General features: G+C 33.4%; 53 protein-coding genes and 2 tRNA genes (1 of these 55 running past the window's edge). 30 read left to right on the forward strand and 25 right to left on the reverse strand.

Annotated features, from left to right (window positions below; translation table 11 throughout):
• Positions 1 to 599: 599 nt before the first annotated feature.
• Positions 600 to 905 carry a hypothetical protein gene (locus EPI11_RS02915; RefSeq protein ID WP_128388465.1) on the forward strand — a complete coding sequence of 102 codons (306 nt, stop codon included), beginning with the start codon at positions 600 to 602 and terminating at the stop codon, positions 903 to 905.
• A gap of 135 nt (positions 906 to 1040) precedes the next feature.
• The gene (locus tag EPI11_RS02920) at positions 1041 to 2387 is read left to right on the forward strand and encodes a sigma-54-dependent transcriptional regulator (protein ID WP_128388466.1); all 1347 of its coding nucleotides are present in this window, start codon (positions 1041 to 1043) and stop codon (positions 2385 to 2387) included.
• Here EPI11_RS02920 and EPI11_RS02925 read toward each other — a convergent pair.
• The 3 genes from EPI11_RS02925 to EPI11_RS02935 all read right to left on the reverse strand — a co-directional run bounded on the left by EPI11_RS02925 (position 2384) and on the right by EPI11_RS02935 (position 7005).
• Positions 2384 to 4804 (reverse strand): ATP-binding protein, encoded by a 2421-nt coding sequence (locus EPI11_RS02925; RefSeq protein ID WP_128388467.1) that lies wholly within the window; start codon positions 4802 to 4804, stop codon positions 2384 to 2386. The genes EPI11_RS02920 and EPI11_RS02925 overlap by 4 nt on opposite strands.
• Positions 4805 to 4884: 80 nt before the next feature.
• Positions 4885 to 5226, reverse strand: a complete 342-nt coding sequence (locus EPI11_RS02930) for a helix-turn-helix domain-containing protein (RefSeq protein ID WP_128388468.1) — start codon at positions 5224 to 5226, stop codon at positions 4885 to 4887.
• Positions 5227 to 5862: 636 nt separating this feature from the next.
• Positions 5863 to 7005, reverse strand: a complete 1143-nt coding sequence (locus tag EPI11_RS02935; protein ID WP_128388469.1) for an acyl-CoA dehydrogenase — start codon at positions 7003 to 7005, stop codon at positions 5863 to 5865.
• A gap of 88 nt (positions 7006 to 7093) precedes the next feature.
• Between EPI11_RS02935 and EPI11_RS02940 the strand changes: the two genes are divergently transcribed.
• Complete coding sequence (locus EPI11_RS02940) at positions 7094 to 8164, forward strand: anhydro-N-acetylmuramic acid kinase (protein WP_128388470.1); 1071 nt, start codon at positions 7094 to 7096, stop codon at positions 8162 to 8164.
• On the opposite strand, the gene EPI11_RS02945 is transcribed toward EPI11_RS02940, so the two are convergent.
• Positions 8161 to 8838: a response regulator gene (locus tag EPI11_RS02945; protein WP_128388471.1), complete on the reverse strand. Its 678-nt coding sequence runs from the start codon at positions 8836 to 8838 to the stop codon at positions 8161 to 8163. The two genes, EPI11_RS02940 and EPI11_RS02945, sit on opposite strands and share 4 nt — an antisense overlap.
• A gap of 99 nt (positions 8839 to 8937) precedes the next feature.
• Here EPI11_RS02945 and EPI11_RS02950 point away from each other — a divergent pair, with 99 nt between their 5' ends.
• From EPI11_RS02950 to EPI11_RS02980, 7 genes are all read left to right on the forward strand, one after another.
• Positions 8938 to 9663, forward strand: coding sequence for a LytR/AlgR family response regulator transcription factor (locus EPI11_RS02950; RefSeq protein ID WP_241657569.1), 726 nt, complete (start codon positions 8938 to 8940; stop codon positions 9661 to 9663).
• A gap of 192 nt (positions 9664 to 9855) precedes the next feature.
• Positions 9856 to 10041: a hypothetical protein gene (locus EPI11_RS02955; RefSeq protein ID WP_128388472.1), complete on the forward strand. Its 186-nt coding sequence runs from the start codon at positions 9856 to 9858 to the stop codon at positions 10039 to 10041.
• A 68-nt stretch (positions 10042 to 10109) separates the two neighbouring features.
• Positions 10110 to 12149 carry a tetratricopeptide repeat-containing sensor histidine kinase gene (locus EPI11_RS02960; RefSeq protein ID WP_128388473.1) on the forward strand — a complete coding sequence of 680 codons (2040 nt, stop codon included), beginning with the start codon at positions 10110 to 10112 and terminating at the stop codon, positions 12147 to 12149.
• Between the two features lie 73 nt (positions 12150 to 12222).
• On the forward strand, positions 12223 to 13449 hold the full coding sequence (locus EPI11_RS02965) for a Glu/Leu/Phe/Val dehydrogenase dimerization domain-containing protein (RefSeq protein ID WP_128388474.1): 1227 nt from the start codon (positions 12223 to 12225) through the stop codon (positions 13447 to 13449).
• 63 nt (positions 13450 to 13512) lie between these two features.
• Positions 13513 to 14727 carry a bifunctional folylpolyglutamate synthase/dihydrofolate synthase gene (locus EPI11_RS02970; RefSeq protein ID WP_128388892.1) on the forward strand — a complete coding sequence of 405 codons (1215 nt, stop codon included), beginning with the start codon at positions 13513 to 13515 and terminating at the stop codon, positions 14725 to 14727.
• Positions 14728 to 14817: 90 nt separating this feature from the next.
• Positions 14818 to 14892 (forward strand) — tRNA-Val (locus tag EPI11_RS02975).
• A 113-nt stretch (positions 14893 to 15005) separates the two neighbouring features.
• Positions 15006 to 15080 (forward strand) — tRNA-Val (locus EPI11_RS02980).
• Positions 15081 to 15449: 369 nt separating this feature from the next.
• On the opposite strand, the gene EPI11_RS02990 is transcribed toward EPI11_RS02980, so the two are convergent.
• Positions 15450 to 16967, reverse strand: coding sequence for a recombinase family protein (locus EPI11_RS02990; RefSeq protein WP_128388476.1), 1518 nt, complete (start codon positions 16965 to 16967; stop codon positions 15450 to 15452).
• A gap of 457 nt (positions 16968 to 17424) precedes the next feature.
• Between EPI11_RS02990 and EPI11_RS02995 the strand changes: the two genes are divergently transcribed.
• On the forward strand, positions 17425 to 17670 hold the full coding sequence (locus EPI11_RS02995) for a hypothetical protein (RefSeq protein WP_128388477.1): 246 nt from the start codon (positions 17425 to 17427) through the stop codon (positions 17668 to 17670).
• 7 nt (positions 17671 to 17677) lie between these two features.
• Here the strand turns inward: EPI11_RS02995 and EPI11_RS03000 are convergent, their stop codons facing one another.
• Positions 17678 to 17935, reverse strand: a complete 258-nt coding sequence (locus EPI11_RS03000) for a helix-turn-helix domain-containing protein (RefSeq protein WP_128388478.1) — start codon at positions 17933 to 17935, stop codon at positions 17678 to 17680.
• Positions 17936 to 18503: 568 nt separating this feature from the next.
• Between EPI11_RS03000 and EPI11_RS03005 the strand changes: the two genes are divergently transcribed.
• Genes EPI11_RS03005 through EPI11_RS03040 form a run of 8 tightly spaced genes read left to right on the forward strand, consistent with a single transcriptional unit; the run spans position 18504 to position 29952 of the window.
• Complete coding sequence (locus EPI11_RS03005; RefSeq protein WP_128388479.1) at positions 18504 to 19574, forward strand: HD domain-containing protein; 1071 nt, start codon at positions 18504 to 18506, stop codon at positions 19572 to 19574.
• Entirely contained in the window at positions 19558 to 21366 is a 1809-nt protein-coding gene (locus tag EPI11_RS03010; protein WP_128388480.1) for an ORC-CDC6 family AAA ATPase, read from the forward strand. Before EPI11_RS03005 ends, EPI11_RS03010 begins: the two co-directional genes overlap by 17 nt.
• Entirely contained in the window at positions 21363 to 22421 is a 1059-nt protein-coding gene (locus EPI11_RS03015; protein WP_128388481.1) for a hypothetical protein, read from the forward strand. The genes EPI11_RS03010 and EPI11_RS03015 overlap by 4 nt, the downstream gene beginning before the upstream one ends.
• Before the next feature lie 44 nt (positions 22422 to 22465).
• Positions 22466 to 22888 carry a very short patch repair endonuclease gene (locus EPI11_RS03020; protein ID WP_128388482.1) on the forward strand — a complete coding sequence of 141 codons (423 nt, stop codon included), beginning with the start codon at positions 22466 to 22468 and terminating at the stop codon, positions 22886 to 22888.
• A gap of 14 nt (positions 22889 to 22902) precedes the next feature.
• Positions 22903 to 24306, forward strand: coding sequence for an ATP-binding protein (locus EPI11_RS03025; protein ID WP_128388483.1), 1404 nt, complete (start codon positions 22903 to 22905; stop codon positions 24304 to 24306).
• 3 nt (positions 24307 to 24309) lie between these two features.
• Entirely contained in the window at positions 24310 to 26961 is a 2652-nt protein-coding gene (locus EPI11_RS03030) for a Z1 domain-containing protein (protein ID WP_128388484.1), read from the forward strand.
• Positions 26939 to 27898: a PD-(D/E)XK motif protein gene (locus tag EPI11_RS03035; protein WP_128388485.1), complete on the forward strand. Its 960-nt coding sequence runs from the start codon at positions 26939 to 26941 to the stop codon at positions 27896 to 27898. The genes EPI11_RS03030 and EPI11_RS03035 overlap by 23 nt, the downstream gene beginning before the upstream one ends.
• 11 nt (positions 27899 to 27909) lie before the next feature.
• The gene (locus tag EPI11_RS03040; RefSeq protein ID WP_128388486.1) at positions 27910 to 29952 is read left to right on the forward strand and encodes an AIPR family protein; all 2043 of its coding nucleotides are present in this window, start codon (positions 27910 to 27912) and stop codon (positions 29950 to 29952) included.
• Here EPI11_RS03040 and EPI11_RS03045 read toward each other — a convergent pair whose 3' ends face one another.
• The gene (locus EPI11_RS03045) at positions 29953 to 31089 is read right to left on the reverse strand and encodes a DNA cytosine methyltransferase (protein ID WP_128388487.1); all 1137 of its coding nucleotides are present in this window, start codon (positions 31087 to 31089) and stop codon (positions 29953 to 29955) included.
• Positions 31090 to 31301: 212 nt separating this feature from the next.
• Complete coding sequence (locus EPI11_RS03050; protein WP_128388488.1) at positions 31302 to 32351, reverse strand: hypothetical protein; 1050 nt, start codon at positions 32349 to 32351, stop codon at positions 31302 to 31304.
• A 574-nt stretch (positions 32352 to 32925) separates the two neighbouring features.
• Here EPI11_RS03050 and EPI11_RS03055 point away from each other — a divergent pair.
• The 5 genes from EPI11_RS03055 (at position 32926) to EPI11_RS03075 (ending at position 39964) form a co-directional block, all read left to right on the forward strand.
• Positions 32926 to 34656 (forward strand): hypothetical protein, encoded by a 1731-nt coding sequence (locus tag EPI11_RS03055; protein WP_128388489.1) that lies wholly within the window; start codon positions 32926 to 32928, stop codon positions 34654 to 34656.
• 777 nt (positions 34657 to 35433) lie between these two features.
• On the forward strand, positions 35434 to 36819 hold the full coding sequence (locus EPI11_RS03060; RefSeq protein ID WP_128388490.1) for a S41 family peptidase: 1386 nt from the start codon (positions 35434 to 35436) through the stop codon (positions 36817 to 36819).
• Positions 36820 to 37438: 619 nt separating this feature from the next.
• Entirely contained in the window at positions 37439 to 38224 is a 786-nt protein-coding gene (locus EPI11_RS03065) for a type IV toxin-antitoxin system AbiEi family antitoxin (RefSeq protein WP_128388491.1), read from the forward strand.
• Positions 38225 to 38280: 56 nt separating this feature from the next.
• Entirely contained in the window at positions 38281 to 38415 is a 135-nt protein-coding gene (locus tag EPI11_RS19225) for a nucleotidyl transferase AbiEii/AbiGii toxin family protein (protein ID WP_241657571.1), read from the forward strand.
• A complete protein-coding gene (locus EPI11_RS03075; protein ID WP_241657572.1) occupies positions 38390 to 39964 on the forward strand; it encodes a DEAD/DEAH box helicase in 1575 nt (524 codons plus the stop codon). The genes EPI11_RS19225 and EPI11_RS03075 overlap by 26 nt, the downstream gene beginning before the upstream one ends.
• 201 nt (positions 39965 to 40165) lie before the next feature.
• On the opposite strand, the gene EPI11_RS03080 is transcribed toward EPI11_RS03075, so the two are convergent.
• Together EPI11_RS03080 and EPI11_RS03085 are read right to left on the reverse strand one after the other, a co-directional pair.
• Entirely contained in the window at positions 40166 to 40483 is a 318-nt protein-coding gene (locus tag EPI11_RS03080) for a hypothetical protein (protein ID WP_128388492.1), read from the reverse strand.
• Between the two features lie 237 nt (positions 40484 to 40720).
• Entirely contained in the window at positions 40721 to 41293 is a 573-nt protein-coding gene (locus EPI11_RS03085; RefSeq protein WP_128388493.1) for a hypothetical protein, read from the reverse strand.
• Between the two features lie 623 nt (positions 41294 to 41916).
• On the opposite strand from EPI11_RS03085, the gene EPI11_RS03090 reads away from it, so the two are divergent.
• The gene (locus EPI11_RS03090; protein WP_128388494.1) at positions 41917 to 42990 is read left to right on the forward strand and encodes an alpha/beta hydrolase; all 1074 of its coding nucleotides are present in this window, start codon (positions 41917 to 41919) and stop codon (positions 42988 to 42990) included.
• Positions 42991 to 43138: 148 nt separating this feature from the next.
• Here the strand turns inward: EPI11_RS03090 and EPI11_RS03095 are convergent, their stop codons facing one another.
• The 8 genes from EPI11_RS03095 to EPI11_RS03130 form a co-directional block, all read right to left on the reverse strand.
• Complete coding sequence (locus tag EPI11_RS03095; protein WP_128388495.1) at positions 43139 to 43555, reverse strand: DUF4259 domain-containing protein; 417 nt, start codon at positions 43553 to 43555, stop codon at positions 43139 to 43141.
• A 39-nt stretch (positions 43556 to 43594) separates the two neighbouring features.
• Complete coding sequence (locus EPI11_RS03100) at positions 43595 to 44086, reverse strand: imm68 putative immunity domain-containing protein (RefSeq protein WP_128388496.1); 492 nt, start codon at positions 44084 to 44086, stop codon at positions 43595 to 43597.
• A gap of 60 nt (positions 44087 to 44146) precedes the next feature.
• Positions 44147 to 44746, reverse strand: coding sequence for a hypothetical protein (locus EPI11_RS03105; protein WP_128388497.1), 600 nt, complete (start codon positions 44744 to 44746; stop codon positions 44147 to 44149).
• Positions 44747 to 44774: 28 nt separating this feature from the next.
• On the reverse strand, positions 44775 to 45497 hold the full coding sequence (locus tag EPI11_RS03110) for a leucine-rich repeat domain-containing protein (protein ID WP_128388498.1): 723 nt from the start codon (positions 45495 to 45497) through the stop codon (positions 44775 to 44777).
• A gap of 147 nt (positions 45498 to 45644) precedes the next feature.
• Positions 45645 to 46373, reverse strand: coding sequence for a DUF1266 domain-containing protein (locus tag EPI11_RS03115; protein WP_241657573.1), 729 nt, complete (start codon positions 46371 to 46373; stop codon positions 45645 to 45647).
• Between the two features lie 290 nt (positions 46374 to 46663).
• Positions 46664 to 47482 carry an energy transducer TonB gene (locus EPI11_RS03120; protein WP_128388500.1) on the reverse strand — a complete coding sequence of 273 codons (819 nt, stop codon included), beginning with the start codon at positions 47480 to 47482 and terminating at the stop codon, positions 46664 to 46666.
• Between the two features lie 140 nt (positions 47483 to 47622).
• Positions 47623 to 48369, reverse strand: coding sequence for a LytR/AlgR family response regulator transcription factor (locus EPI11_RS03125; protein ID WP_128388501.1), 747 nt, complete (start codon positions 48367 to 48369; stop codon positions 47623 to 47625).
• Positions 48369 to 50180 carry a tetratricopeptide repeat-containing sensor histidine kinase gene (locus tag EPI11_RS03130; protein ID WP_128388502.1) on the reverse strand — a complete coding sequence of 604 codons (1812 nt, stop codon included), beginning with the start codon at positions 50178 to 50180 and terminating at the stop codon, positions 48369 to 48371. The genes EPI11_RS03125 and EPI11_RS03130 overlap by 1 nt, the downstream gene beginning before the upstream one ends.
• 166 nt (positions 50181 to 50346) lie before the next feature.
• On the opposite strand from EPI11_RS03130, the gene EPI11_RS03135 reads away from it, so the two are divergent.
• From EPI11_RS03135 to EPI11_RS03150, 4 genes are all read left to right on the forward strand, one after another.
• Positions 50347 to 50553 (forward strand): hypothetical protein, encoded by a 207-nt coding sequence (locus tag EPI11_RS03135; RefSeq protein ID WP_128388503.1) that lies wholly within the window; start codon positions 50347 to 50349, stop codon positions 50551 to 50553.
• 28 nt (positions 50554 to 50581) lie between these two features.
• The gene (locus EPI11_RS03140; RefSeq protein WP_128388504.1) at positions 50582 to 50782 is read left to right on the forward strand and encodes a hypothetical protein; all 201 of its coding nucleotides are present in this window, start codon (positions 50582 to 50584) and stop codon (positions 50780 to 50782) included.
• Between the two features lie 23 nt (positions 50783 to 50805).
• On the forward strand, positions 50806 to 51009 hold the full coding sequence (locus EPI11_RS03145; protein ID WP_128388505.1) for a hypothetical protein: 204 nt from the start codon (positions 50806 to 50808) through the stop codon (positions 51007 to 51009).
• 174 nt (positions 51010 to 51183) lie between these two features.
• Positions 51184 to 51657, forward strand: a complete 474-nt coding sequence (locus EPI11_RS03150; RefSeq protein ID WP_128388506.1) for a hypothetical protein — start codon at positions 51184 to 51186, stop codon at positions 51655 to 51657.
• An 85-nt stretch (positions 51658 to 51742) separates the two neighbouring features.
• On the opposite strand, the gene EPI11_RS03155 is transcribed toward EPI11_RS03150, so the two are convergent.
• The 7 genes from EPI11_RS03155 to EPI11_RS03185 all read right to left on the reverse strand — a co-directional run bounded on the left by EPI11_RS03155 (position 51743) and on the right by EPI11_RS03185 (position 56523).
• Positions 51743 to 52312, reverse strand: coding sequence for a DUF4256 domain-containing protein (locus EPI11_RS03155; protein WP_128388507.1), 570 nt, complete (start codon positions 52310 to 52312; stop codon positions 51743 to 51745).
• Positions 52313 to 52323: 11 nt separating this feature from the next.
• A complete protein-coding gene (locus EPI11_RS03160) occupies positions 52324 to 52707 on the reverse strand; it encodes a DoxX family protein (RefSeq protein WP_128388508.1) in 384 nt (127 codons plus the stop codon).
• A gap of 6 nt (positions 52708 to 52713) precedes the next feature.
• Complete coding sequence (locus EPI11_RS03165) at positions 52714 to 53181, reverse strand: SRPBCC family protein (protein ID WP_128388509.1); 468 nt, start codon at positions 53179 to 53181, stop codon at positions 52714 to 52716.
• Positions 53182 to 53186: 5 nt separating this feature from the next.
• Positions 53187 to 53510, reverse strand: coding sequence for an ArsR/SmtB family transcription factor (locus EPI11_RS03170; protein ID WP_128388510.1), 324 nt, complete (start codon positions 53508 to 53510; stop codon positions 53187 to 53189).
• Between the two features lie 184 nt (positions 53511 to 53694).
• Entirely contained in the window at positions 53695 to 53934 is a 240-nt protein-coding gene (locus EPI11_RS03175) for a hypothetical protein (protein WP_128388511.1), read from the reverse strand.
• 79 nt (positions 53935 to 54013) lie between these two features.
• Positions 54014 to 54802, reverse strand: coding sequence for an alpha/beta fold hydrolase (locus EPI11_RS03180; protein ID WP_128388512.1), 789 nt, complete (start codon positions 54800 to 54802; stop codon positions 54014 to 54016).
• A 23-nt stretch (positions 54803 to 54825) separates the two neighbouring features.
• Positions 54826 to 56523 carry an RluA family pseudouridine synthase gene (locus EPI11_RS03185; protein ID WP_394343627.1) on the reverse strand — a complete coding sequence of 566 codons (1698 nt, stop codon included), beginning with the start codon at positions 56521 to 56523 and terminating at the stop codon, positions 54826 to 54828.
• A 318-nt stretch (positions 56524 to 56841) separates the two neighbouring features.
• Here EPI11_RS03185 and EPI11_RS03190 point away from each other — a divergent pair, with 318 nt between their 5' ends.
• A protein-coding gene (locus EPI11_RS03190) for a hypothetical protein (protein WP_128388513.1) crosses the window boundary here: on the forward strand, positions 56842 to 57671 show its 5' portion. Its footprint extends 613 nt past the window's final position; 830 of the gene's 1443 nt are visible here — the first part of the coding sequence; its start codon is at positions 56842 to 56844; its stop codon lies beyond the right edge, outside the window.

Here is a 57671-nt window from a genome sequence, read left to right on the forward strand (position 1 = left end):
GAACAGAGTAGTTAAGCCCGCCTGCGCAGATGGTACTGCAATTTGTGGGAGAGTATGTCATCGCCTTTCTTTTGAAAACCCTATCAGAAATGATAGGGTTTTTTGTTTTATAACAAATCCAATACAACAAACCAAACCATCCCAAACTCTACTTTCTTTAAACAGCCTTTGTCCAAAACAAAGCTGTTGGTGGTTATAATAAATCTGAAATTAAAATACAGATGGACCTAGGTGTCAGTTCTCAATTTAGCACAGACTTGGTTGGAGATTTATGTGTATAGAAAATTGTCTTCTATCAAATCTTAATAAAGTTTCTATTACTAGAATAGTTACCAAATAAATTACAAATTAAGCCTATTCCTGAAAACAGAAAGGCTGTATTTGATTGAATTTAAGGTAACAAGTGATTTTTATATTTTAATCAAATACTGTGGAAATTCCACACATGTGTGTAGAATTCCACACATTCTACAAAAAAATTGATGTTGTGATTTATTTTTAACAGGCTTTAAACTAGTGGTTTACTGGTTTTGTTACTTTGTTGATTGTTTTGGTATGATTATTTCATATTGTTTATGTATCTAACAGATGACATTTAAATGATGAAAAATTTATTCTTAGCCGCAACATTAGTATTAGCCCTATCTTTAAATGCATCGAGCCACAAGGTTGTAAATAATGTATCAGTTATAACTCTTGATCAAGAGAAAGAATATAAAAAAGTAGAAACGTCTCAAGTGCCTACAGAAGTATTAAAACAAGCAGGAGCAAAATATGCAGGTTATGCACTTATTGAAGCACATGTAGCAGGAGACGGAGAATACAAACTAGTTTTATCTAAAGATGGTAAATCATTAAAAGTTTACTTTAAAGGTACTGGTGAATTTGTAAAAGAAGAAGCTTAATAAGCAAACAATATATAGTAAGGTGATTGAAGAATTTATTCTTCGGTGAAAGGAGACGGAAGCGTCTCCTTTTGTTTTTTATTAACATGCTGTATTGGCTAAAACCCTTACATTTGTAGATATTATTTATTCCTGATGAGTTCTAAAATCCTAGTTATTGATGACGATACTGCTTTTTGCGTAATGCTTAAAACCTTTCTCCAAAAGAAGGGTTTTGAAGTTATAAATGCGTTTAATTGTCTGGAGGCAGAGGAAGAGATCAGGAAGCAGGTTTTTGATATTGTTTTAACTGATTTAAGATTGCCGGATGGTGACGGACTGCAAATACTTAGATTAGTTAAAGAAACGTCACTAGTGACGCAGGTTATACTCATGACAGGGTATACGGATATTAAGACAGCCGTTAATGCTATTAAAATGGGTGCTTTCGATTATGTGGGTAAACCTATTAATCCTGATGAAATTCTTCATACGATAGGATTGGCACTTGATAAAAAAGCAGCAAAAGAAACGGTACCCACTACTAAGAAAGCTACTAAACCATCAACATCTTCTACAGTCTCTTTTGTAAAAGGAATCAGTACAGATTCTTCAAGACTTCATGAACATATAGATCTTGTAGCACCTACAAATATGTCGGTACTTATAATAGGAGATAGTGGTACGGGAAAAGAATATATAGCACAATCTATCCATTTATTAAGCAAAAGGGCAGATAAACCCTTCATAGCTGTAGATTGCGGTGCTATACCAAAGGAATTGGCATCCAGTGAATTCTTCGGACATATCAAAGGATCTTTTACCGGGGCGGTTACTGATAAAACCGGTCATTTTGAAGCGGCTAATGGTGGGACACTATTTTTAGATGAAGTGGGTAATCTTTCTTATGAGGTTCAGGTGCAGCTTTTACGTGCGCTTCAGGAAAGAAAAATAAAACCTGTGGGTAGTAATCATGAAATACAAGTGGATATTCGTGTTATAGCTGCTACAAATGAAGATTTAACTGAAGCGGTTAAAAGAGGCGATTTTAGAGAAGACCTTTACCATAGGCTGAATGAATTCTGTATAAAAGCACCACGTTTGTCTGAAAGGAAACAGGATATTATGATCTTTGCTAATCATTTTCTGGCAATGGCAAATGATGATCTTGAAAAAGAAGTTGAAGGCTTTGACCAGGACGTAACTGATTTGTTTAAAAGTTATGACTGGCCGGGCAATTTGAGAGAGATGAAGAACATCATAAAACGCTCTGTGCTTCTTGCAAAATCGAACATGATTAATATAGATGTGCTGCCACATGAAATGCAGGATGTTGTTCTTATGGGGACCTCTCTTGCGGGTTATTCTAAGAATGATGAAGAGCAGGCAATAAGGCAAGCATTAGAAAAGGCAAATTACAATAAGTCTAAAGCAGCAATTCTGCTTAATATTGACAGGAAAACATTATATAATAAATTAAAGCTTTATAATATAGATCTTTAGGCTACCTCTTTTTTAAGTAAGCTGCATAAGTTTTCCATTTGTGTAATAATACCAGCTACATAATTTTCCATTTGTTCCCAATTCATATCTATTGTTCTGTCTTCTAAAGGCATAAGTTGTTTGGCGATACTATATACCTCCATTTGTTTAAGCATAGGTATCATCTTATGGGCAGTTTCGGCAATTTTCTGCTCATCTTTGCTTTTCACAGCTTCTTTTAATACATTACAGTTATCTGCCGCGCTATCAACAAATGTATCTACTATTGTTCTTAGTGAATCTGGATCGTTATTTGTAAACTGAGAAAGGCTTCTAAGATTAAAAAGTGAAGCATTTTCGTTATTCTTCTCAATATGGTTTATTTGTCTTACTAACTTTTTGCCACAAACAACCTGTGATATTAAATCCAGTAATTGTTCTAATTGGATAGGTTTTGTATGGTGTGTTGTAAACCCTCCGTCGATAAAATCTGTTGCAGTTAGATCCCTTTTTCCTGAAAGAGCAATTACAGGTAATGATTTTATTTCTATTCTTGAATGATTACGAATTAGTTTTACTAACTCAAAACCATCTATAACCGGCATTTGAATATCAGAAAGAATCAGGTCGAAGGATTCATTTTCCAATATTGAAATTACTGCCCCGGAATTAATTTCAGTTCGAATGATCATAGGATAATTAACCAGAAGCTCTTTCATTAGAGTAAGCTGCATTGCATCATCGTCGATTATAAGTATTTTTTTATCTTTTAATTCAGGGTGTAACTCATCTTTATGGTCATTTACTAGTTCTGAATCTTTAAAGCTGTTTAAAGCCGGTATACACGGAATTATGATCGTGAATATTGATCCTTGGCCTTCTTCACTTTCTAATATAATTTCTCCACCTAAAAGCTCCAGTATTTTTTTTGATATCGTAAGACCCAGTCCTGTACCTCCAAATTTTTTCTCAATACCTGAGTGTGCCTGAGTGAACTCTTTAAATACATCTGCATGTTTTTCTTTAGCAATTCCAATACCGGTATCCAGCACACAAATGTGAATGCTGTCATTCTCAATTTTACCAGTAACCTCTACAGATCCTTCCGGCGTAAACTTTATGGCATTGCTTATAAGGTTAGTAAGAACCTGCTTAATTCGGTAAGGGTCAGATATAAAGTTACCATTTAGTTCATCGTCAATATCCCAGTTAAGCTCAATGCTTTTATTTAGTGCCATTGGCTCTAATGTCTTACAGGTATTTTCAATAACATTTTTAATATTAAAGCTGATTTTTTCTATGGATATCCTATTGTTCTCTAACTTCGAGAAATCGAGAAGGTCGTTTACAAGTTTTAGAATGTAATTAGCCGATTCTTTTATATTACTTAAGTATTGCTTTTGTTTGGGTGTAACGTCGGAATCTTTAAGAAGATCATGGAAACCAATGATGCTGCCTAGTGGAGTTTGCAGGTCATGTGTAACTGTTGCCATAAGCATAGTCTTTGTTCTAAGAAGCTCTTCATTTTCATGGTTTAAAAGTTCCAATTGCTTACGGTAATTTTGCTGTGTGGTAAGGTCACGAATTATTATCCATGCAAAAATGATAAGGAACAAAAGGGTAATGGCTCCTATCCAGGCAATGGTTTTAATAGTTTTTTGAATACCAGCCTCAGACTCTTTAATTTTTGTATAGGATTTTTGACGGATTTCTTTGTCTACTGAAATTAAAATTGCCCGTAACTGATCGGATATAATACTGTTTTCTTCAAGGAGTTTTTGCTCTTTTCGAAATAGTATATATTTAAGCCTATTGTCTTTATCTAATAGGTTTGAAAGAACCTTATCAAACGCCATTGCAAGCGAATCATTAGATACCTGTAGTTTGCTGAGTGAATCCCTGACTTTTGGAGAAAGAAGGGAATTTACTGTTTTTTGCCACTGATGGCGTTTTGTAAGCTGTACTGGTTTTACCTTACTCTTGATAGAATCTTTAACATTATAGACTCCTTCAATGGCGTCACTGTAAGTATTACCTATTCCATTTTTTTTTCTAAACGTAATAATTTCTGTAATACTGTTTCTTTTTTTGGTAAGAAGTCGCTGTATAGAGTCAAACTGGGGTACTTGGTGTTTGTCAACATTTTTTTTAATGTCGTCAATTTCCAGTTGGATGCTATCTATTAACTGATTGTATTTATTAAAATCTGCTGTTGAGCCTGTTAATATAGAGATCCTGCCGATAGCTTCCGATGCATATAAATTTGCAATGGTATTACTTATGCCAATGATCTTTTTATGATCTTCCTTATTTTGACCGGGTAATGCAATTTTTAAGATTTCGCTGTATACTACCCAAACAGATAATACAGCCATAGCGAATAGTAAGATATATCCCGCTACAACTTTATATTTAACAGATTTTGGTTTGTGTCCCATCAGATAAAAATAGTGATTTTTATTATCTTAATGAAACGGTATAAAAAGCTTTAAAGTATGTGTAAAATATGCTATTGCCATTAACTTCTTACCATAACTCTTAAAAAGCTTACCTCGTCTTTTAGGTGTTGAATTTCTGATCGAAGGCTTTCTACAAGTATATCATATACTTCTTTATTAGCATTACTGAAATTAGGCTGTTCTTCATCTTGTATCTCGCTCATTATTTCACTAAATAGGTAGGAAATATTCACGTTAAGGATACGCACTATTTTTAAAAGTTTAACCACATTAAGTCTGCGGTCATCTTTTTCAAGACGTCCGTAGTTACTTTGGGTAACATCAAGCTGATGCGCCATTGTTTCTTGTGTAATACCTTTTTCTTCTCTTAGTTTCTTAATTCTTTGACCGATAATATTCATAGTATTTAGAAATTTGTTATTCCTCTAGCGTTTAATGACTAAAGTTATAAGTGTTATTAAAGTATTTTTTTTGGGCTTTGTTTTATTAATTCATTATTAGCGGCTAAAAAATCACATTATATAACTGTATGATAAATCTGAGGATAAATCCCCTCCGCTATTTTTAATAAAAATAGAAAAGAAGGACGGCTACTAAAAAGCATTGGTCAAAAACTCGATATAATGCATTTTTTTACCGTCAATGAGTAGATAAAATATAATTATATATCTATTTTTTAATAGTTATAATTTAATTAACTAAAATATTTTGCATTAAAGGAAGAAAAGCGATAAGGGAGATGCATTACATTATACAGTTAGGACGGCTTTAAATTAATAGAGAATATCAATGAGTTCGATTTTATTATTGATGTAGTCTATAATCTGTTGGAAAATAGTGTAATGTGTGTGTTTCTATTTAGAAATGAAATCATAGTCTGCTTTTCTTTTATGGAGTAACAGGACTAGTATTCTAGTTGTAATAAGGCTGATATTTATTGTAATAATGAATAATAGGGCCAAAATAGATATTCATTATTCGCCTTTTTAGAAGGGTAAGTATAAAGTATAAAAAAACCCGCCGAAGCGGGTTTAAATTTATTGAGAGATGATTGATCTTGAAATTACAATTTTTTGTATTTCTGAAGTTCCTTCATATATCTGTGTAATTTTTGCATCACGCATAAAACGCTCAACATGGTACTCTTTTACATAACCGTTACCGCCATGTATTTGTACTGCTTCAACAGCTGTATCCATTGCTACCTGAGAAGCAAATAGTTTTGCCATTGCACCACTTAGGTCATAGTTATTATGGTTGTCTTTATCCCAAGCAGCTTTCATGCAAAGATGACGGGCAGCTTCGATATTAACAGCCATATCTGCAAGTTTAAATGCAATAGCCTGATGGTTGCAGATCTCTGTGCCAAAAGCTTTTCTTTCTTTAGAGTATTTAAGAGCAAGCTCGTATGCGCCAGAAGCTATTCCTAGTGCCTGAGAAGCGATCCCGATTCTACCGCCTGCAAGAGTTTTCATTGCAAATTTAAAACCAAACCCATCTTCACCAATTCTATTTTCCTTAGGAACCTTAACGTCTGTAAACATTAAAGAATGTGTATCAGATCCACGGATACCTAATTTTTGTTCTTTTGGACCAATTTCAAAGCCCGGCATAGTTTTTTCAAGGATCAAAGCATTGATACCTCTATGTTTTTTATCTACATCAGTTTGGGCTATAACAATGTAAAAATCGGCAGTGCTGCCGTTTGTTATCCAGTTTTTTGTACCATTAACAATGTAATGGTCTCCCATATCTATAGCTGTTGTTCTTTGCGATGTTGCATCACTTCCTGCTTCCGGTTCAGAAAGACAGAAAGCACCAATGATCTCACCTGTAGCTAAACGGGAAAGGTATTTTTCTTTTTGTTCCTCAGAACCAAAGGTTTGAAGACCCCAGCATACAAGTGAATTATTTACTGACATAACTACTGAAGCAGAAGCGTCAACTTTTGATATTTCTTCCATAGCCAGTACATAAGAAATGGTGTCAAGGCCGCTTCCCCCATATTTAGGGTCAACCATCATACCAAGAAATCCAAGTTCACCCATTTTTTTAATTTGTTCTGTTGGGAAAATTTGTTTCTCGTCTCTTTCAATAACACCCGGAAGTAGTTCAGCCTGAGCGAAATCACGCGCAGCCTTTTGAATCATCAGATGTTCTTCAGTTAGTTTAAAGTCCATAATTGTTAAATTATATTTTTTGTTTTATTGCGCCCAAATGTAGCTATTTATTGTGAATTTTTCAATACGATTTTGTAATTTTAGCCTCATGATTAAGGAAAACTATAACGTTATAGGAGTAATGTCTGGAACTTCGCTGGATGGAGTAGATTTGGCACATATTGAATTTGATTTTAAAAAGGGTATTTGGAGTTTTATAATTAAAGAGGCTGAAACAGTCCCTTATTCTGCAGATTGGATTAAAAAATTGAAAGAGGCTGTGGATTATAATGAAAATCAGTTAAGTACATTCAATGATGAGTATACCGTATTATTAGGCGGTATCATAAGAGCATTTATTGACAAGTACTCTGTTGTACAACTTGATGCAGTTTGTTCTCATGGGCATACCATACTGCACCAGCCTCAAAACGGTTTTACCTTACAAATAGGGAATCTGCCTAAAATTGCTTCTATTATAAAGGAGAGGGTTGTTTGCGATTTTAGAGTTCAGGATGTAAAACTAGGAGGGCAGGGCGCGCCTTTAGTTCCTATTGGTGACAGGATATTGTTTGGTAAGTACAATTATTGTCTTAACCTGGGAGGATTCTCTAATATCTCCTTTGAAGAGAATGGAAATCGTATTGCCTTTGATATATGTCCGGTAAATACGGTACTAAATTTTTATGCAAATCAATTGGGCTTTGAGTATGATGCCGGCGGAGCAATTGCTTCGAGGGGTGTAATAATTAAAACACTTCTTGAAGAGCTAAATGCACTGGATTTCTATTCCATGCTATACCCTAAATCGTTAGGGTATGAATTTGTAAAAGAAGCAGTACTGCCTATGATCGAAAAGTATGCGGAGTCTGCACAAGATAAACTTGCCACATTTACAGAACATATCGCTGTACAAATTGCTAATGTTGTTAGGAGCAAAGAGCAGGGAGAGCTGTTTGTAACAGGTGGCGGGGTATATAATGATTTCCTGATAAAGAGAATGAAAAAACTTCTTCCGGAAACACAAATTACTATACCTGACGATAAAACAATTCAGTTTAAAGAAGCTTTAATATTTGCTTTGCTGGGGGTTTTAAAATTGCGTGGTGAAATTAATGTTTTAAGCAGTGTTACCGGAGCATCAAAAGATCATAGCTCAGGAGTTGTGTTTGAGGATTAAAGGATCCCCATTTTTTTAATGGCTTCAATAAGTTCATGGTCATCTCCACCTTTACCCTGAAGCAGCATGTTTTTCATTTGTGCTTTTCTCTTTTCTATAGCACTCAGTGATAAGGGTACATAATTAGGTATGTTCTTAGTAAGTATTCCTTCAGACAGGCGCATTAGTATCTGCTTGTCATAGCTGTCAAGTTTATAGTTGTCGAATACTTTGTCTTTAAGCGATTTTACGATCTTGTTACTTAAATAAGTATCCCCTGAAAATATAATTTTAAAGGCATTAAGAAATTCATCGATATCAATATCGCTTTTGCATAAAATACCTTGCGGATTAATTTCTTTGATAAGGCGGTCTACCAATGCAGCCTCACTGTGCATGGTAAGAATGATGATCACACAGTTAGGGATTGTGTTTCGTAAAAGCACACCGAGATCTAATCCTGAAAAAATATTTTTATCAGGATAAGGTGGTAAACTTAAGTCTAAATAGGCTACATCAAATACAGTTCCGCCATTTTGCGAATGCGTAATTAAGTTGTAAGCCTGTTCACAATCCAATGCTTTCGTGAATATAAGATTGTGACTTTCAAATTCTTCTTCAGACAGTACATTGATATATCCGTTAACCGTCATGGGATGATCATCGACGATTAATATATTTAAATCCTCTTTCATAGAAACTACTATAATAACAAAATTAACAAAAATTACGGTTTAACCGTAAAATTACCAAATCAAATATATTTAAATTGCGCAAATTTTCTTTAACAATTAGTGCAGTACTCATACCTGATAATAGACGACGACAAAGACAATATTAAGGAAACCTTACGTAAGTTTGAGGATTTCCCGGAATTCTTTTGCGTTGGAGTTGCAGAAAATAAAGAGGATGCAATTAACAAAATTCTTGAACTGCAGCCTCAGTTAGCATTTTTAGAAATTTGTCCTAAAAATAAAAAGAGTCAGCTGTCTTTATCGATAATTACAGATCTTTATCGTTTTATAGATAATGTACCTTACTTTATTGCGCTCACTGCTACGCCTAAATATGCTTTTGAAGCAATTCAGGCAGGGGTTTTTGATTATCTTTTAAAACCACTTAATCAGTTTGATCTTAGAAAAAGTCTACTGAAGTTTCAAAAGACAAACACTACTGTAGCAAATAACACTATTTGTATAAGATCGTATGGCGATTATCAATTTATATCACTTAATGATATTGTTTATTTAAAGGCAGATAATAATACCACCGATTTCTTTTTGCAAAATGGAAGAAAATTAACGGCATATAAAACGCTCAAGCATTATGAAGCTAATTTGCCATTCCATTTCTTTAGAGTACATAATAGTTACATTGTAAACAGTAATTTTATTTCCAGAATTAATACAGGTAAATCGCTATGTTATCTAAATAATAGCGATTTGTCCATCTCTTTCTCTAAAACTTTCAAGGATAATATTGATACTATTATCAGAAAGATCGCTCCGGAGTATTTATAAATATAGCATCCACCCTTCAAAAAGGGTGAGTTACTAGTGTAGGGGGGTAATCCACTAAACCCCTTGTAAATCATAATGGTAAAAGTTTTTTTGGGTGTAGTTTTGCTTCAGAATCAAACGATAAACGGGAGGTTCAGAAAATGAGAAAATTCTAAATTAAAAAAAACACAATACACCTTACACCTTACTATTATGAAAAAAACTATCCTTACTCTTGGTCTTATTGCTTTCTTAAGCTTAACAGCTGCATCTTGTTCAACTGATGACAGCGGACTAAATGACGACGCAAAACAAGCGGGCGGTGGTTTTGGAATTGTAACACCACCAATTATTGATAATGGAGATAAAGACCTTCCAAAACCTCCAATCAGACCATAATTTAAGAAGTTAACATAAAATATATTATTTTTGAGGCACTAGTTAAACCAACTAGTGCCTCAAAAATTTTGAAAACATCCCAACTACTACTTTTATTCGCCGGATTTTTCTTTTTAATGATTTCGTGCGAAAAGACTTCGAAAACTAAAACATCTTCCAAAAGCGAGATCGAAAAGCTTTTGGAAAAGGGAGAAGCTGCTTATGCCGATCCGGTTTTAAGTGAAAAATACCTCGATTCTGCCTATCTTCAAATATCGGATAATAAAAACGATTCTCTAACACGTTATTTATACAGGAGAGCTACTGTAGATTATTATAATATAAATCTTTATGACAAATCTTTAAAAGCGAGTAAAAGAGTTTATAAACTTGCGAGTAAAGAAAGAGACAGCCTTAGTATGGCAAAAGGACTCCAATTCTCGGGAGTCTCTTTTTATGGAAAAGAAAATAACGACAGTGCATTTTATTATTACAGGCAGGCGGAGAAATTATACAGTAGGTTAAAAGACACCGATTCTAAAACATTAGGAGAAGTTGTGTTGTATAAAGCTTATATCTATTACAATATTGGTGAATATGTTTTATGCGAAACCGAAGCTGTCAGGGCTTTGAGGTTATTGCTGAACGAAAACAGGCCTACCGATATATATAATTGTTATAACCTGATCGCTTCGGGACTTGACGGGCAAAATAACAATACTGAGGCAATACATTATTTTCAGTTGGCCTTGGATAAGTTGAACGATTATAAGCAGGAAGGCTATACAGATTCTCAGATCGTGTTGTATAAAGCATCCTGCTATAATAATATGGGAGGGGTGTATGTAAAGATGGGACAGCATAAAAGAGCTTTAGCTATTTATGAACAGGCTCTTGCATTTAAAGAGGTGAAAACAGTACCTTATCTTTATGCTAAACTATTAAATAACTTAGCGTATGCAAAATTCAAATCGGGAGATAATTCAAATTTACCTGATTTGTTTTACCAATCATTAAAAATAAGAGACAGCCTGGGCAATAAGCCAGGTATCATTGCAAGTAATGTGGCTCTGGGAGAATATTATCTTTCTACTAAAGATACCATAAAGTCCATCCGCTATTTAAAAACAGCCTATTCTCAGGCAAAAGTTATTAAAAGCCATTTTGACATACTTAACAGTCTTAAGATCTTATCTGAGATCGATAAGAAAAACAACAGTTTCTTTAAAGACAGATATATTAAGGTAAACGACAGTTTGCAGGAAATTGCAAAAAGCACCCGGAATAAATTTGCCAGGATAGAGTATGAAACAGATAAACTTCAGGGTGAGAAAGAAGCATTGGTTAAAAAGAACAGTTTTATTATAGGTATCTCCCTGATTGTACTATTGTTTATTGCCGCCATATTTGTGATCTATTATTTAAATTCCCGAAACAAAGAATTATTACTTGTACAGGAACAGCAAAAAGCAAATGAAGAAATTTACCAGCTGATGTTTGAACAGCAGGGGAAAATTGAAGAAGCTAAAACCGAAGAAAAATCGCGTATAGCAATGGAACTGCATGATGGTATACTTAATAATATTTATGCTGTAAGGCTTAATTTGGAATTTATCAATAAAAAGGTAGAAGAAGAATATGTTTTAAAGCGTAAGGAATATATTAAAGAACTTCAGAATATCGAAGCAGAGATTAGAGGAGTATCACATGATCTTAGTCGAAATGCGCTGTTTAATAAGGAACAGAGTTTTGAGAATATGCTTGAATTTATGATTACCTCTCAAAAGAATTCTTTTGATACAGAGTTTAATGCCGATATTGATTCGTCTATTGATTGGGAGAACATGTCTAACATCTGTAAAGTAAATATATACAGGATAATACAGGAAGCACTGCAGAATATAAACAAATATTCTAATGCAAAAGAGGCAGAGGTGGAAGTAACACTTCGAAAAGAAAAACTGCTTATTACAATTACAGATGACGGTGTTGGGTTTGATCCGGAAAAAGCAAAAGGAGGTATAGGACTTAAAAATCTTAAAAAGAGAACCGACTCGCTTAATGGCAAGCTGAAAATCAGTTCAGAGCTAGGAAAAGGCACTGTTGTTGAAGTTTTAATGCCACTTTAATATTCTCATCAAAATGCGGATTTCTCATATATATGTTTTATATATTTGTGCGGATTTATAAAAACACAAACAAATGAAAGATTTACTAAGTAAATTCGAAAATAAGCAACCTGAGATAGTATTTAACTGGAAAGATTCTGAAACAGAAGCTGAGGGCTGGACGGTTATTAACTCTTTAAGAGGTGGTGCTGCCGGTGGTGGTACAAGAATGAGAAAAGGACTTGATATGAACGAAGTACTTTCCCTTGCAAAAACGATGGAAGTGAAATTTTCTGTTTCGGGACCTGCTATTGGCGGAGCTAAATCTGGAATAAATTTCGATCCTAACGATCCAAGAAAAAAAGGCGTATTACAAAGATGGTACAAAGCAGTATCACCATTGCTAAAAAGCTACTACGGTACAGGTGGTGACCTTAACGTAGATGAAATACACGAAGTTATACCAATGACTGAAGAATGTGGCGTTTGGCATCCGCAGGAAGGTGTGTTTACAGGACACTTTAAACCAAGCGAAGCTGATAAAATTAACCGAATTGGCCAGTTGCGTCAAGGTGTAGTTAAAGTTATCGAGAACCCAACTTTCTCTCCGGATGTAAACAGAAAATATACAGTTGCTGATATGATCACCGGTTATGGTGTTGCAGAAGCTGTACGTCATTTCTATAACATTTACGGTGGTTCTGTAAAAGGGAAAAAAGCTATTGTACAGGGCTTTGGTAACGTAGGTTCTGCTGCAGCGTTCTATCTTGCTGAAATGGGAGCTAAAGTTGTAGGTATTATTGACCGTGACGGAGGTATCATGAATAAAGAAGGTTTTTCTTTTGAAGAAATAAAACAACTATTCTTAAATAAAGATGGTAACAAACTTGTTGCTGAGAATATGATACCATTTGAAACAATCAACGAAGAGATATGGAAACTGGGTGCTGAGATATTTACTCCATGTGCAGCTTCAAGATTAGTTACACAAGGACAAATAGACAACATGATCGCTTCAGGACTTGAAGTTATCTCTTGTGGTGCTAACGTACCGTTTGCAGATAAAGAAATTTTCTTTGGATCTATCATGGAAGCTACAGATAGTAAAATAAGCCTAATTCCTGACTTTATCTCTAACTGCGGTATGGCAAGAGTATTTGCTTACTTCATGGAGAAAAAAGTAGGTATGACAGATGAAGCTGTATTTAGCGATACATCTGATACAATAAGAAAAGCAATAGAAAAAGTACACGCACTAAATTCATCTAAACTGAATATTAGCCATACTGCTTTTGAAATCGCATTAAAACAGCTTGTATAAAGCATACAATAAATAAAAATACTATTTTTAATGACAGATAACCTCTGTCATTTTTTTTATCTTATGACCTATAAAGAAACCGTAGAATGGATGTTCAACCAGCTGCCAGTTTATCAGCATCAGGGAGCATCTGCATATAAAAAAGACCTGACTAATACATTATTGCTAACCGCTCATTTGGGCAATCCGGAGCGGGATATTAAAACCATACATATAGCCGGCACCAATGGCAAGGGTTCGGTATCAAATATGCTGGCTTCCATATTGCAGGAAGCAGGCTACAAAACAGGGCTATATACTTCGCCGCACCTAAAAGACTTTAGGGAACGTATAAAAATAAACGGAGAAGATATCTCTGAAGAGTTTGTTTGTCGTTTTATCGAAAAAAATAAACCGTTTTTTGACAAGCAGGAGCTTAGTTTCTTTGAAATGACCGTAGGCCTTGCCTTTGCGTATTTTAAGGAAGAGGAGGTAGATATAGCCATTATAGAGACAGGAATGGGCGGTAGGCTAGACTCTACCAATGTAATTACACCGTTAGTATCTGTTATTACCAATATAGGCATGGATCATACCCAGTTTTTAGGAGATACGCTCACAGCGATAGCAGGAGAGAAGGCAGGTATTATTAAGCCAAATGTATCTGTTGTGGTTGGAGAATATACCGATGTTACGAAACCGGTATTCTTAGCAAAAGCTCAGGAATGCAGCACACCTATATATTTTGCATCTGATGAAGTCATGGAAGATTATCCGTCAGATATGACAGGAGATTACCAAAAGCAGAACAAGAAAACCGTAGTGAAAACAATAGAAGCATTGCAGCAATATTTTCCTGTGTCGGATGAAAGCCTTAAAAGCGGACTGCTTCATGTAGCCCAAAATACAGGTTTTAAAGGGAGATGGCAGCAAATTCATAGCAATCCTACGGCAATTGCCGACACAGCACACAACAGTCACGGACTAAAAATTGTGATGGCTCAGCTTCAAAAACAAAAATTTGACATTTTACGTATTGTTTTTGGTGTCGTGAATGACAAAGATCTTGTTGAAATACTTCCATTATTGCCTAAAAATGCCCTTTTCTATTTTTGCAGGCCAAATTTATCACGAGGACTTGATGCATTAGTTTTACAAACAGCAGCAAAAGAATTTGGTTTGATCGGGCAAGTATACAATTCGGTTTCAGAAGCTTATGAATCGGCTTTAAAAGCGTCGGCAGATAACGATTTTATTTATGTAGGCGGAAGTACATTTGTGGTAGCAGAAATTTTATAATTTTTTTAAATTATGTTTGCAGATAACAAAAAGAGACCTATATTTGCACCAGTAATAAGGAATGCAATAGCAGTCTGAGTTACTAAAGTAGGGCGATTAGCTCAGTTGGTTCAGAGCATCTGGTTTACACCCAGAGGGTCGGGGGTTCGAATCCCTCATCGCCCACAACATTAAAAAGCTTCAGTTTTAACGGAGGCTTTTTTTTATCCTACTTTAGGTTTTTGAAATGAGAGTGATCTCGAATTAAAAACAATAACAACCTTAAGTTATAAAAATAAGGGCGATTAGCTCAGTTGGTTCAGAGCATCTGGTTTACACCCAGAGGGTCGGGGGTTCGAATCCCTCATCGCCCACTTAAGGAGACGTCCAAATTTGGACGTCTCCTTTTTTTATAAATTCAATATGTTGATATACAACAAGTTAAATCCAATAGTATCTACTTTAAAAAGTGTTCGATTTTTTTTTGAATTTCTGCTTACTAAAATATTTTAGCATCAAATCTCACTGCATATAAGTGTTGCATGTTCAAAATCTCCCTGACCATTCATTCACCTCATCCGCCTGCTGTATCATCTTTCTTGAAAGAACAGGCCAAGAGATATAGAAAATCCAAAATAATAACCGCCTCGTCTTCATTAACTTTTATACCTCTTTGTCTTAATAATTTTATGGCCTTCTCGACAGAAACCTTTCTGCTTGAAAAAGGCTTCACAATTCTATCATTACTCTTTTGCATAAACTTGAGAATTAGCTTGTTTTACATCTGAATCTATGGCATTACAAATTACTATCTTTTTAATAGCCCGATCGATTTGCAACGGGTTAAAATCCCTCCTTTGTATGTTTATTGACGAAGGAGAAAACAGGCTCGCAATGTGCCTTTTGCCTACAAAGTCCTGTGCGCTGTAGCACTGGAAAATATTGATCCCGCTATCTGACCAAACACTTTTATTGCTGGAATCATACCCATTCAGTTTCTGTAGGAGATGTTGCAATCTGCTATTCAGATTATGAATATTTTCATTATACTCCTTTTTGATAGACCTGAAATCCTCAAAGTCTATTTTCTCGGCAAGCAAGTGCCTTCTGGCTTTTGATATCAACTCCTCAAATTGAGAAATCTCAGTGAGGACAGCTTTTTTTTCATCCAGGCATTGCCTTCTGGCAGAGAAGATATTTTCATCTTCAAGTACCAAACTGAAAAGCTCGTATACAGACGGCGAAAGGGTTATTCTCTTTAACTGGCCTTCATACAAGGCCTCCAAAATGTCAGCCCTATATCTGCCCTTGCATCTTGAAGTAGAGCAATGGTAATACCTATATTTTGACAATTTTCCCTGTGATATACTACCTGTAAACCTACATCCGCAGAATGGGCAGTCTGTAAATCCCCTCAGGGGGAATAAAAGCTTTCTGCAAAATTTTGCTTCTTTCTGTTTACGCCTGCTCGTAAGCAGTATTTCGACTTTCCTGAAGAGGTCTTCGGATATGATTGGTTCATGTATAGCCTTTATAAATTGGATTTCTTCATCTTTCGTGGCTGGGACCGTTATTATTCCACAATAAATGGGGTTTCGCAGTATCTTCCAAAAATTGTTATTGCTGCATTGAAGCCCTTTTTGACATGCCATTGTCCTAACTTGCCTAATGGAAAATGTTCCCTTTGCAAACTGTTCAAAGGCCCATCTAATTAAATCTGCCTCCGGGAACTTCGGCACTATAATCTTCCTTCCTTCTTGTGTTGACTGGTTACTATATCCCATCGGGGCCTTTCCGGGCCACCTTCCCATTTTTCGGGATCTTCGCATGCCATCCGAAGTATTCCTGCCCCTCCTGCTGTTCTCTGCTTCCGGTATTGAGAGGTAAACCGCAAGCATCACTATACTTTCGGGTACATCAAAATCAATTGGCTGATCGATTGCCATAGCTTTAGTGTTAAGTCCTCTCAATATCCCCAGCATCTGGTAGGCATATTCAATGTTTCTGCTGAATCGATCCCATTTTATAAACAGTATGCTATCTGGAGGGCTTTTCTTGTTCTTCTTTAATGTATTGATAATTTTCTTCCACTCTGGCCGATTAAAATCCTTGGCTGAAAAATCCTCCCTGAATATACCCCTGACTGCAATTTGGTTCTGCTCGCAGTACCTTAACAACCTATCTTCCTGCTCAGGAAGGGAATAGCCTTTTCTCTTCTGCTCATCAGTACTTACCCTGACATATAAATACGCTGATTTCATAATATTCAAATTTGATAATTTCCATGTTAAATTACCAAGTTTGATGAAATTAATGATTGTGCTTATGGGATTATTGACCTTTTAATATGATTCTTTTAATTAGCTTATTTACCTGATTACTCAACAGCCCTTTCTTTTTGTTGTAGTTACAATTGTCAAAAACTCCGAGGTCTTTAAATATTTGATAGGTTTAAAATTCTAAAGATAAAAGTTATTACCAGATGTGACAGAACGGAAATTTTATCTTCCTGACAAATTCAGAACAAACAATGAATAATTCATAACATTTCTAGTGAATAGATTAGGTGAAGCTCCTATATTTGGATTACAAAACAATCCTCTATTTAATAGATTAAATATGAATTTCATCCAATCATCTTTAAACGGTGAGAATTTATTTTAGCCTTTTTCTGATTTGTATACAATTTTTTTGTCTGGTCAAAATTCTTTTCAATCGTTGAAGCAGGATCTTGACCAGAAAATAATCTATTCCGATTTCAAGAAAGCCTTAGCCAGCAATAACAAAAACAGGGAGCGCTTTGATAATGCAGAAAGAAATGAGTTGGATGTCATGAAGATAAAAATTCTAACCGAATTTGCTCTTTATGATGAAGCTTTTAAACTTTCTCAGAATCTCATAGGCAATTCTGAAATTACAGCAGAGCAACAGGGAGCAGTAAAAAACTCCAAAGTCGTTTTTTAATTAGTTACTATTTACCATTCATGACTTTTTCAATGTCTGAATATTTGTAATACATAAGACCGCCAATTTTAGTATACGCGAGCGTGCCATTAATCCGTAAATTTTGCAAAGTGCCGGCAGAAATATTCAGCAATTTTCGGACTTCATAAGATTTTAGCCATTGCTTTGCCTGTTGAGATCGAGGTTGAATGAGTTGTTTTAAATCATTCAAAAGAAGAGTTCTGAATTCGTTTAAATCTTCACGGGTTATAAGATCAATTACCATAATAATTTATTTTTTAGATTGTTATAACACAAAACTATATAGTTTCAAGAGTTTTAATCACGACAGGAGTATATTGGGAACGATTATAACAAGTAAAAATATCACCACTTAGTTGAGCCTTTTAAATTTTAGAATGCAGGAGTATTCAATTAAAATCTCGAAGATGACCTAATCGCATTTTTTAAAAATCTTTTTTTATTATGTATGCTTTTATAAAAAAATATTCAAACAGTAAAGATTTAATCTGAACTTCTATCATTTTATCGAATAAAACACCAAAATATAATATAATTTATTAAATTACACGTACCTAAACAAAGTAAAAAAAATGAAATTAAATACATCAGACTATTACCCATAAAATAATAATTTTCAATGAGCTTTGTAATTTGCCTTTTATACTTCAATTTCACACCATTACAATAAGTTTTGTGTCTTAAAAAATGGTAATATTAGCTTCTTTTGATTACTTAGGCAAAACAAAAATGGTGCACACTTTGTTAATTAACAAGATAAAATCTTGACAATTCATCAAGTAAAAATATTTTCATAACGTAAATTCTCTACTGTGAATATTGAAACAGAATTTTTTAAATTTAAAGGAAAGAAGACCGTATTTCCTCATAATAAGGATTATGTCGTAATTTATGAGGCACTCAAAGCAAAATTTGATACGGAGGTTCATCCAGAAGTTAAAACAAAAATCCTTGAAATAGAAAAAGAGGGATATTACAATGACCACGGTATTGACCATATAAAGATGGTAATTGAAAGGGTTTCTCGTATTATTGAACGGAGCAATCCAACATTTAAACATGAAAAAGGGAAATTTCACATTTCTCCTTATGAGCTATTTATCTTATTAATGGCCATAAATCTTCACGATACAGGACATTTAATTGCCAGCAGGGCTGATCATGCAAAAGCTGGCAAATTATTACTTGCAAAATTTGATAGTGGTAATCTATTAAGTACCGCAGAAAAAGCGATTATTGGGAATATTGCCCAAGCACATGGCGGAAAAGAAGACCCGATTGGGAAATTGGATCAAGTATTAAACTTATCACATGAAAATGTACGACCGCAATTCTTAGCAGCTTTATTACGATTAGGCGACGAATTAGCAGAAGATGAAACTAGGGCTCAAAACTTTTTGTTGCAAATTGGAGCTATTGAGAAGACCAGTATTATTTTTCATTTATATTCTGCAAGTTTGAATAGTGTAAGTATGGATGGTAACGAAATCACTCTCAATTTTTATCTCACCGATAAATATCTTCAAAAACCATTTTCGAAAAAAAACTCAAAAGGTGTTAAATCGCAGTATTTAATAAATGAAGTTTATGAAAGGACACAAAAAACCCTTTTAGAATCATTGTACTGCGCACGTTTTTTGCCACAGCCTTGTAGATTTACTAAGGTGAAAGTAAAAATTAATTTCTTGAAAGATGAGAATCACGGGGCTTTTATGTCCCCTATTGGCTATGAACTTAAAGAAAATGGTTATCCAACACTTGAACATAGCGACATTTACAAAAATTGTGAGGGCTTAACAGATCAAGGAATAAAACTTGATGGCAAATACATCGCAGACTTTATAAAAAAATCAAAAAATGAGAAACATGAAAAATCCGTTTGAAGTAATTACTCCTGAAGGTATATCGGCAGAAATTTTGCATGACTTGTTTGTTGATGTATTTTCTGATTTTTATCAAGTCCCGAAAATTGGTCATACTTTTTTAAACGGTCCCAGAGGATCCGGAAAGAGTATGATGTTTCGTTATATGATGCCTAACTGTCAAAGAATCATTAAGGAAGCCGATCAAATTACAAAGTATAAGGAAATGCGGGATTTGGAGTACTTTTCTCTGTATGTTCCTATAAAGCTGACAGATATTAATATTAAAGAATTTGAACGTTTCAAAAATGATGCAAATGTATTTGTAAACGAACATCTGTTAACAAGCTATGTAGCATCGAAATGTTTTAGTGAGTTATCAGAGCTAGAGGATGATTTGGTATCATATAAAGATGAAGTCAAAGTTCTTTATAATGATTCCTTTCTATGGTACCTTGATTTAGCTGGTTTCGATATAAAACCATTCAAAGATTTACAGCTAGAAACTACAAAAAGTTATTTTTCCCAAATGATGAAAATCATGGATCGAGCTTTTATCGAGTGTAAAAAATACTGGGTCAATCTAGCAATAAATCCAAATAGCGACAGTTTTTATAACGGTGCATTGTGCAATTATCTAGATTTTCTTTATCCCTTGTTAAAAGATATCAAAAAGCTATCCTTTATGCCTCAAGATAAACCTATTTATCTACTGATTGATGATGCTGGTTATTTAAATCTAACACAAACTCAAATACTGAATACTTGGGTATCATATAGAACCTCTGGAGAATTGAGCCTTAAAATTTCAACCCAGTTGGACTATAAAAGCTTTAAAACGGTAGCCAATAAAACTATTGATTCTCCACATGATTATTCTGAGGTAAACATTGCAGATATTTATACAACTCCTCAAAACAATTATTACAAACGAGTGGATGAAATGGTAAAAAAAAGGATTAAAAAGTTTTTAGGCAAGGATATACTATCTGAGTCATTTTTCCCCGTTGATAAAGAACAACAAGAGAAAATTGAAGCATTAAAGAGTCAAATTAAATTACAGTTTAAGGATGATGACAGAACTTACGCGGGTGGAGACGCATCAAGAAGATATGCAACTTCAGAATATTTTAAATCAATCTCTGGCAATTCAGCTACTTATAGCTATGCTGGCTTTGACAATTTAGTTTCAATATCTTCAGGTATAATAAGACACTTTTTAGAGCCAGCTTCTAATATGTTTTCATATGGATACAATGAAGATCATAACTCAGAATTTATTTCTGATACAATTCAAAATCGGGTTATAAATGAATATTCGAGAAGATTTTTAGAAGAAGAATTTGTCAAAATTCATGAGGAATATGGGGATATTTCGTCTGGTGAGCGATTTAGCAAAGCGGATAAGTTATACAATCTAATACAAGGCCTTGGTGGAATATTTAAAAAAATATTTATGTCTAATAAAAGCGAAAGAGTTGTTTTCTCTGTCGCCTTAAATAATTTACCTGACAAAGAATTAAATGAAATTTTAGAATTAGCTGTTCAATATGGGTATTTGCATAAAAGTACAATTGGCAATAAACAAGGGACTGGAAGAAACAAACTGTACATCCTAAGCAGAACTCTAGCCCCTTATTTTAAATTAGATCCTACAGGATTTAAAGGCTATAGGTTTATGAACAGTGAACAATTAAAAATAAGCTTAACAAATCCAACAAGATTTATTAACGAAACTTCTAGAAATTTTGATGCAGAAATTGCAGAATCCACACTAACTTTATTCGATAAATCTGAATTAGAATCGTTATGAAAGTAAAAAAAGAAAATATCGCTATAAGTCTTGGAATAATTGATCTTTTACTTCTATCATCAGGATTCGAAAACAGATCTAAAGAATTGAGCAATTGCCTTAATAGATCAAAAATCAAAAATTCTATTTTATTCCATTTAGATGATAATTATATTATAGCTGGCAAAAATAAATCTGAAATAGTTTCTAAACTTGATATTAAAAATATTGTCGAATATCCGAAAAATGATTCTTATGCTACATACAATATTTTATTTGAGGAGATAACTAAGAAAATCAGTAATATAAATAAACAAAAAATTTCTGTTGTAGTTGATGTAACTGCTTTTTCGCGTGAGATTTTATTAATCCTAATCAAGGTATTAACGAATGATCTATTCCAAAATAAGTTGCAATTAAAATTTGTACATACTCCAGTTGACAACTATTGTGAGAATGAAAAATTATGGTTAACAAAAGGAGTCAGAGAAATTCGTCCAGTTTTTGGATATTCAGGCTTAATGACACCATCAAAAAAACTTTTATTAATTGTATTGAATGGCTTCGAAGATGAAAGAACGGAAACTATTATTGATTCATTCGAACCTAATGCACTCGTTCTTGGTAATCCTTCACTTAAAGGTTCTATAAATGCGGGTTTAAAGTCATTAGCCGATGAAAAATACGAGAAAATAAAATCAAAATTTAATAGTATATTAAAAAAAGAAATCGAATTTTCATGTGTCGATATCCGGACAACAATTAATATTTTAAAGAAGATAAATGACGAATTCAAAGATGAATATAACATTGTAATTTCACCTTTAAATAACAAAACCTCCACTATTGCTGTAGCTCTAAGTGCTATTTTATATGAAAACATTCAGGTGAGTTATGCTTCTGCTAATCAATATAATATATCTAAGCAGTTATCGTCAACGAATTTCTTTTTGGTTTACGATGTGACCGAATTTCTTGTACATATAGTAAAAATAAAGTCAGGATTAAAGAAAAGACCCGTAAAGTCAGTTGTTCCCAAAGTGCAACCGAAAAATCTAAGTAGAAATTCTAAGTAGAATTTACTGGCTATTAATGCTGACCATGTTTGATTGATAATAGTATGGATAGACATAGCTTAGAACAGCGCTCTAAAAATATGGCAGCAATAAAGTCTACCGGAACAGAAGCTGAAATAAAATTGGGAAAAGGATTATGGCATTTGGGTTATCGATATAGAAAGAATAATAAAAAGGTTTTTGGAAAACCGGATTTTACATTTAAAAAAATTAAAATCGCAATTTTTGTAGATTCTGAATTCTTTCATGGTAAGGATTTCTTAACAAAAAAAAAGCCAATTTCGAATGCTGAATATTGGGAAAATAAAATAATTCGTAACATGAATCGTGACAGGCTAGTAAATGACACTTTAACACATGAAGGATGGACAGTTGTAAGATTCTGGTCTAAAGAAGTGCTTAATAATATTTCAAATGTTATTGAGGAAATTGAAAAGTTATATAATGATAAATCAAAAAAGTTCTAATTCACTTTTGATAAATGAAAACTGAAACTGTACGTCCTAACGTTGGGCATTTTATTGATTCACTTCGGGAAATTGGGTACTCGACAGAGGTTGCAGTTGCAGACTTAATTGATAATAGTATAACAGCAGAAAGTTCAGAAGTAAAAATATATGCGGTGACTAAACCCGATATATATTTTGCAATACTAGATAATGGCAGAGGTATGTCAGAAAGTGCTTTAATTGAGGCTATGAGGCTTGCAAGTACTAGTCCAAGTGACATCCGTGCTAAAAATGATTTAGGCAGGTTTGGGCTCGGTCTTAAAACAGCATCATTTTCTCAGTGTAAAAAACTTACAGTTATTTCTAAAAATAGTGGAACTGTTTCATCAAGACAATGGGATTTGAATTATATTTCTTCTAAAAATGAGTGGTTATTAATTACCCCTTCTGATTATACAGATTTCCCACTTTATGATGATTTTGAGAAATTAGAGCATGGTACATTGGTAGTATGGGAAGGAATTGATAAAATACCCACTTCCAATTTTGCCGAGATGATTGACAAATTAAGAAAGCATCTTTCATTAGTTTTTCATAAATTTTTAGAAGGTCAGGCTCCATTAAAAAAATTAAATATCCTTGTAAATAATAATCCTGTAAAGGCATTTAATCCATTTAACATAAATCATCCAGCCACACAACAAATCACTTCTGAAAAGATAAATATTTACGATTCAAGTGTCACAATTCAACCTTTTATACTTCCACATCACTCAAAAATTTCACAACAAGAATATGAACTTTATGCCACTGAAGAAGGGTATGTAAAGTCACAAGGGTTCTATTTATACAGAGAAAACAGAATTATCATCTATGGAACCTGGTGGGGACTTCATAAAGCGGTCGATATACATAAACTTATAAGAGTAAGAATTGAAATTCCTAATTCTATGGATTCTCATTGGGGAATTGACATTAAAAAATCGATGGCAAGACCCGCTGAGAATATAAAATCAGATTTAAGACGAATTATTACCCAAGTCATAGATAAAGGGGCAAGACCTTTTTCAGCCCGTGGAAAGAAAATTGAGGATAAAACGATTACTCAATTTTGGGAAACATTTCCAGTTAAAGATCATTTTCGCTTTGCAATAAATCAAGAACATCCCTTATTTACAACTCTAATTTCTAGCCTTGATGATTATCAAAAGGAAAAACTGAAATATTATTTAAATGGACTTCAGGCCTATTTGCCTTTGGATGCTATTCAAGCCAAGCTGCAAACCGACCCACATTCTATCAAACAAGAAGATGCTTTGACAGAGGATGATATTAACAAATTACTTTTAATGCTTAGAGAGTCTGGGATAAATGAAGAATACAAGCAAGAATTATTAAAAACAGAAATTTTCAGAAATAGACAAGAAATTTTATAAATCATGAGTACAACAGGTTACCTAGCTATAAAAAATCACATTTTCCATAACCTCAAGAGAATTGACGGAATATTGCCCGAAAATAAAATAGAAGAAGAAGTAAACAACACCAAATCTGTAATCGCAGGAATCGGCTACGAAATGTTTGCAAAAATTATTGCTATCGATTCCCTTACAGAACTAGATGACGAAGATTGGCAAAGAATTATACGAGAACTCGAAACACATTTTGACGTTAAAATGGAAGCTGGGGTTTTAATCCAGGGAGAGGAGCAACAAGAGCGTGATAGTACATGGTGGACAGGGGTTGAGAAACAATTAAATAAAAAATATTATTGGGACAGATATAAAAATTACATTTCGTCTTTTTTGCCTGCTGATGTTGTTAGAGCACTTGATACAGATACAGATATTGTAATGAATAATGTAGAAAATCCAGTAGTGGCAAATTTTTCTAGATATGGGATGGTTGTAGGTCATGTCCAATCTGGAAAAACTGGAAATTATTCTGGTTTGGTTTGTAAGGCTGCAGACGCAGGTTATAAATTTATTGTAGTAATTGCAGGCGGCATGAACAACTTGAGGAATCAAACGCAAGAGCGTTTGAATGAAGCATTTGTAGGACAAACAAATGGTGTTCAAGTTGGTGCGGGCAAAGGTGATACCGATAAAAACTTCACGCCATACAGCCTGACCACGGTGTTGCGTGATTTTAATAGACATGATGCAGACAGAGCATCGCAGGGAGTAAATTTTGAAAGTATAAATGTTCCGGTGTTAATAGTTATCAAAAAAAATACATCTACCTTAAAAAGTGTAATAAGCTGGCTTGAGAAACAATATAAGAACAAGGTTGCAGATCATGCGATGCTTGTAATAGATGACGAATCTGACTATGCTTCTGTTAACACAAAAGAGGAAGAAGACCCAACCGCAATTAATGGTGGAATCAGGAAATTATTGAGCTTATTTTCACGAAGTGCATATGTTGCATATACTGCAACACCTTACGCCAATATTTTTATTGATCATGAGGCGGAAAATGAAAATGTTGGCCGTGACTTATTTCCGAAAGACTTTATCTATGCGCTCGATGCTCCAACAAATTATTTTGGCGCCAGAAAGATTTTCCTGGACACTGACGGAAAACATCTTATAGAAGTTACAGACAATGAAGAAGATTTGCCAACCAACCATAAAAAAGACTTTGAAGTGTTATCACTACCAAATAGTCTAAAAGAGGCTATCCAAGTATTTCTATTAAATGTCGTTGTTAGAAATTTAAGAGGTTACGGATTAAATCACAATAGTATGCTTGTGCATGCGACACGATTTACTGCGATTCATCAAAAAATTGCCGCAGCAATAACGACCTATCTTGAAAATATTCAAGATGATGTTATTGCTTTTGGAATGCTAACAGATGCTAAAAATCAAAGTGAACTTATCCAAGACTTATCAGACACATACTCCAAATACTACAATCAAAATGAATTTTCCTGGGAAGAAATTATAGGTATGCTGACGAATCAAATAGGACCAATACTGGTTCGTGAAGTGCATCAAAAAACAACGGTACCGCTGGAATATAGAAAAGACATAGCAACAAATGCAATAGTTATTGGTGGTACCAGCCTTGCCCGAGGATTTACGCTAGAAGGACTTAGCGTAAGCTATTTTTTAAGAAACACCGTCTTTTATGATACATTGATGCAGATGGGAAGGTGGTTTGGCTATAGATCGGGATATGAAGATTTGTGTAAAATATACATGCCTCAAAACAAAATTGAAGATTTTGCAGAAATTATTAATGCAACTGAGGACTTGATGGAAGACTTTAAGCTAATGGCCGATAACAATATGACACCTGAAAAATTTGGACTTGCAATCAGACAAAATCCAAATAGCGCTTTGCAGATAACCGCGCGTAATAAGCAAAAAAATGTTCGAGAATTTAATTATTCCATGAGATTAGATGGCAAGGCAAAGGAAACAAGTGTATTAAGTTCCAAACCTGATGAAATTCAGAAAAATATTAATACGGTGAAACATTTAGTTTCCAGTCTGCCTAATGAGCATGATAAAATTAATAATCATTTTTTATGGAAAAATATTGATCGAAAAATAATATTAAATTTCTTAAATACTTTTATTACATTCCAAAACGATCCATTAGGATTAACTGCAAGGATGCCGATAAGTTTTATAAAAAAATATTGTGAAGACCGAGAGGTGTCGTGGGATATAGCGTTATATAGCGGATTAGGTGATCCGTTTGAGATTTCATCAAACATTTCAATGCAAAAAGAAATAAGAAAAATAAAACCTAAAACTGACAATACGTATGAATTGCAAAATAGGCAAGTTTCATCGGGAAATTCAGAATCGATTTCTTTAGAAGGCTCTGAAAGAAAGCAAGTCGGCACCAAAAGAAATGATGCACGAAAATTAATGAAGCGCCCTCTCCTAATGCTGCATATTATACAGCAAAATACTGAAATACCATTAATTAAAAACAATGCGCTCGCAGCGTTTGGAGCGAGTTTTCCGGGTGATGTATTGAGTGATACGGAAACAATTACACTTAAGATAAATACAGTATATTATAATAATCTTCTTAAAGATATAGAAGATGAAAATGAAAGTGATGACTGATAAATTAGTTAACCCTTGGTTAAATATGAAACCTGATTCGATTAGAAGAATTGATTCTGAAATGAATCATGACTTATTTTGGATGATTGACCAAGATGGCAATTATGGCTTCTATCTGAAGACTTCCGAAGAGTTTAAAAATATTGAAATTGATATCAGACTACGAGGAATTTCAGTAGTAAAACGAAACCACGGAAATGCTGGAGAATTGTTTTTGATTCTGAACAGACAAAATGATTGGGAACTTTTTCTTTCAGTATGTAATGACATTATTTCAGTATGCGCTACGCACATTAATAATGAGAAAATGGTAGTTGCAGTCGAGAACAGACTAAAGCGCTGGCAAGTTTTCTTGATGCAAAATACTGAGGTTTCATTATCACTAATAATGCAAATGGGTTTGTTTGCGGAGTTGATGTTTTTAAAAGATATGCTGATGCCACGTAAAGGAGTATCAGCAGCATTAACGTCTTGGGGAGGGCCTGAAGCGGATAGACAGGATTTTTCTTTGCCTGAATTATCTGTAGAGATTAAGTCATACAAAACCAGTAGAGGCCCACAAGTTACTGTATCTTCAACCCATCAATTATTTTCAGAAAGTAAGCCATTATACTTAATTGCATACGGACTAACTGAGGCTGAAAATGGTAAATCAATCGCAGATCTAATAAATGAATTGGATTTGATTCTGTCGGAGGAATCTGTAGATATGATTCATTCATTTGAGCAGAAGTTAATTGAATTTGGATACATGCCCGGAATGACTTATGAAACCATGTATAAATTTGTTATTGACGGCATTCGAGGATTTATTGTAGAAAATGATTTCCCACGGATATTGCCACATTTAACTCCTTCCGAAATAATCTCTGTCAATTACACTATCGACCTTCAATTATGCACTAGGTTTGAAATTATATTAAATGATATCATATAAATTATAAGTGAATGGTTACTCTTGAAGAATTCCATCAGTATTTTACACAATCTATCTTAAGTGATGCAGAAAGTAGGACTCTGTTACGACCTCAGTCATTTTTTGAAACTGTTTGTGAGGATCTCGTTTCGATAGGTGATTTAACCAAAAATTATACCTATGCAGACTATGTGAAAAAGGGTACTGAAGCATTCGGATATGATTTCGATGACGAAAGAGGAGTGCTCACGATTTTGAATCATCAATATTTTCAAGATGATGAAATTCAAACATTGACGAGAACGCAACTGGATTCTAAATTTACCAGAATGAAATCTTTTCTCAAAAAATGTTTTGAAGGTTTTCATTCATACATGGAAGAAACATCTGATGCTTATTCTATGGCGTATAATGTAAAAAAATATTATGATAAAAACCTAATCTTAAAAGTAAGGTTTATGTTACTGACTGACGGTCGCGTAACAAGAACATTAACAGATATTTCTTCTGAGGTATTTTTAAATATTCCAGTCGAATTTAGAATTGTTGATATAGAATATCTTCATAAAATTTATTCTACGGCAACCGGAATAGGCGAATTTGAAGTTCAAGTTGATTTGCCATACCTTAAAATTAATCAGAAAAGTGATTCTTATGAATCGTATTTAGCTGTAGTTAGTGGGAATATGTTAGTCGCAATTTATGAAGAGTTCGGTCAAAAGCTTTTTGAGCAAAATGTCAGGACGTTTCTTCAATTTCGCGGCGGAGTGAATAGAGGTTTGCGAAATACTATAGAGACAGCACCTGAAATGTTTTTTGCATATAACAATGGTATAACTGCGACCGCTTCTTCCGTTGAATTTGGAGAAAATTCGAACATTAGCTTAATTAAAAATTTTCAAATTGTAAACGGAGGACAAACTACCTCGGCAATTTACTCGGCTAGTAAGGTTTCTAAAATTGATGTTTCTAATGTTTCTGTACAAATGAAATTATCAGTAGTTAAAGATGTTGGCAGACAGGATGAATTTGTATCTAAAGTAGCTGAATATGCTAACACTCAAAACAAAATAAATAACTCCGATTTCTTTTCAAATAGCCCATTCCACAAGGATATGAAAGATTATTCAACGAGAATTTTTGCCCCGGCTACAGAAGGATCACAAAGGAGAACACATTGGTATTATGAAAGAGTAAGAGGGGAATATCTCAATAACCAGGCATATCTTTCCGCATTTGATAAAAGAAAATTTCTTTTAGAAAATCCAAAACACCAATTAATAGATAAAACATTGCTGTCAAAAGCAGAAAACTCATGGAATCAAAAGCCTGATATAGTTTCTAAAGGCGCGCAAGATAGCTTTAAAAAGTTTGCAGATAATATAAGTGAAGTATTAGAAAATGATAATTTAGCGATTACACAATCTTATTTTAGAGATGCCATAGCAAAAATTATCATGTTTCGTACAGTGGAAAAGCTAATTACTAAATCCTTATGGTATGATGGCGGTTTTAGAGCTCAGACAGTAACTTACACCATTGCATACTTCTCAGCAATGTTACATGAAATGGCTTTAAATCTTAATTTTAATAATATTTGGGAACGCCAAGCCCTTCCTGAAAGTCTTATTGATATGCTTGACACTATTGCAGAAAAAATATATCATAAAATAACGTCGCCACCAGCAGGATATGCAAATATTAGCCAATGGACGAAAAATGTGAAGTGCTGGGAAAGCGTAAAAGAAATTAAAATTAAATTTGAAAATATTGATCATTCATTATTTGTAGATAGTCAAGAAATCAAATATATTGAAAAGGAAGAAAAGAAAGCAAAAGTTGTAGATACAGGAATTGAAAAGCAAATTGAAGTTTTGGGCACTCCACTCCAGGCTTGGAAAAAACTTAATACATACTATTCAGAAGACAAGTCTGCATTAAAATTATCTAGCATGCATACGGATATACTACTCAAGATGGCGAATGGAGAGATTGCATTACCATCAGAAAAGCAGTCAGCAATTTTATACAGTTTAAAAAAGACAGCAGAAGGTGAAGGTGTAAAACTTATTTGATTATTCTAAGTTGACGGCATTTGCCTGTTCATGTTGTAACTTTATAGCCTTGAAAATTACTTCAGCTAATAATGGAGGAACAGCATTACCAATTTGCTGCTGTATATGTGTCAATGAACCTTTGAAAACAAAATTATCAGGAAAGCTTTGTAACCTTGCGGCTTCACGTACTGATAGACCTCTATCCTGAGTTGGATGAATAAGCATATTTTTTCGATAATTTGAAATAACTACAGATGGCAATTTAGCATTTAATCTCTTGTAAATTCCGCTGTGACAGTTGTTTTTATCTTTATAGTTTTGCATTAAACTATCTGGAATAGCTTTCCAATTTTGACCCTGACCAATGTATTTATATCTCTCTATAACATAGTCTTTATTCATCGAAACAAAGTTTTGTAGCGATTTACCTGAACTCTGCCTCATAAGCTTTGCATATTCACTACATTTGTCTAACTTTTTTGAGTATGGCAGTTCATAAGTTGCTTGACCATTTTTTAATTTTGGCAAGTCGGATATTGCTTCTTTTACAGAAATTTTATAGTCAAGCTTTTCAGGAAATGAAAAATCGATGCCTAATCTATTACCAACCATTATGAAACGATTTCTATGTTGAGGCACTCCATAATCAGAAGCGTATAAAACCTTTTCAGTAGTAATATAACCTAACTCTCCAAAAAGACGTTTAATTTCTTTTACAGTATTACCCTCATCAAATGAAGTAATTCCTTCTACATTTTCAAATAAAAACCATGATGGCTGCAATTCATTTACGAAACGTAGGAACTCGTGAAAAAGATAATTATTTGTATTTTCTAGTGATCTTGTTTTGGTGTTTGAAGTTGAAAAGCCTTGACATGGTGGTCCCCCAAATACAATAAATGGATTAGGTGATACATAATTTAGTGGATTTATATCACAAATATCATCACATACAATTTTTGCTAAAGGATGATTATGCAGAAAAGTTTCCGAAGCAAATACATCTTTTTCAACAGCCATAGCTATATTTAATCCAGCTCTTTCAGCTCCAAGGCTGAGACCTCCAGCGCCACAAAAAATGTCAATTGCATCAAAATTATTAACTCTTTCAATTGATATTTCTTCTATAACATTAACTATTTCGGGCTGATCCATAAGCAAAAAATATTAAACTACGAAAATTTTAATTCGAATTCATTAATTTAAGCGTTAATAAAAAACTCTTTTAAAACGCTTTTTTGCAAATGTAGTTTTTATTATAAACAAAATTTATTTATACTACAAGAATATTTTTAAATCGAGTCATTTTATAAACATTGAGTTAACGATTTATTTAGAAATAAAGCCTGTTGCAAGGTAATCCTGATTTAAATAAATCCTATGGTCATTTCATTCTTTGTTGCAATATCAATTGTTACTGTCAGCCATCCAATAAAATTATTAGATGCTTTTTGCAAGATTTCAAAATCTAATTTTGAATTCGCCGTGTTTTTAATCGTAAACGAGTTTTGAGTAAAATTAACTTCAAGACTTGACAAAATTTCTTCGGGTAGATGTCCAATTCTTGAATATATTTTTATCGGATCGATTGTGTCAACAATCCCAAAAAGAAATAATAATGGAAAATTGTTTAAGGAAATTTGTTTGAATTCAGGAATAATCAAATCCTTCAATTCGAATTTTACATATTCGCTTTCATAAGCCGAGCCTTTTTTCGTAGTCCAAATATTATGACATGCAATTGCTAAGGATGCCAAGGCATATTTTTCTTCCAAGGAAACATGCCAACTTAACGGACCTTTCTTAAATTCATTAGCCAGACGTATTTTTACTAATCTATCGAAGAGATACATCCCGGAAAATATGCCATGGTCAATTTTTTTTGAAGAAAACCGTCTGTATAGGAAATATTTTGATATGAGTGTCGGCAGGTAATGACTCACGTCTAGTAAAGACCTTTCAAGAAGGTTGTGTTGAATGTCATATTTTTTCATCAGGTCTTTAACGTCATTCAAGTCCGCTAAATACTTAACAGACTCGTTTTCAATTTTCATTGCGTAATCATGGAATAAAATAGACAAGAACCAAAGGAATGGAAAAATGGGATAATCCATTTTTGATAATTTGTCTTTGAATAGTTTGTCTTTAATAATTGTTTTCTCACGCATCAATAGTCCAAAGAAAAAGACAGAATTTGTATGTATTGCCCTATCTCCGGAAAAGAAATCTTCATCTTGAAAATCCTGTAACACCTCTCGTTTTCCTGATTTACCAAAGTATTTTTCAATAAACTGTTTGTGTTGCCTTTCTGAGTTTATGTTCGACTGGAATGGATTTAGAATGGGTTCAGGCGTGTTGTCAGCATAGTAATCCCAGATTTTTTTATCTAAGCTTTTATATTGATTTAGGAGATTCATACTAAATTAGCATCTTGCGTCACTAAATTTGAAATTTGAAATGTTTGCTCAGAGGAACTCTCGTTTAAAATTTTATTTGTTGTGTACATTTATTAAAAATATTAGGCTACAAAGTACGTGAAAATTTTAACGTATAAACATATATATTAGACAACATTCAAGCTTTCAAAAAATGTCAAAGCCAGTATCAAGTGTTCAGTTGCTATCCCTAATACTCCACATAAAGCCAAACAACGCCATTGAATTCCAATGGTGTTGTTTGGCTAACATACTTCATAAATTACTTAGCTTAATTTTTATTGTTTCCAAAATAGATCTCAATTTATTAAAAACATTAATTGTAGTATTCAGTTTTGTGTACTATTGTAAAAACTTGTGCTTGATTACGTAGCGCATGAGCCCCCATGATAAGGTAGATCGCTTAAAATAGCAACATATATAAATTAATCACAAGCATTATGGAAATCCGTAAATATCAACGGTTAGTTTGTTATATCTTGGCAGAATTAACTATCTATTTCTGAGTTATAAATATGTAAAACGTATATCTCAGTCAATTTAAAACTATATCAATATGATAAAAATTATCGAAATAGAAAACATAAAAGGAATTCATCGTAAAACTTTTAATCTTGACATTTTTCCAAATAAACCTAGCTTACTTGTCGCGCCTAATGGATTTGGAAAAAGTTCTCTAGCTACCGCTTTCAAATCAATGAACAATAGAAGAATAATATTGCAAGATGATGACTGTTATCAATGCAATACCGCTAACCTTCCTCGAATTAGATTACAATACCAAAAGCCCGACAATTCTATCGTCAATGTCGAAGCGACTAATACAACAAATTCAATAAGTACTGAATTCGATTATTTTGTAATTAATAATAACACGAAACCACGTGGAATCGGATCAATCTATGGTAGGGCAACTGCTAGTTTAGAAATAAAAGATATTGTTTTGATTGATCGTATACCGAATAGAATTAGATTTGATTATTCTTATCGTGATTTACAGGATAGATTTGGATCTAATTCTAAAGTTTTACCGAATGCTACTGTTGCATTATCAAATCTTACTTTGATGCAAAAAATCAGTGAACTATATCAATCTTTGCAGCGTGCAAATGGAAACAGAATTAACGCACAGATTAATGCTGTCATTGACCAAATAAATTTACAAACTGGCTCTACGCAAATATTAACCGACTGGATAAGAGATAATCAGCTACAGGAACTAAAACAAATTGATTACTTAAATAATTTAGGAGACCTTATTCATAGTTTTGACTTAGGTTATAACTCAGAGTCAAAATGTTATCTCGTAGCTATTCAATTAATCTGGATGTTTAATCAGAATCCCGATTCTTTCAAAAATGCTTGCGTATTTAACAACTATCGATTAGACAAACAAGAATTTGATACAACTTTAGCAGATTTTAATAGTACATGGCAAAATATTCGAGCCAGCGAAACGGGAGGAAAATTGATTGTAAAGTTTCCTCCAGCTGTAAGTATATCTAATGGTCAGCGAGATATTTTAACTTTTATTTCTATGCTATTTAAAGCGAAAAGAGAATTGAAAAAGGATGCAAATATTTTGATAATTGATGAAGTATTCGACTATCTTGATGATGCCAATTTAACAGCCGCACAATATTATATAACCAATCTTATAAAAGATTATTCTTCACGAGGAAAAAGATTATATCCACTTATCTTAACACACTTAAATCCACAGTATTTTAAAAATTTTGCTTTTAGCAATCAAAAGGTTTACTTTTTAGATGCATCAACAGTTCAGGTTAATCCGAGTATGACTACATTGTTGCGCAACAGAGAACATGTGTCAATTCAGAACGATGTTTCAAAATACCTACTTCATTACGATCCTGGTGTAATTAATAAACGTGCCGAGTTTCGAGCATTAGGAATTCGTGAACTTTGGGGAGAGGCAAACAACTTTAACCAATACTTGACAGATCAAGCTCAAAACTATTTAAACAATCAACCATACGACCCATTTGCAGTTTGTGGTGCTGTTCGCGTACGAATCGAGGAAATAGCTTATAATAAACTTCAAAGTCAGCAAGCAAGGGATACATTTTTGGCAATTCATAAAACGAGAAGCAAACTTGAAAAAGCAGAGGAAATGGGTGTAGTTTCTCCAGAATCACATTATTTACTTGGAGTAATTTATAATGAGGGCATGCATTGGAAAGATCATCAAGATAATGTTTCACCAATTGCTGCTAAACTTGAAAACCTTGTTATTAAAAAACTCATTCGGGATGTATTGGTTTAACTACTATGTCAGCGCCTAACCACCACTAAGTCGAATTGCCGAGATTTCGGTAGTCGGAAGTTGCTTTTCACGAACATTATTTATCTTCAGCAGAGCGAACTCGGCTCGCTTTGATCAGCAACCTCGCTTATAGACCAAACGTTAGGAGATATTTAATTTTATAGTTTCAAAAAATGTCAAAATAGTATTAAGTGTTCGACTGTAGTCCCTGAAAGCCCACATAAAGACAAATAACGCCATTGGAAGACAAGGGCGTTGTTTTTTTATAAATTTTTTAAAAAGGTTATTTTATAGCTTCAAAAAAAGTCAAAATAGGTATCAAGTGTTCGATTCCAAACCCTGACACTCCACATAAAGACAAACAACGCCATTGGATTCCAATGGCGTTGTTTTTGTTAATATACTTCATAAATTCTTAGCTTAATTTTTAGGGATCAATACTAAAACCGGATCTCAAAAAATAAATTTTAATTTACAAAAAAATGTCAATTATAGTATTCTATTTTGTTTACTATTTTTAAAATTCACGATAGATTACCATAGAGTATGTCAACTTCACTAAGAGATTAACATGCATTAAAAAACTGGAGCATATCCTGCCACATGGCCAGAATGCAAAAGGTCAGCAGTAATTTTAAGACGACACAACAAAATTCAAATAAGGCATCGAGTAAAAAGAAAAATTAAGCTGCATTTGTTAATGAAACATTTAGCTATATTTGATTAAGATTAATTCATGTCCAATATTAATATTATTACTAATCCTAAAGAAAAAATATGAAATCATTTTTGATGTATGTCTTCTTATTTTTAATTGTTTTTAAAGTTGATGTATTTGGACAGAAAAAAATAAATGAAAAGTTCAAAAAAGAAACTATCAGTAGAATTGATTTATTATTACAAGAAAATTATGTTTTTCCAGATCAGGCAGAGTTGATAATTAGTCACTTGAATAAAAGTTTAAAAGAAGGTAAATTTAAAAAACACGAATTACTTGATTCTTTTGCAATTGCCTTAACTAAAGAAATTAGAGTTGTTAATAATGATAAACATCTAGGTGTTTGGACCGCTTTTACTCCTGTAAAAGAGCAGGGAAATTTAAATAATGACTATCAAAGTTATTTAAAAAAATATGCAGATATTCGAAAACAAGCCAATGGTTTTAAAGAGGTTAAAATCATTGATGGGAATATTGGTTATCTAAATATCAACTTTTTTATTGCTGAAACGAATAAAACTATTGATGCATATATACATCTATTAGCAAACACAGATGCTGTAATTATTGATTTACAGAATAATGGTGGTGGTAATCCTAAAACGGTAAATTACTTATGTAGTTATTTTTTGGAGAGTAATTTATTGATTAATACGCTTTATTTTAGACAAGGAAATCGAAAGGATGAAGTTATTACTCATGAAGTAAATGGAAAGAAAATGATTGATGTTCCTTTATTTATAATTACTAGTTCCAAATCTTTTTCGGGAGCTGAGGAGTTTAGTTATAATATGCAAAGTCAAAAGAGAGCTACATTAGTCGGAGAAGTTACTGGAGGTGCTGCAAATCCGGGTGATGTTTTCAAGATAAATTCTGATTTAGAAATCTATATTCCGACAGGTACAGGTACAAATCCGATAACCAAAACAAATTGGGAAGGAACCGGTGTTATTCCGGAAATAAAAACTTCTGGTGAAAGTGCCTATTCTAAAGCTGTTGAATTAGCAAGTCAAGCTGCGGAAGTATATAGAAATAAAAAGGCATCAGAATCAAAAAAAATATACAATGAATTACAGGAAATTATTGATAAACAAGCTCAATCTTACTCAGATAGTGATATTACAAAAATAGATCAACAAATACTCCAGATTTTTACCAAAGGGAATGATTTGAATCTATTCAGTGAAGGGGATATTAATTTTTTCGGTTCTCAAAATATCAAAAATAATCCGATTATAGCAGAGTCAATATTAAAATGCAATACGGTTTTATATCCCAGATCTCCAATGACTTATCTGGCTTATGGAGATATGCTTGAGCTAAATGGCAAGAAAAATTTAGCTTTGACTAATTTTGAAAAATCAATTGCATTAGCAGAAGAGCAAAAAGCTCCCTACTTAGAAGGTTTAAAAATGCGATATGAAAAAGCAAAAGGCAGTAAATAGAAAAACTTAGGCTTTGACGAATGAAATTCTGACTATAAGGCATAACAGCCTTTTGGCAAGATTGCGATTTTTTTGTAAAATTTACGTTTATGTCTAGTAATAAATTTATATTATTGGAAATAAACGATTACGAAGTTTGCAATCTTGCCAAGCGGCGAAACGTTTTTAACGCTCCTCTTATTTTACCAAATGCTTCATTTTATATTTTCAAAAAACGTCAAAATTGTTATTAAGTGTTCGATTGCCGTCCCTGACACCCCACATAGAGACAAACAAAGCCACTGGTAGACAGTGGCTTTGTTTTTTTTTAAAAACTTTTAAGTCTATTTGTTGACGCTAGTCATGCCCCAAACTTTCTTTACTGAAAATGCCATTCGAACCTTAAGGGATCATTGAAAAAAATGTTGGATAAGCAACTAAAAATCGTGAATCCTTTTGAATTAAGTTACAATGAAATCTACATACTACATTTATAATAAAAATGACAATAATCACATGGTTTAATAAAATTATAATTAACGGCGATAATCGCCGTTAATATTGTATTTTGTAAATAAAATAATTTATATTATATTTGTATAACGGCGATTAACACCGTAATTAGCAAAATTTTTAAATTATGGCTGTAAATGTAATGCGAAGAAAAGAGTTGTACGAAATAATGCCCGAGGGTTTAGTAACTACTCATAAGTGGCTTATGGAAAATAATTTAACCCGTCACGCAATAGACAATTTGGTAAAAAGTAACCAACTGGAATCCATAAGTAAGGGAGTTTATGTTAGAAATACCAGTAAAATATCTTGGCAGTCGGTAGTTTTCTCTTTGCAGTCAATCTTGAAAACAGATTTTGTTGTAGGTGGCTTAACAGCACTTGAAATGCAGGGATTATCTCATTACTTATCATTATCAGAAAATAAAATAGTGCATTTATTTGGAAATGATGTACTGCCAGAATGGGTTGTAAATTTAGATTTGAATGTAAAATTTGTAAGACATACTACCAATAGTTTATTTGCCAAAAAATTAGAAGAAAACAAACTATTACAACCTTTTACCGTAGAGAGAGATTGGGATAATGACAATAGAAAACTGATCATATCTTCACCAGAAAGAGCTTATTTAGAAGTGTTGTTAGACGTGCCACAAAAAACAACTTTTGAACACGCTGTTCAATTAATGCAGGGGCTAACTACATTATCGCCTAGAAATCTCCAAAAAACACTGGAAGACTGTCAAAATGTAAAAGTAAAACGGCTTTTCTTTTGGTTTGCAGACCGTCAAAATTATGTTTGGTTGGGCAAAATAAATCGAGAAAACATAACATTCGGTTCTGGAAACAGAATGCTGATAAAAGGTGGAAAATTAGATAATAAATATAAAATAACAGTTCCAGAATGGCTATAGACGCAAATAGTATATACCGCAGATAAGTACAGCTTTTAGTTCGTGTCTTACCGTTAGTGGATACCGAAAAATGTTTTGCACTAAAGGGAGGAACTGCAATCAATTTATTTTACAGAGCATTTCCTCGTCTTTCGGTTGACATTGATTTACTATACATACCAATGGATGATCGAGAAACAGCTCCCTGCTGAAACATTTAGAAATGCAATTTCAAAATTACAAACCTTTTATTTGTATGGCTTAACAGCAACGCCATTTCGAAAATACAATGACAGTAAACTTATTTTTATTCATTTAGGCGAAGTAATTGCTGAAATAAAATCAAATGAAATAAGCACATCTAAAAGACCAAAAATTATCATTCGAAACACTGAACTTGATGTGCCATTCAACTCAAAAACAGACAAATTTGAAACTTTATCAAAAATTCTAGTTCACGATTCTACTCGAAACAAATCAATTCTTGAAGATGTGATTAATGAATTGAAATTTGACAAAAAAGTTGTTATTATTACAGAACGTAAAGAACATATTGACTCGCTAAATCAATATTTAAAACAATCTTATGAAGTAATTACTTTAAGTGGAGAAGATTCTGAAAGTGCCAAAAACTCAAAATGGAAATTACTAAAGGAAGGAAATTATCAAGTATTAATCACCACTGGGCAATTCTTTGGTGAAGGAACTGATCTGCAAAACACCAATTGTCTATTTCTTGTTTATCCTTTTTCTTTTGAGGGCAAATTAATTCAATACATCGGTAGAGTCCAACGATCGGAAATAGCTCCAACTATTTACGATTATCGTGACATCAAGATTGATTACTTAAACAAAATGTTTCTTAAAAGAAATGTCTATTACAGAAAAATTGATAAACTAGCCACCTTATTTGATGAACCCGAAGAGGAAATTACTGTTTCAAAAGACTCTTTCGTAATTGATCAAAAAATAAAGATTCCTTTTGAAAAACTTGAATTTAGATACGGAAGTATTGCTTTTAAATACGATGTGTCTGAAATTAAAACAGAACTTGAATTTGATATTGAAAATCTTGAAATTAGACCCGAATTTGAAGTTTTGAAAGATTATTTCTCTAAGTCTCTCAAAATTAAAAATATTACTGCTGTAATTCACGCTGAGTTTGAAAACGGAAAATTAATTTCACAATTGGCGCTATCCAATGATCTAGAAAAAATAACTCAAAAATTGATTGAAGGAGTGAAGTTTAAATTCATTGCGAAGACATTCTTAGGCAAAGCAAACACAATAGATCAAGAAAATTTGCTGGATATTAATCAATTGCAGAATGAAAACAACCAAAAATTATATGATTCAGGAGATGAATTATTGAATGATTTTTTGAAGAATCAAAATTACAAACACCAAACGCATTTACAATATTTAGCTAAGTATCACGAGAGAACTATTCTTAAAATCCGATTCGTTTTGAATCCATTTTCATTTGTTTTCCTTCTAGCGGGGAAAACGGGATTCCATATTGTTTTAGAAACCTTAAATACAGAAGAAGCAACCTATATTTGGCATTTTGAAAAAGACAGACAATTTATTCCCGATATATTAAAGCAGATTGACAACTACCTAAATATAATTAGAAATAACGGCAGACAAGCTTTTATAGAAAATCCGCCCGATAATTTCAGTAAAGTACTTCACGATTATTCCACGGATAGAAAAGGTTCTATCATTTGGAAAAATTTGATTGAAGAGAGGCTAACTTAAAAAAAATCTGTGTGTGTCTTGTCAAATACCTATCATAAGCATAGATAAAGCATAGATAGTGTATGAAATAGGGGGACACTGTCCTTTTACCATAAAAGCGTGACCCTCTTAGTACAGAATCCTAACCTCTTATTGAATTTAAGTGCCGTTTAAATTGTTATAATTTTATTTAAAACACTGTCATTTTTCACTTAAAGACATTTAATATCTATAAAAATTATTTTCCTTTTTTTTAATCTGAATGAGATCTTCTTTATCGGATTCATATAATAGGATATCCTCTTTTTTTATCATTGGATCAAACCAATCTGTTTTGTCTTTTGCCCATTTTAACCAATCTTGTAATTCAATTGTGAGTTGATTGTTTAATGACGCTTTAGTTTCTAACTCATTCAAGTATTCTCTAACTATTTTGGCTTTGTTGTGATATATTGCATTATTAAATAATTCTTTTGTTCTTTGGAGTTCAACCTCTCTTTTCTTCTGGAATTCCTTTCTTATTTTTTCCTCTTCTTCCATTTTAATATGGTGCAACCTGCATTCTTCTCTCCATACTAATTCTTCCTTTGCTTCTAATTCAATCTTAGCAACTTAGCTAACTGATTTTCTAATTTTATAGCACCATCATTCCATTCTTTAGCCTTATAACTTTCCCCAATTTTTATAATTAAAATACCTGTTGGAATGTAAGTAGATGATCCATAAGGTTTATCCGAAGGAATTCTTTTATTCTTTTCTCTTATTTCAAAATGAAATTCAACATCGTTTACTACAATACATGGTCCTTTTATTTATATCTCTTCTAAATGAATGACCTCTGTATCTTAGTAATTTTATAAACGTATCCATTATTCTTAGAGCTCTACTATAATTATCCGGGACTACATAAATGGAAACAGTATCAATTTTTTCATCCCTATAATAATGATCATTCTTTCTTTTATCGTGAAATGTTATAGTATTTTGAATTAAAATGTCTGGATTACTTAATCTTTCAGGAACAATTAAAGGGGATTTAGAATCACTTAAGATTTCTTTCGTTTTTATAGTAAGGGGAGATTGGTCTATGTTAACGAGATTCCCATCTTCTCGTATAGTTAATATGATTTTATCTTCTCCATCAAAAATTGGGTTAAATTTTGGCTTTTCAATTTCTTTATTGAACTTCAATTTCATCCAATAGCCATTATCAGGCATAGGGATTTCGAATTGCTTGCAGAGTTTTTTTAAACCTTCATTTGAAAAAGCATATTGTAATGTGAGCTTACTAAGTGATGTTGACCACACCAAATCATATAATTCTTTCCTTGTAAATTCCTTTGTTTCCATAAACTTCCTTTTATAATAATTTCTATTAAATTTATAGAAAGTCTTTTAGATATTGAGCGGAAAAATTGAAAAATCTAACGAATTTATTGATATTTTTATTTAAATAAGTTTTCGTAAATTATGGTTTTCCGTAATGAGATGATACTTTTATTAATGTTATTTGTATCTAGAATATAGGCTTTTCAAGAAGTCTCGTTGAAAAAATGATTTTAATCTAAACACTTATCATGGAAAAAATTTAAGCAATTAAACCAGGTCCAAAACCTAAAACACCAGATGGCACACCAGATGAAAGAAGAAGAGTGACGCCATCAAATCAGCCAAAAACATCCTGTTTTAAAACCTCATATACATAAGCCAAAAGATTGAGAGCTTTAGTCTAAATAGGACTCGAAGTGTTAGGCAACCTATTTTAAGTTATCAAAAAATGTCAAAATTGGGATTAAGTGTTCGATTGCAGTCCCTGACAGCCCACAAAAAACTCCTTAAGAAATTAAGGAGTTTTTTTATGCCTTATTTTTTGATAACTTTTGTATTCGATCCCCTATAAAAAGCACTATTTTGGCTACTTGTAAACAAGCCCGCTATTAATTTATCCTAAGATACCTAATAACCCAACAAGAATGAAAAGACTACTACTATGTTTCATAGCATTTTTTTGTGTAAGCATAAATCCTTGCAAGGCTCAAGGTACTCAAATTGATAGCGAGTTTTTTATACCGATTGAGCAATCAAACCTTTATACCCGTGTTATTGGTAATTCAGAAAAATCGATAATTATAGTACTACATGGAGGACCTGGTGCTTTTTCTGTAGATCACGAATTTTTTAGAGATGTTTTTGAAAAAGATTATTTAGTTGTCTACTTTGACCAAAGAGGCGGCGGGAAATCGGATGATTGTAAAGACAAATCAATGCTTACAACAGACCAATTTGTTAAGGATTTGGATGATGTTGTAGATTATGTAAAAGATAAATATCCAAACAAGAAGATAAATCTTTTAGGAACTTCTTGGGGTGGGACGTACGGCTTTTTGTATCTGATTAAACATCAGGAAAAAATCAATTCATTTATTAGCAGTTCTGGATTTGCAGATAGTCCACAAAGAAATTTCGCATTAATACTTCATGAACGTAAATTAGCTAACGAACTTTTAAAAAACACTACCGATTCTATCAAGATAAAAAGGTATGAAGCGATTTTAACAAAGTTAGATGAGATTGAAAAAAGTGAATTCAAAGATTTTTTTAATGATATGAATCTTTTAAGATATGAATTCCCCAAAGATTTAGGCTTTGATGTTTATTGGGCTAAGCCAGAAATGAAAGTAAAAAAGGCAGAACTACTTAATGATCTGGCTTTCTATGATAGGGTAAAATACACTCCTGAACTTCTTGAAAAGGCAATTGCAAAGCTTGAATATGTAAACGAAGTTTTTATGAATACGGAATCTTACAATAATTTGAATATACTAAATGAACTTAACGTAATTAAAAAACCTGTATTAGTTATCCAAGGAGAATTTGATTATGCAATTGGGGTTGAGCAGGGTAAAACGATTTATAAGGCGCTTAAAAATATTCCCAAGAAGGATAAAGAGCTGCTATATATAAAAAATGCTTCACATAATACGCCATTTGAAGCACCTGAAATATATTATAGTGCAATGAAAGCTTTTTTTAAAAAGCATAATTAAGTAATCAATATTTTGTTTAAGGGTAATACTCCACGATTTTAAGGCAATTAAAAAATGTCAAAAACAGATATTAAATATTCGATTGCTGTCACTGACAGCCCACAGAATTTTAAAAAAGCTTCGGTTAAAACTGAAGCTTTTTTTAGTTTTACTTTAATCGCTCCATTAACTCTTCAATGTTTTGTTTCCACTTTGGATACAATTCTTCATTATCAGACCATAATTCATTAAGTTCAGAATTACTACTAATCACAATTTTCAATGATTTTACTGCCAATGGCTTTAATTCGTCAACTTGTAAGTCACCATGTAATTTCCCGAAATTATTTACATTACTTTCATCTTCTTCCTCATTACTGTCTGTCCTATAGGTTGTATCATTTAGCAAGTTGTCAAGATACGCAGCAGAAACCGTAACGGCATGACAATCGTCATATTCTAAATAGTCTGCAGCTATTGCATTGTTAAAAGATGTTTTAAAGAATTCTTTTGGATTCTTTCTAATTTCTTCAGTAAAATCGTATGCGGTGTCATCATCAAAAATGCCGTAGTCCCAAGCGCCCATAATTTTTATTTTTAGTGTTAGTGTCTAGTTTTGTTGTATTTATATTGTTTTGTCAATACAGTTTTTTAATTGTTCCATAATTTCTGCAATAGTAAGAAGTGTTTCATTTCGTTCATTGTTATCAAGCATTGCAAATAAAATAAATTTATCTGGACTTTCGTAAATCTCTGTCAATGCATTTTTTAATGTTACCAGTTCTTCTTTTGTAGTTTCAAGAGCTAATGTTTTCGAACCATATGCATTAGATAGATCTGCGCACCCGTTTAATTCGCTTTCAACTACAATTGCTGTCAATGCAATTACAGCATCTTCATAATGTACAAATTGTTCAAAATTTGGATTATCTAATTTTACATTATTATCCGTTCTTTGATTCAACGTGTCGGGTTGGTCAAAATATTTCTTTAAGTCACAACGCTCATAAATGTCTGCTAATGTTAATTTATCGGTTGGGATTTTCTCTAAAAAACGTTGAAAGTCTGCCCCATAATCACTTCCAAATGCAGTGTCTTTCCATTTTTCTATAAACATATTTCTTAGTTTTATCGATTTGTTATGTGTTCACCTACCCTCAATGAGCGGGAGTGTTTTTTAAATCTTATGTTTAATAAACTTCAGGTCATTTTTTTTAATCGTCATCATACTTACTTTTTTACGTATATCCTCTATAGTTTCAAGGTATGCAGTTTCGCTTGTGTTCTTTAAAAGTTCAATGTAATTGTCTAATAATTTTAAAGATTTAGCCCTCCATTTAGACAATTCGCCAATGGGATGGTATGATTTTCCTTCGAGATAAACTTCTAAGTTGTAGGTAGTCATTTCTTCTTTTGTAACTGTTGGGAAATTTTCTTCTACATTTTTAACACATTTAAGAGTGTCCTCAATCTTTAACCTAATTTCTTTTTCACATAAAAATTTTAGTTGAGAAATGAGCCCTTCTTTTATGAAAAATTCTGCTAAAGGCTTTGTGAATTCGTCATAAGGAAACCACCTACCGTGTGCACTAGAAATCAATTCTTTGTATTTACCTTCGTCAATCCATTTTTTAACGATTATGTCCCTTGTTTGGTTGTAGGTTTTTAATCTTTCTTCTTGCTCTTCCTTTGTTGTAGTTAAAGCGTTATAACCAAAAGACATATTGTTTTGCTTGTAATACCTTTCAATTTCGTTATTTAATTTGGTGTAACTCATTTGTAAATGGGGTAGCTTTTACCTTAGTTTATATTTCTTTTAGAAGTGGTAGTTCTTTTTGCAGGAGCTCTTTGTGACCTTTGTCTAAGTACCTTGGGAGTAGGTGTAACTCTTGTAATTTTTTTAGTTTTACTAGAGGAGTTATATTATAGTTCTTGTTTTCTACCACTAAGGATAATCGCAAATAATGCAAGTTGGTTAATTCTGCTAAAGGCTCAATACCTTTAATTGCTTTTCCGGTGCCACTCATTTTCCCGTGGTTTAATGAAAGTTCCTCCAACGTTGTCAAATTTGCAATAGGCGTTATATCATATAGGTTGGTAATACCATAGATGTAAAGCGTCTTTAGATTTTTCATACCTATAACGAAATCTATATTTTCCACCTTTTTAATACTTGCAAGGATTAAAACTTCTACTGGTTTCAGGCAAGATAAATCCGGAATTTCGGTTTGTTGATTGTTACTGATCTGAAGGTATTTTAAATTGGGCAGTGTAGAAAATACTGAAAGTCGTGCTTCATCAATGTCATTTAACGAAATCGCTTCAATTTTATCATTACCAATCAAAGAAGAAAAGTTTGTGTATTTTAGTTTGGATTTTTTTAAAGGAGTCGATAAACTTAAATTTCTCGCATCTTTTGGTAATTGAGATAAATCATAAATCCCACCAATCTCTCCGTTTAAAACGCCCAAATGTGCCAATGCTCCATAAGGAGCCTTATTGTCTGATAAATACTTATTCCAATTCATCTTTACTTCAAGATATGGTGTTTTGGTTGTGTCAGGCTAATATAAGTGATTTTTCTATTTTTTAGAAAATGGTTTGTAAACTGATCTAAAAAAGCCCCATTATTTCTAATGGAGCTTTGTGGTGTTTGTTTTTGTCAAAAAAAGTTATTATTTTTTGAATGGGTATCTTGCATAGATATCCACATCTGCAATTTTTCTTAATGATGGTCCTTTGCTAGTTAGTATTTGTTTACTTTCTACGATCATTTCATCCAGGTCAAATCCTTGTATTGTTCTTCCTAATAAAAAGGAAACCGTATAGTCAGTCCAGTTTTGACCTTTTGTAACTGCTATTTCAGAAGCTTTTTTCATAACCTCCCAAGTTTCGGTTTCTGTTAGATAGCCTGCCCAGTAGCACCATTTTGCTAATGATACAGCTCTGCAAATATCCCATGCGTAAGTAGATTTTACCTGCGCAACAGTATTTATGTCTAATCCTAGACCTTTTGAAATATCTTTTTGAATACTACTTAATTCTTTTGTTGATTCAAGAAAAATAGGGTCAAATTCACTACTTCTCTGTAGCAGCAATAAATCATTCAAAGTTTCTTTAGCTTCTTCTGTATTTGTTACTTCCCATTGTTGCGCCAATCCTCCGATATACTCATTTAGATTACTTTCGGGTTTGATTCCCAGTATTTTTTCGCCTCTGTAATAAAACAAAATGCCTCCAAAAGAAAGTAGTCTTTTTTGTTCTTCAGTTAATGGTTCTTCAGAATGATTGCTATTAAAGTTTTCTAATAGTTTATCATTGTTTTTTTTCATCTTCGTTTTTAAGATGATTATGTATACAATAAATAGTGCGGCAATACCGCCAATAATAAAGTAAGTGTTCATTGTAATGAGAATTTGTTATAATTAATTGTTTGGTTGTTTGTGGTCTGTTGTCTATTATTTATATTGCCTTTATAATGACTTAAATCAATTTTTGGCAAGCTAATATATGGCTATTTTATTACAAATAAAGTTTTCTTTTCCGATGATTTGTACTTAAGCTAATTGTATTTTTTCTTGTTTTTATTTAGAATGAAGTTGTTTAGACTCTATATTAGTCGTTGAGAGCGTATTCTTTATAGAAAAGAAAAAAGCTCCAGCGAGAACTGAAGCTTTTGTGTATTGATTCATCCTTAATTATATAAATTTAAGTACATTTCACTATTCACGTTAATGCCTCTATATTTTGCAGGTTTCCATTTCGATTTTTTTACAAAATCGAGTGCCTTACTTTCAAAATATTTTGCAAAAATTTTGTTTTTAGCTTTGCTAAAGTCACTTTTAGCTTTTATATTTCCAATAGTTCCATCTCTATATATTACAAAGAAAACCTCGGTATTAACTCTTTCTTTTTTAACTTTATTCATTCCAGGATAATCTAACCCATTCATAAAATCATCTTTGGGTTTTGTTAAATATTCTTCATAGCTTTTTGCGTTAGAATATCTTGAAGTTGTATCACATTCATGAAAACTAAAAACATGTCCTGGATTTTTTTCAATGAATTGTTTGTCGGCAATATTCCTCAAAGAATCAATAAATTTTTCCCCGAATTTTTTCTCAATCTCTGAATTCATTAATTCAGCATAGCAGTACCAGTTGAATCCTTTTCGTGGGCCCATACAAGGTTTTAGCACACTATTCAGTACGATTGATTTTTTTAAAAGTAATTCGGTCATTTCTTTATCGCTATAGTCATACATACCGTAGCCATTTATCAATGTGTAAGTTAATTTACCATTTTTGATATCATTAACCGCCTTGGTTTTTTGATTGATACAAAATGTATCAATAACTGTTACGTCAGGATTTCGATTTTTAAACCACATTTTCATATAGACTTCTTCGCTATACACAATTGGTTTTCCATTTTTGTCAAACTTTTCTAATTCCGTTTTTTGGTTACAAGAATTGAGGAAAAAAAGCGAAAATAGGATAATGATAAATTTCATGATTTGTATTTCATTTTAACAATCACTAATATAGAATTAATTGGTATACGTTTCTTTAAATAGGTATAAGATGATTCGAAAAAACTGGAGAATTAAAAAAGCTTCAGTTTTTTTGCTGAAGCTTTTTCTTTATAAATGTATTATTTAAAATTCTTTAAAAATTCTTCTTTATAGGTTGGGGATATCTCTACTTCTGCACCGTCTTCCAATGTGATGTAACCACCTTTATTGTATAGTTTTACAAAATTGAGGTTAACAATGTGTGATTTGTGAACCCTTATAAAAGGAAGGGGCAGCATCTCTGAGAAGTGTTTAAGAAAACGGCAGGCCATTTTTTTGTTGCCGTTGGTAAGATAAAGATCAGTAAAGTTACCATTCCCTTTTAGTCGTATAATTTCTTCCATTTTCACGATCTCAAAGCCTTCCATAGTAGGGAGTATTACCTGTTGCTTTTCCGCTTTAGGTTCCCTGAAGTTTTCTAGGATGACCTTATTTCGGTTAAACAATTCTTTGTTCATGATCTGCTGATGTACCTTGTTAACAGCAACAATAAGCTCTTCGATACTTATGGGCTTTAACAGGTAATAAGCGGCACTTCTGTTAAGGGCTTTTAGAGAATAATCAGAAAAAGCAGTAACAAAAATGGTTTCAAAAGCAAGGCTGCTACAGGCTTCAAGTACGTCGAAAGCATTCCCAAAAGGCATTTCTACATCAAGAAAAACAAGTTGAGGCTGTAATTCATGCAGTAATGGTATAGCCTCTCTGCTGTTTTGTGCTTCGCCAACAATCTCTACCTGTGGGCAGTATTTCGTAAGATAGCTTCGCAGTACTTCTCTGGCTGCAGTTTCATCTTCTACAATTACGCTTCTTATTTTTGTAAAGCTCATTATGGTTTATTTATTGTTGGAAATGTAATTTGGACAATAGTTCCTGTTTCAGGATACTGTTTCTCGGTCATTGAAAACGTTATTTTCGTTTTGTACAATTCATTTAATAGCGACATGCGTTCTTTTGTATTTGTCAACCCGCGAGACTCATGTGCCTTTTGGTTGTGCGTTTTAAGTTCGCTGCTTTTAGTAAAACCTATGCCGTTATCATCAATAGTAATGTGTATGTTTTTCTCTTCAAGCGAAAAAGTCATTTTCAGAAGCCCTTTTTCTTCTTTATAGCGAAGTCCGTGCCAAATCGCATTTTCAAGATGCGGCTGGATGATCATGTTGGGTATCCAGATGGTGTCGTAGTCAAGTTTTTCATCCACCTTTATTTCAAAATCAAATTTATCTTTAAAACGCAGATGTTCCAATTCGAGATATTTCGTAAGGTTTTCAATCTCATTACCTAAGGTTACAAAATCTTTATTGGAATTTTCCATTGTATTCCGCATGAGGTTAGAGTAGGATGTAAGATACTTGTTGGCCTCAAGTTCATTATTTTGCGCAATGAATTGGTTAACACTGTTGAGGCTGTTAAATATAAAATGCGGATTCATTTCGCGCCTTAATGACTGAAGTGCAATTTCCTTGTTTTTTGTTTTAATAGAATACAAAGCCTTTACAATAAGTCCGAAAAGGAGTAAAAGCAATACCATTACACCTAAAAGGAAGTAGTTGAATGTATTTTTTCGGTTAATAAGTTCGTCTTTAAACATCTTTTCACTTTCAAGTCTGCGTATTCGTTCCTCAGTTACCTTAAAGGTTTTAGCATCTGTTAACGAGTTGTCAGACAGTATTATGCGGTCAATGTTTTTTATAAAATCCTCATACATCGCCATACTTTCTTTGTCGTCTCCTGTGGATTTATAATATTCTACGAGCAGTATCAGGCTTTCTCTGGCTTCAAAGGTCTTTCCGTTTGCAGAGGCTATTTTATACGATTCTTTTAAGGCGTTTACAGCATTTACAGTATCGTTCATTTTAAAATAGATAGAAGCGATGTATTGCAGCTGGAGTATTTCTATGTCGTGGTTTTTGATTTGTCGGGCTATAGACAATATTTCTTTTACTACCGAAACAGCTTCTTCATAGCGCTTTCCCGAAACATATAAGGGAGCAATTTCATTATATACTTTAATTGTTTTTCCCAGCATGTTTTTAGCATATGGAAGTGCCTGCTGGTATTTCTCCAGAGCATTTACAGTATCACTGTTTTTAAGGTTTAATTCTGCCTGTTGTATATAGGCATCTGCCACTTCTCCCTTTTTATCCTCTTTGTTAAGTAATGCGATATTGGCATTTAGGTATTGATCTTCGACTTTCATATTACCCGAATTTTTCAGGCGGTTGTAGTCATTTAAATTGAGCGTTTTAGAAACTTTATCAGTAGCAGTTTCTTCGGCTATTTTATAATTTTTGGATGCCGCACGCAATTTGTTTTGTGATTCCTGTGCTTTGGCAATTTTCCTGATTACCCTTGATCTTCCTGCAATATTATTTGAGGCGGTGTATATTTCCAGTGCTTTAAATAAGTATTCTTCTGCTTTTGCCAAATCGTCTTTGTCATCGAGTTCCTGAGCAAGAAGTTCATAATTGCGCGCAATTTTAGAATTGTCATTCTCAATTAATGATCTTTCCAGGTTATTTGCTGCCTTTTTTAATTCAACAGGTGTTTCCTTTTTTTTAGGTGTGCCATCTTGTGCCTTTAACCCTATTGGGAGTAAAAGCAGTGTAAATAGTAGAGGTAGGGTGATAAAGCGAAGCATTCTTTTGGTATTATAATGTAAAGTAAATCAATTTTACATGCTTTTCCTATTGCTTTTACCAAGTGAAATACTGGTTTCACCATTTCTCCAAAAAACGACCCACTTAACGATATACATTTGTATCAGATTAAAACATCCAAATCTAAAATCATTAAAAACTAATATTATGAAAAAATTAATCGTATTAAGCGCAGTATTGTTCGCAACTCTTAACCTAACTAGCTGTGATAAGAAAGCTGACGCAAAAACAGAAGTTGAAACAGAAGTTACAACTGAAACAGTTGACACTTTAGCTACAACGGAAGCTGATGCACCAGTAGAAGGTACTACAGTAACAGAAGCTGCTACAGTAACTACAACAGAAGTAAAATAATTATTTTAAAATATAAAAAACAATCATTATGAAAAAAGTAATCGTACTAAGCGCAGTATTGCTTGCAGCTCTTAACCTAACTAGCTGTGGTAACAAAGAATCTAAAGTTGAAACTGAAACTGAAGTTGTAACTGAAGTTACAGAACAGCCAGCTGATACTTTAGCTCCGGTAGAAGCTGCTTCATCAACTGAAGCTGCTACAGTAACTACTACAACAGAAGTAAAATAATCATTTTTTAAAAAATAAGAATTATGAAAAAAGTAATCGTATTAGGTGCTGTAGTACTTGCTGCAACATTTAGCTTAACAAGCTGTGGTAAAAAAGAACCTCAAGTTGAAACTGAAACTGAAGTTGTAACAGAAGTTACAGAACAGCCAGCTGATACTTTAGCTCCTGTAGAAGCTGCTTCATCAACAGAAGCTGCTACAGTAACAACTACTACAGAAGTAAAATAATATTAAATGCAGGGGCGATGAAAGCTGTTATTGCTAAGACAATAGTGTGCTTTTATCTATGAGCCGGAAATACAAAAAAAAGCTTCAGTGAAAACTGAGGCTTTTTTGTTTTTAATCTATTTGGCCGACTACTTCTTTTTTATTTGTATTTTTCCTACAATTTAAAAATAATCAATGAATATAATTGTAAAATATAATTACTCAGGCTTAAATGGTTGTCTTGTTATGCTTTTTTTGATGACTTTAGTCTCAAGTTGTGAAACAAAGAAAAAAGATTTTATTGATCAATCCAAACACTATATGGCGATCAATGGTCGTGATACAGCACACCTGGATATTACACAAGACGAAACAGAGTTTTATGGAAGTTATGAAATACTTTATGGACGAACCGGTAAGGATTCAGGTGAAGTTAGGGGGCAGATCATTAAGGATACATTACGGGGTATTTTTACCTATAAACCTTTTGGTGGAGGCCATAAAAAGAGTGTGCCGATCGCTTTGCTTAAAAAAGACAATATGCTTTATCTTGGACGGGGTACAGCTAACAGCTATTTAAATATACCTCATTTTATAGCAACAGTCCCTATCAATTATTCAAATAGCAAGTTTATCTTTAAGGAAGTAATAAGTTCAGATAGTAAATAGTTTAAATCAAAAAGCTTCAGTAATCACTGAAGCTTTTGATTTGTTTATTTGATAAAAGTGTTTAAATAATCATGCAGGTAAAAAATTAAACTCTTAAGGAACCACGAAATCCTCTGGCTGCATAGTAAGATTCTGCACCGTTATGATACAGGAAAACCGTGTTGTAACGGCGGTCGCAAAAAAGGGCACCGCCAAGTTTCCTAATTTCGGGAGTGGTTTGTATCCAGCTTGATGTTTTGGTATCAAAATTCCCCAGTTGTTGTAATTCCCTGTATTGTTCTTCATTTAAGATATCAATACCCATATCAGCAGCCATGTTTATGGCGCTATCGTTAGGTTTATGCTCTTTTCTTGACTCGAGTGCTTCGTGGTCATAACAAATGCTTCTACGGCCTTTAGGGCTTTCGGGAGCGCAATCATAAAAAATATATTCACCAGTTTTTTTATCAAAGCCTACTGCGTCCGGTTCACCTCCCGTTTCTTCCATTACGTCAAGCGACCATAGTTTTTCAGGATTGGCTTCCAGTTTTTCCTGTATTGTATTCCATTCAAGACCTTTATGACGGTTCATGTTTTTCTCAAAACGGGTTTTCAATACTTTTAACAGCTCTTCATGCTGTTCTTGTGACAACTCTTTTTTATTACTGTTTTTCATATGATTTCCTTTTATTGATTCGTTGAAATAAATTTTCTGTCAGCAGGCCTTAAGTACCATGATAGTATCGTTAATATTAAAAGCAGTAAGGGAGGGAATATCTTGGCAACAGGGGCTTCTGTTGCTATATAAGAAATTATTGCTCCGGACATTGCGAAGAAGAAACCTGCATAGGCCCATTCCTTTAGTAGTGTAAATTTAGGAATTAGTATTGCGCCGACTCCTAAAATTTTCCAAATGCCCAGTAACGTTAATAAATAAACAGGGTAACCCAAATGGGTTATGTTATCCACTTCTTCCTGCATTCTTATTAATTGTACTATTCCGGTTGAGAGCATTCCTAATGCAAGCCAAAGTGTAGCGATCCAGTAGATAATTTTGTTTCTCTTTGCCATGATATTTTATTTTAATTGATTTACTATATCCTGTAGTCTGTTATGTGCCATGTTGATACCTTGCGCAAACGGCATTTGCAGCATTTGATCCCTGAGCGCCACTGATCTGTATACAATATGCATTGTAAGTTTGCTGGTAGTATCAGTACGTTTTTCAAAATCCAGATATTCAATCTGAGCATCAAATGGACTGTTCTCCATTTCGAATGTTCGTGTTATCTTTTGATTCGGGATATATTCATGGATCGTTCCATTGGCTTTAAACACCACATTTCCTTTAGGGTCAGATGTTTCAAAAGCATAGCTGCCGTGTTTTTTGTTTTCAAGCTTTACTACTTTTGTTCCCATCCATTGTGCTACAATTTCAGGTTCAGCATAAGCTTTAAAGAGTAGTTCCAACGGAAGGTCAAACTCCCGGGTTACAATCAATTCCTGCGTACCGTTTTCGGCATGGATCTTTGTTTTTGGTTCCATATTGTTTAGTCTTTTGGTTTGTAGTTTTTCATTATGTCTTCCAGTTTATTAAATCGGTCATCCCACATTTTTCGAAATGGTTCAATGAATTCAGCTACTTCTTTCATCTTTTCAGCATTAATGTGATAGTGAATCTCCCTGCCGTTTTGTTGCTGTTCAAGCAGTTGGCATTCTGTTAGTATCTGTAAATGTTTCGAAACAGTTGGTCTTGCTGTATCAAAATTCGCAGCGATAGCTCCAGCTGTCATAGAGTGGGAAGAAACCAATAAAAGAATTGCTCTTCTCGTTGGGTCTGCTATTGCCTGAAATACATCTCGTCTTAAATTCATCGTGTAGTTATTTGACTTCAAATATAAGTGTAGTTATTTGACTACGCAAATTTTTTTATGATTTTTTCATATTTAAAGGGTTGTAAACTATTTAAGTATGAGCAAATGAATTGGAGAAATAAAGGTATTTGTAGTGATAAAATAAAAAACTCCATTAAGAATAATGGAGTTTTTGACTATAATTTTATTCCGGAATTTTTGATTGTGAATCGAGCCAGATCAACTGATTCTTAATTCTTTCAATTACATCGGTATCCTTATCATTATGAATATCCCTCAAATTATAATTTGGATTCTTTAGATCTGAATTATTTTGAAATTCATTAATTCCCAAATTAAAAATAGCCTGACCGAATCTTTGCTCCGGATTTTTATCCAAGTAAGAACTTAATAATTCCAATATAATTTTGTGCTCTTCTTTCATGTAAATGGTATATCGTTCGTAGTTTGATACTAAACGAAAATACAAATTAAAGGCTGATGCATAAATGACATTTCATTTTTTAATCCTTTTTAATCTGATTAATAAATTCAGTTACCTTTTTTAAAACCAGTTCCGGAACTTCTTTGTGTGGTGTATGTCCAATATTTGGGATGATATATTCTTCTGTTTTTCCGCTAACGGCTTTGATGGTTTTTTCAACCTGCTCTAATGTTGCATATTCGTCTGCTTCACCCTGTACAAACAAAAGAGGGCAGCTAATATCGGGCAGCATGTGTTCAATGTTCCAACCTCTAAAATCACTTCTTGTCCAGGTTTTTGTCCATGCTTTAAAAAGCATATCCGTTTTGTCGCCATGGTATTTTTGCAATCGTTCAGATAAATTGGTGGTTTTATACGCTTCAATAGCTTCGTGGATTCCTTTTAATGTAATGTCTTCTACATAAATATGGGCAGCCTCACATATAACCATTTTGATTCGCTGTTTATATTTACCGGCTGTAAGCAAAGCAATAGTGCCACCATCACTGTGCCCAAATAATATGGCATCGTCTATTTTTAATGTTGTAAGCAAATCGTTTAAAACATCGGCTTCTAATTCCATATAGTGAATAGGTCTTTCATAAGTAGGCATAGGATCAGATTTCCCATAACCTAGACGATCATATACTAACATGTTACATTGAGCGGCTTCGGCAAGTTTTTCGGGGAAATCCCTCCAAAGCTTTACGCATCCCAATGAATCATGTAAAAAGACAAGTGTAGGGCGGTCCTCGAAATCATTTCGATATTCAATATAAAGATTGTTTCCCTGTATGCTTATCAAGTTCCCGGTAGTATCCTGTGTCATAAAAATAAATGATCTGTATTTATTTAAAAATCTTCTGCTATATCAAAGCTCAGTTTTTCTTTTGTTATCGGATGCGTAAACTCAAGATGAGCAGCATGGAGGTAAAGTCTATTGGAATCGGTTCCATATAAGTTATCGCCAACAATAGGAGCATTAAGTCCCAACTCATGTGCTGCATGCATTCGTAACTGATGGGTCCGTCCTGTAAGCGGCCAAAAATGAACTTTGGTAGTCACTTCATTTCGCTCAATAACTCTCCATTTGGTAATGGCTTTTTTCCCGAATTCGAAACAAACCAATTGCCTCGGACGATTGTCAAGATCTCCCCGTAATGGAAGTGTAATTTCTCCTTCCTGCTGTTCGATCACTTTAGAGAGCAAGGCGGTGTAACGTTTGTTTACAGTTCGTTTGAGGAACTGCTTTTGAATCTCCTTGTGCGATTCTTTGGTTTTTGCGACCACTAAAAGACCTGAAGTGGGCATATCCAATCGATGGATGATGAGTGGTTCGATAGTTTCGAATGCATATTTTAGGCGGGTATAAACCGAATCCTGAATTTGAATTCCCGGAACTGAGAGCAATCCAGAAGGTTTATTAACGATTACAAAATGATCGTCTTCATAAACAATTTCAAGTTTTTTGTCTTCCCCCGGATTTTTTAAAAAAGGATCTTCGTCTAAAGTGATTCCCTCCAACATGTGTGCCAGGATAGGTTTGCATTTTCCGGTACAGGCCGGATAGAACTGCTTGTGTTTCCTTATTTCCGATTTTGGAGGAATTCCCCACCAAAATTCTGCCATAGCAAGAGGTTTGTATCCGTTAAGAAATGCATATTGTAAAAGCTTTGGGGTTGCACATTCTCCGGCTGCTGCGGGTGGTTTCCCAAAAACTGTATCCCGAAAAATGGCTTCTAAACTTTTTTCTTTATTGTCTTTATTCAGGAACACATATTGGTCAAAAAGCTGCTGCTGTAAAGCATTGGACTTTTCTTTCCGATCCTTTTTTAAGGTCTCAATGTTTTCAACAAATGATGCTATTGCTGATTTCTTTTCTTCCAGTAGCTGAGCCCAATTATTCGAAAGCACATTGAACTCATGCTTGTCGTGTAAACTGTAACGTATTAAATAGGCTTCCAGGTCTGCATATTCCTGTTTGCTTAAAGTATTTTTTTGTTCAGCACGAAGTTTTTTTCGGTCTGCTTTATTACTTTTTTGTTGTTTCTTAAAGGCATTAATTTCCTCAATAGATTGAGCTGAAGCTAATTCAAATTCCCGTTTTAAGCTCCTGTATTCTTCATCCGCTTCTATCTCTTTAACCTTTTTGTTGATGTCATTGAGGATGTATTGCTGTTTTAGAAAAAAGCTGTCTTCCATGAGCATATCAAAAACAGGAGGAACAAACTTTGGATGATTATTAGAACCGGCTAGTTTCCCAGAGAAAGCCGATAAATATCCTAATTTTCCGTGAGCATCCTGAACAACCAAAACGCCAAACATTTTCCCTACAGCCGTTCCCGCTTGGTTTTCTCTAAGTCCAAAATTATGATCCAGATCTATTTGTGTTTCCAAATAATGCTGTAGCTCATCAGCAGCAATTTTAGTTAACGGATGAGGTTCATAAAAGAACGGAAAGGTAAATCGCCCGGGCAGTTCTATTCCGTTTATGGTGTTGTCAGAAAAGTAGGAAATACTATTTTGGTTATTGTTTGTCACTTTTTTCACTATTGTTTTTGTAGTGCAAAAGTACTGGATATTCTTTGGTGGTATATGATTGTGAAACAATTTAATTCTGTTTTTATAAAAAGTAAAAGGATTATTCAGCCCTTTGCATTTTAATGAGTTAGATGCTATCAGTAATTAATTGTATCCATTAGAGGTGTTATTTTATCGTTTATTATACAGGTATAAATACCTGGTTTTTAGTTGAGTATAAATACCTGATTTTTAATTCGATAGTGAGCGACTGGTTTTATTATTATAAGTTTACTCGAAATTAACCAATTTTTCTATCCGATTAATTAACCAAAAACTATAGATCTTATGAAAAAACAACCAACTTTTTTAGCAGTTTTAAGTATGCTGGCCGTTATAGTTTTTGCGACTTACAGCTGTGCAGACAAAACTAAAGACAAAGAAAACAACGAAGATAAAGTACTAGCCGGATCCCGGGATTTGAACCTTAGCGGGGCTTATGTAAATCACCAGGATTCGGTGCCCTCAAAACAGCAGTATGACGGCCCTCTTTTCGTGTTAAGCCATGATTATCCTACAACAGTTAAACCCGTGGATAATCCATCTTGGCAGCAAGCGTTAAATGGGCAGCCCATCTCTGAATCCAATACATTTGCCTATATGGATGCCTTAAAAAAACATATAGCACCAAACATAATTCCGTTTTTTACTGACAATAAAAAATGGACGTCGGCAAAATACGGCTGGTTCAACGAACCGTGGTTAGGGTCAACCAGGGATCCTATCCTTGGGGTTTATCAGGCTAATGGAAATAGCAAAGGTTTATTTAAATCACTAAGTGAAGATGAAATGGGGTATGCACTTGTTTTATATGATTCGGTAGCAGCTTATACGGTGGGGCAGCTTTGGGATCAATCCGGGAAACTGGTTGACTTTGGAACCAATCCGGATGCCGGGCAGTTTAAAGAAGGTAGTATTATTGTAAAATTTGCTTTCTCAAATATTAATGCTAAAGGCTGGCCTGTAATGCAGGGAGCAGAGACCTTTAGTATTTACCATGATATTCCAACAGCTGAGAATCCTAAAAAAGGAAACCAGATGCGTACGGTTAGTTTTTTCCAGATGGATGTTATTGTTAAAGACAGTAAAACGGCACCACAAACCGGTTGGGTATATTC

The sequence above is a fragment of the Flavobacterium cerinum genome, assembly GCF_004028155.1.
GTDB classification, from domain to species: domain Bacteria; phylum Bacteroidota; class Bacteroidia; order Flavobacteriales; family Flavobacteriaceae; genus Flavobacterium; species Flavobacterium cerinum.

Excerpts from the sequence above, each read along its gene's own strand:
- EPI11_RS02915 (WP_128388465.1), top strand. The coding sequence starts at position 600 with ATGATGAAAAATTTATTCTTAGCCGCAACATTAGTATTAGCCCTATCT.
- EPI11_RS02920 (WP_128388466.1), top strand. The coding sequence starts at position 1,041 with ATGAGTTCTAAAATCCTAGTTATTGATGACGATACTGCTTTTTGCGTA.
- EPI11_RS02925 (WP_128388467.1), bottom strand. The coding sequence starts at position 4,804 with ATGGGACACAAACCAAAATCTGTTAAATATAAAGTTGTAGCGGGATAT.
- EPI11_RS02930 (WP_128388468.1), bottom strand. The coding sequence starts at position 5,226 with ATGAATATTATCGGTCAAAGAATTAAGAAACTAAGAGAAGAAAAAGGT.
- EPI11_RS02935 (WP_128388469.1), bottom strand. The coding sequence starts at position 7,005 with ATGGACTTTAAACTAACTGAAGAACATCTGATGATTCAAAAGGCTGCG.
- EPI11_RS02940 (WP_128388470.1), top strand. The coding sequence starts at position 7,094 with ATGATTAAGGAAAACTATAACGTTATAGGAGTAATGTCTGGAACTTCG.
- EPI11_RS02945 (WP_128388471.1), bottom strand. The coding sequence starts at position 8,838 with ATGAAAGAGGATTTAAATATATTAATCGTCGATGATCATCCCATGACG.
- EPI11_RS02955 (WP_128388472.1), top strand. The coding sequence starts at position 9,856 with ATGAAAAAAACTATCCTTACTCTTGGTCTTATTGCTTTCTTAAGCTTA.
- EPI11_RS02965 (WP_128388474.1), top strand. The coding sequence starts at position 12,223 with ATGAAAGATTTACTAAGTAAATTCGAAAATAAGCAACCTGAGATAGTA.
- EPI11_RS02970 (WP_128388892.1), top strand. The coding sequence starts at position 13,513 with ATGACCTATAAAGAAACCGTAGAATGGATGTTCAACCAGCTGCCAGTT.
- EPI11_RS02990 (WP_128388476.1), bottom strand. The coding sequence starts at position 16,967 with ATGAAATCAGCGTATTTATATGTCAGGGTAAGTACTGATGAGCAGAAG.
- EPI11_RS03000 (WP_128388478.1), bottom strand. The coding sequence starts at position 17,935 with ATGGTAATTGATCTTATAACCCGTGAAGATTTAAACGAATTCAGAACT.
- EPI11_RS03010 (WP_128388480.1), top strand. The coding sequence starts at position 19,558 with ATGAAAAATCCGTTTGAAGTAATTACTCCTGAAGGTATATCGGCAGAA.
- EPI11_RS03015 (WP_128388481.1), top strand. The coding sequence starts at position 21,363 with ATGAAAGTAAAAAAAGAAAATATCGCTATAAGTCTTGGAATAATTGAT.
- EPI11_RS03020 (WP_128388482.1), top strand. The coding sequence starts at position 22,466 with ATGGATAGACATAGCTTAGAACAGCGCTCTAAAAATATGGCAGCAATA.
- EPI11_RS03025 (WP_128388483.1), top strand. The coding sequence starts at position 22,903 with ATGAAAACTGAAACTGTACGTCCTAACGTTGGGCATTTTATTGATTCA.
- EPI11_RS03030 (WP_128388484.1), top strand. The coding sequence starts at position 24,310 with ATGAGTACAACAGGTTACCTAGCTATAAAAAATCACATTTTCCATAAC.
- EPI11_RS03035 (WP_128388485.1), top strand. The coding sequence starts at position 26,939 with ATGAAAATGAAAGTGATGACTGATAAATTAGTTAACCCTTGGTTAAAT.
- EPI11_RS03040 (WP_128388486.1), top strand. The coding sequence starts at position 27,910 with ATGGTTACTCTTGAAGAATTCCATCAGTATTTTACACAATCTATCTTA.
- EPI11_RS03045 (WP_128388487.1), bottom strand. The coding sequence starts at position 31,089 with ATGGATCAGCCCGAAATAGTTAATGTTATAGAAGAAATATCAATTGAA.
- EPI11_RS03050 (WP_128388488.1), bottom strand. The coding sequence starts at position 32,351 with ATGAATCTCCTAAATCAATATAAAAGCTTAGATAAAAAAATCTGGGAT.
- EPI11_RS03055 (WP_128388489.1), top strand. The coding sequence starts at position 32,926 with ATGATAAAAATTATCGAAATAGAAAACATAAAAGGAATTCATCGTAAA.
- EPI11_RS03060 (WP_128388490.1), top strand. The coding sequence starts at position 35,434 with ATGAAATCATTTTTGATGTATGTCTTCTTATTTTTAATTGTTTTTAAA.
- EPI11_RS03065 (WP_128388491.1), top strand. The coding sequence starts at position 37,439 with ATGGCTGTAAATGTAATGCGAAGAAAAGAGTTGTACGAAATAATGCCC.
- EPI11_RS03075 (WP_241657572.1), top strand. The coding sequence starts at position 38,390 with ATGATCGAGAAACAGCTCCCTGCTGAAACATTTAGAAATGCAATTTCA.
- EPI11_RS03080 (WP_128388492.1), bottom strand. The coding sequence starts at position 40,483 with ATGGAAGAAGAGGAAAAAATAAGAAAGGAATTCCAGAAGAAAAGAGAG.
- EPI11_RS03085 (WP_128388493.1), bottom strand. The coding sequence starts at position 41,293 with ATGGAAACAAAGGAATTTACAAGGAAAGAATTATATGATTTGGTGTGG.
- EPI11_RS03090 (WP_128388494.1), top strand. The coding sequence starts at position 41,917 with ATGAAAAGACTACTACTATGTTTCATAGCATTTTTTTGTGTAAGCATA.
- EPI11_RS03095 (WP_128388495.1), bottom strand. The coding sequence starts at position 43,555 with ATGGGCGCTTGGGACTACGGCATTTTTGATGATGACACCGCATACGAT.
- EPI11_RS03100 (WP_128388496.1), bottom strand. The coding sequence starts at position 44,086 with ATGTTTATAGAAAAATGGAAAGACACTGCATTTGGAAGTGATTATGGG.
- EPI11_RS03105 (WP_128388497.1), bottom strand. The coding sequence starts at position 44,746 with ATGAGTTACACCAAATTAAATAACGAAATTGAAAGGTATTACAAGCAA.
- EPI11_RS03110 (WP_128388498.1), bottom strand. The coding sequence starts at position 45,497 with ATGAATTGGAATAAGTATTTATCAGACAATAAGGCTCCTTATGGAGCA.
- EPI11_RS03115 (WP_241657573.1), bottom strand. The coding sequence starts at position 46,373 with ATGAACACTTACTTTATTATTGGCGGTATTGCCGCACTATTTATTGTA.
- EPI11_RS03120 (WP_128388500.1), bottom strand. The coding sequence starts at position 47,482 with ATGAAATTTATCATTATCCTATTTTCGCTTTTTTTCCTCAATTCTTGT.
- EPI11_RS03125 (WP_128388501.1), bottom strand. The coding sequence starts at position 48,369 with ATGAGCTTTACAAAAATAAGAAGCGTAATTGTAGAAGATGAAACTGCA.
- EPI11_RS03130 (WP_128388502.1), bottom strand. The coding sequence starts at position 50,180 with ATGCTTCGCTTTATCACCCTACCTCTACTATTTACACTGCTTTTACTC.
- EPI11_RS03135 (WP_128388503.1), top strand. The coding sequence starts at position 50,347 with ATGAAAAAATTAATCGTATTAAGCGCAGTATTGTTCGCAACTCTTAAC.
- EPI11_RS03140 (WP_128388504.1), top strand. The coding sequence starts at position 50,582 with ATGAAAAAAGTAATCGTACTAAGCGCAGTATTGCTTGCAGCTCTTAAC.
- EPI11_RS03145 (WP_128388505.1), top strand. The coding sequence starts at position 50,806 with ATGAAAAAAGTAATCGTATTAGGTGCTGTAGTACTTGCTGCAACATTT.
- EPI11_RS03150 (WP_128388506.1), top strand. The coding sequence starts at position 51,184 with ATGAATATAATTGTAAAATATAATTACTCAGGCTTAAATGGTTGTCTT.
- EPI11_RS03155 (WP_128388507.1), bottom strand. The coding sequence starts at position 52,312 with ATGAAAAACAGTAATAAAAAAGAGTTGTCACAAGAACAGCATGAAGAG.
- EPI11_RS03160 (WP_128388508.1), bottom strand. The coding sequence starts at position 52,707 with ATGGCAAAGAGAAACAAAATTATCTACTGGATCGCTACACTTTGGCTT.
- EPI11_RS03165 (WP_128388509.1), bottom strand. The coding sequence starts at position 53,181 with ATGGAACCAAAAACAAAGATCCATGCCGAAAACGGTACGCAGGAATTG.
- EPI11_RS03170 (WP_128388510.1), bottom strand. The coding sequence starts at position 53,510 with ATGAATTTAAGACGAGATGTATTTCAGGCAATAGCAGACCCAACGAGA.
- EPI11_RS03175 (WP_128388511.1), bottom strand. The coding sequence starts at position 53,934 with ATGAAAGAAGAGCACAAAATTATATTGGAATTATTAAGTTCTTACTTG.
- EPI11_RS03180 (WP_128388512.1), bottom strand. The coding sequence starts at position 54,802 with ATGACACAGGATACTACCGGGAACTTGATAAGCATACAGGGAAACAAT.